This window comes from Halorubrum aethiopicum (assembly GCF_001542905.1).
GTDB classification, from domain to species: domain Archaea; phylum Halobacteriota; class Halobacteria; order Halobacteriales; family Haloferacaceae; genus Halorubrum; species Halorubrum aethiopicum.
This window is the reverse complement of record NZ_LOAJ01000001.1, coordinates 110688-165284: the sequence shown is the minus strand read 5'-3', so window position 1 is coordinate 165284 and position 54597 is coordinate 110688. Positions and strand designations below refer to the sequence as shown.

Genomic DNA, 54597 nt, shown 5'->3' with positions numbered 1-54597 from the left:
CGCCACGTCGACCGCCGCGACGTCCACGTCGGTTCCCCGTCGGTAGGCGGCGAACAGGGCCCTGAACTCGTCGGTCGTCGGAATCGTGGCGCGGATGGGAAGCATGTGGTGTGAGAGGTTGTGACGTGATAGCGGGGATCGTCTTCCGCTCCGGATACACGGCCGGACGCGAAAACGCTGGCGGCGGTGGCGGTGGTCGCGGCGGTCGTGGCGGTCACGGCTCCGGCCGCCGGTATCCCGTCAGAGCCGCTGGAGCTCGTAGGCGAACACCCAGATCCCCATCAACGCGCCGACCGGGACGACGACCTCGGCGACCTCCTCGGAGACCGGCAGTTCGGCGACGTCGACGAGGAGCCGCGTCGTCGTCGCGGCGAGCCGCGCGAACAGCTCGATCTCCTCTTGGATCGTGTTCGTCAGCACCGACCCGACGACGAGCGTCACCATCGCCGCGACCCCGTGGATCGTCCCCCGAACGTGTGGCATGTCCGAGGTATCACCGACGGGAAGTATAGGCGTTTCGTCGGGATCGGTGACCGGACGCGGTTCGCCGCGGACCGTCGATACGAGCCGTCGGATCCGCCCGCGCCGACCTCTACTCGAACTCGGCGATGAGTTCGGGGACGACGTCGAAGAGGTCGCCGACGATCCCGTAGTCGGCGATGTCGAAGATCGGCGCGTTCGGGTCGGTGTTGATCGCGACGATCGTGTCCGAGCCCTTCATGCCGGCGACGTGTTGGACGGCCCCGGAGATGCCGACCGCGATGTACACGTCGGGGGTGACGACCTTCCCGCTCTGGCCGACCTGCCGGTTCTTCGGGAGCCACCCGTTGTCGACGATCGGTCGCGAGGAGGAGAGGGTCGCGCCGAGCGCATCGGCGAGCTCCTCGACGAGCTCGAGGTTCTCCTCCTCGCCGATCCCGCGGCCGACGGAGACGAGCACGTCCGCGTCCGCGATGTCGACGTCCCCGCCGCCGACCTCCTCGAAGCCCTTGACGCGCGCGCCCGACTCGGGAGCCTCGACGTCGACCGATTCGACCTCGGCGTCGCCGACCCCCTCGGGGGGACGAACTCGCCGCCCCGGACCGTGAGACAGAAGCGGTCGCCCTCGACGGCGACGGTCGTCTCGACCTTCGAGCCGTACATCTCGCGGGTGACCGTCAGGCCGTCGTCGCCGCCGTATTCGAAGCCGAGCACGTCGGTGACGAGCGGGAGGTCCAGTCGCTCCGCGACCGCGGGCGCGTAGTCGAGGCCGTTGACGGAGTTGGGCGTGAGCACCGCGGTCGGGTCGATCTCCCCGACGAGCGTCTCGACGGCGGCCGCGTAGACGGTGTGGTCGAACTCCTCGCCGTTCTCGACGGCGTGGATCCGGTCGACGCCCGGCCGGTTCAGGTCGTCGGCGAACCGATCGACGTCGCCGGCGACGACCGCGACGTGGAGGTCGCCGCCGAGCGCGTCGGCGAGCTCCCGGCCGGCGGTGAGCAGTTCGAGCGAGACGTCGCGAAGCTCCCCGCGGCGGTGTTCGGAGACGACGAGCACGTCGCTCATTACGCGTCCACCCCCTTCTCCCGCAGGACCTCGGCAAGGCGACCCGCGGCCTCGCCGGCGTCGCCCTCGATGAGCTCCGCGTCCGAGTCGCTCTCGGGTTCGTACATCTCCGTCAGCGTCAGGGCGCTCTCGACGTCGGCGGGGGAGAGCCCGAGGTCGGCCAGATCCGTCGCGGCGATCTCCTTGCGCTGGGCCTGCCGGATCCCGCGGAGGCTGGCGTACCGCGGCTCGTTGAGCCCGGTCTGGACGGTCAACACGGCGGGGAGGTCGACCTCGGTCAGCTCCTCGATCCCGCCCTCCAGCTCCCGGTGGACGTTCGCGACGCCCGCGTCGGCGTCGAGTTCGAGGTCGTTGACGACCGCGGCGTGGTCGAAGCCGATGCGCTCCGCGAGCGCGACGCCGGTCGCGCCGAATGCGGTGTCGGCCGCCTGGACGCCGCTCAACACGAGATCCGGCTCCTCGTCGTCGACGACCGCCTCGAACACGTCGACCTTCGAGGAGACGTCGGCGAAGCTCCCCTCGAAGGCGTCGTCCCACACCCGGACGGCGCGGTCGGCACCCTTCGCGAGGGCCATCCGGATCGTCTCCTCGGCGCGCTCGGGGCCGATCGTGACGGCGACGACCTCGTCGGCGATCCCGGCCTCGGCGAGCTGGACGGCCGCCTCGACGGCGTAGTCGTCCCACTCGTTGAGGTCGTACTCGAGGTCCGACGCCGCGATGTCGGTCCCCTCGATCTCGAAGTCGTCGTCGGCCTCCCCGACCTCCTTCACGGTCACGAGGACTTTCATGAACGTTCCTCCGGCGGTCGTGGTGTAATGGTTTTCGGAACGCGTCCCGCCGCGACGCCGACGCTCGTCGGCGGAGGTCGGCGGTGGTTCGGGAAGCGGACGGAGACCGGCGGGGGTCCGTGAGCCGATCAGTCGTCCGCGCTCGCGGGGTCCCCGCCGCCTCCCGTCCCGTTCGGGAGCATCGGCGTCCCGTCGGCGCGGGGGCCGAGCCGCGGGCCGTGCGGGCCGTCGTCGGGGTCGATCCGCCGGCGCGTCCGGTAGTCCGTCGACCGCTCGACGGGGGTGCGACCGATCGCCGTGATCATCTCGACGTAGTCGTCGAACGAGCGGTACTCGCCGTACTCGCCGCCCGCGCGCTTCGTGATCTCCTCCGAGAGGATCGTCCCCATGAAGTCGTCCGCGCCGCAGTTGAGCAGTTTGAGCCCGTGGGCGTCGCCGGATTTTACCCACGACGCCTGGACGTGGTCGACGTTGTCTAAGAAGAGCCGGGCGACCGCGACGACCAGTTCGTCCTCGTCGCGGGAGGGGCCGGAGTCGACGACGCCCTGCCGGTACAGCGGGGTGTTCTGATGAATGAACGAGAGGGGCACGAACTCCGTGATCCCCCCGGTCCGGTCCTGGAGGTCGCGGATCACCTTCAGGTGTTCCGCGCGGTGTTCGACCGTCTCGACGTGGCCGTACATCATCGTCGAGGTGACGTCGAGGCCGGCCGCGGTCGCCCCCTCCATCGCGGCCACCCAGCCGTCGGTGCGGATCTTCCCCGGACAGATCACGTCGCGCACCTCGTCGACGAGTATCTCGGCGGCCGTGCCGGGCGCGGAGTCGAGCCCGGATGCGGCCAGCTCGCGGTAGACGGACTCGTAGCTCCAGTCGGTGCCGCGTCTCGCGTGGTACGCCTCCTCCGGGGTCATCGAGTGGAGGTGGACGCCGCCGACCGACATCGCGGCCATCTGCTCGAGGTAGGTTCCCGGGTCGGTCGCGTACGCCTTGGGCGGCCTGTAGTTCACCTCGCTCGCGGGGTCGTCGCGGGCGGCGAGGATCTCGTGGTGTTCGTCGTTCAGCGCGAACGCCGGGTGGAGCCCGGAGACGGAACACACCTCGTAGATCCCCATCGAGAGCGCGTCCTCGACGACCGCCCGCGACTCCGCCGGGGTCTTCGTGAACCCCGCGTGCTCGACGTCGCTCCCGGCCTCGAAGGCGTGTGCGGAGTCCTTGAAGTTACAGAACAGACAGCCCGTGTTACAGGCGGTGGTGACGTTGTTGTTGAGGTTGGCGACGAAGGTGACCTCGTCGCCGACCTCCTCGGCGCGGCGGCGGTCGGCCGCCTCCAGGACGGCCTCCTTGCGGACCGGGTCGATCCCGTCTCGGTCCGTGCCGGTCGCGAGCAGTTCCGTCGCGTCGTCGACGGAGAGCCGGATCCCGTCGCGGGCCTTCGCGAGGGCGTTCTCGAACGACTGGTCGGTCGCCGGATCGGCGAAGCCGAAGTCGTTCGGGTCCAGGTCGGGCTCCGTCGTCATCCCCCTACCGTCCCGGCCCCACGGATAAAAACGGGACGGTCACGGCACCAGGGGTCGGCGGAGCGGTCGCCGCCAGTCACGCTCTCGACCGCCGCAGCCCGCTCATCGAACCGGAACGCCGGTCCACCCCTCGCGACCCCGCCGGTCCGACTCCGCCTCGGCGCGTTCCCGAAGTCGCCGGATCCGGTCGGCGGTCGGCGGGTGCGTCGAGAGCCAGCGCTCGATCGGGTCGTCGGTGTCGCGGTGGGTCGACAGCGGCGCGAACGGCCAGGCGGGCTCCGTCGCGCGCTCGATCCGGCGGAGCGCGCGAGCGAGCGCGAGCGGGTCGCCGGTCACCGCCGCCGCCCGGTCGTCGGCCGCGAACTCCCGCCTTCGGGAGCGGGTGCGCGCGAGCAGCGTCGCGAGGACGAACCCGGCGACGAGTCCCCCGGCGAGGAGCCGATGGAGCCGCGCGAAGACCCCCGAGCGGTCGCCGGGTCGCCCGCGGATCCACGCCGACCCGCCCGCGAGCCCCGACAGCGCCAGCAGGGCGGGGAGCGACGCGAGCGTGACGAGGCCGACGGCGGTCCGCGCGAGGCCGTCGATCATCGCGGCCGCGAGCCCGTCCCGCGTCTCGAGGTGCGCGAGCTCGTGGGCGAGGATCCCCTCGAGCTCGGGCGGCGACAACAGCCGGAAGAGCGAGCGGTCGATCACGAGCGCGCCGCCGCCGGCCCCGCTGACCGCGAACGCGTTCGGGGCGCGGGCGTCCGCGACGTACAGCGTCGGCCGGTCGACGTCCATCCGGGAGACGAGCGCGTCGAGCCGGCGGTGGAGCTCCGGGGCGCGCGCCCGGGGGATCGGGTCGGCGTCGACGGCGTCGAGCAGCCGCGCCGTCCCGAACCGGTAGCTCAGGTACGCGGAGCCGAGCGCGGCGGCGGCGAGCAGGACGACCAGTTCGACGGTCCCCGGCCGGAGCGCCCAGAGCGCGCGGAGCGTTCGGAAGACGACGAGCGCCGCCGCGAGGTACCCCGCGAGGAGGAGGACGCCGACCGTCGCCGTCGCGAACCGGAAGGCGAGCCGGACCATGCGCTCGCTACGGGCCGCAGGGTCAAAACCCGTCGCGTCCCGACGGGAGAGGACGCGGTCCCCCGAGAGAGAAAGCGGGTTTAATCCCCTCGGGTGACAAGCGGATCGTCATGGACCCACGCGTACGCGAACACGCGGAGACGATCGCGAACCACTCGACCGGCATCGAGGCCGGCGACGACGTCGTCATCCAGCTGCCGGCCGAGGCGGAGGACCTCGCGGTCGCGCTCCACGAGGTCTGCGGGGACCGCGGGGCGAATCCGGTGTACCTCAACTACTCGAAGCGGGCGGACCGCGCGTTCAAACGCGCCGCCGACGGCTTCGAGGAGCCCGATCACCGGCGCGCGCTCTACGAGGAGACCGACGTGTTCGTGATCGCCCGCGGCGGGGCGAACGTCACGGAGGACGCCGACGTGGACCCCGAGACGAACGCCGCGTACAACCGCGCGCTGGAGGAGGTCAAGCGGACTCGCCTCTCGAAGACGTGGTGTCTCACGCAGTACCCGACGGCCGGACACGCCCAGCTCGCGGGGATGAGCACCGAGGCGTACGAGGACTTCGTGTGGGACGCGGTCTCGCTCGACTGGGAGGCCCAACGCGAGTTCCAGGCGGAGATGGCGGCGATCCTGACCGACGCCGACGAGGTCCGGATCCGCTCCGGCGAGGAGACCGACCTGACGCTCGACGTCTCCGGGAACTCCGCGCTCAACGACCACGGCGAGAAGAACCTCCCCGGCGGCGAGGTGTTCACGGCTCCCGTCCGCGACGGCGTCGACGGCGAGGTGTACTTCGACCTCCCGCTGTACCGGTACGGCCGCGAGATCGAGGGGGTCCGGCTGCGCTTCGAGGACGGCGAAGTCGTCTCGCACGCCGCCGAGCGCAACGAGGACCTACTCGCCGGGATCCTCGACACCGACGAGGGATCACGGCACCTCGGCGAGCTGGGGATCGGGATGAACCGCCAGATCGACCGGTTCACCTACAACATGCTGTTCGACGAGAAGATGGGCGACACCGTCCACATGGCGGTCGGCTCGGCGTACCCGGAGACCGTCGGTGAGGGGAACGAGGTAAACGAGTCGGCCGAACACGTCGACATGATCGTCGACATGAGCGAGGACTCCGTCATCGAGGTCGACGGCGAGGTCGTCCAGCGCGACGGCACGTTCGCCTTCGAGGACGACTTCTAACCCCGGTCGAGCCCTCGCGTTCCCGTCGACGGCGTTTCTCTGCGTTTCTGCCGGTGGTTTCTCTGCGTTTCCGTCGGTGACGTTATCCCCGGCGGTCGCGTACGGCCGCACATGCCCGAGGAAGTCCTCTTCGAGTCGGAGAGCCGTCGAAGCCGCGAGGAGATCGCCTCGTACCTTCGGACCGTCGCCGACTCGCTCGAGTCCGGCAACGCGATCACGCTGACGCACGGCGAGCAGTCGGTGACGATGGAGCCGCCGGCACGCCCCACTTTCGAGGTGAAAGCCGAGCGGGAGGGACCGGTCGACGGCCCCGGCGAGTTGAGCGTGGAGTTCGAACTCGAGTGGGACGAGGACGGCGGCGACCTCGAGATCGAGTAGCTCCCTCAGGGGACGTTCGTCGATATCTCGGCGAACGCGTCCTCCGCCGAGAGCCGGTCGAGCGTCTCGTCGACCTCCGCGCGGACCGCCTCCATCCGCTCGACGAGTTCGTCGTACTCCTCGGTGTTCGTCGCTCCGGAGGCCTCGAGCGCCGCCTTCTTCGAGGCGAGCGCGAAGAAGCGCTGGCTCCGCTCGTCGAAGGCGGCGCGCTCCAAGAGCACCTCGACGAGCGCGAGGAGGTCCTCGCGGGTGACGGGCTTGGTCTTGTAGTCGTCGAACGGCATGTCGACGATGTCGACGTCGGGCTCGACCGCGGTCAACATCGCCACCCGGGCGTCGTACCCCGCCCCCCGGATCTCGGAGAGCACCTCGTGGCCGGACAGGTCCGGCATCCGCCGGTCGAGGAGCACCACGTCGACCTCGTCGTCCATCTCCTCGAGCGCCTGCTCGCCGCTCGTGGCGATCCGAACGTCGTAGCGGCCGTCGAGGTAGACGCGGTACAGTTCGGCCAGGTCGGGCTCGTCGTCGACGGCGAGGACCGTCGGCGTCGCTCCGTCGGGAGGCGATCCGCTCGGGGACGATCCGTCAGGGGACGATCCGTCGGTCATGGTCGAACGGGCGCGTCGAGGCGCTCCGGCTCCGTGTCCGTCGACGCGGCGCGCTGGGGAACGGTTCGTCCACTCATGACCGACGGTACGGGCGGGAGCGGTATAAAACTCGGCGGCCGGGTCTCAACACGGATAATCGGAGTGCGCGCGGAAAACCCTCCCGACGCCGCCGTCGGTCCGCCGTGACCCAAAGGCACATTTACGCGCGTGCCGTACCGAGGCCAACGAATGTCCCATAGCCCCTCACTGCCGGACCGCCCCCGTCTCGAACTCGATCCGGAGATGAGCGAGGCGGAACGGCTCGAGGCGATCCGGCAACACTACCGGCGGATCGTCAACGTGAACGACGAACTCGAGGACCGCCTCGAGGACGCACAGGGACGCCGGGGCGACCTCAAGGCCGACGTCGACGAGCTGAAACGCGAGAACGAGGTGTTGAAGACGTCCTCCCTGTACATCGCCTCCGTCGAGGAGATCACGGAGGACGGCGTCGTCATCAAACAGCACGGCAACAACCAGGAGGTGCTGACGCAGGCGGCGACCCGGCTGGACGCCGACCTCCGTCCCGGCGACCGCGTCGCGATCAACGACTCCTTTGCGATCCAGCAGACCCTCGACGACGAGACCGACTCCCGCGCGCAGGCGATGGAGGTCACGGCGTCGCCCGACGTCGAGTACGCCGACATCGGCGGGATCGACGAGCAGATCCGTGAGGTGCGCGAGGCCGTCGAGGACCCCCTCGAGAACCCCGAGCAGTTCGAGACGGTCGGCGTCGAGCCGCCGAGCGGCGTGCTGCTTCACGGCCCGCCGGGGACCGGCAAGACGATGCTGGCGAAGGCGGTCGCCAACGAATCGGACGCGACGTTCATCAAGATGGCCGGCTCGGAACTGGTCCGTAAGTTCATCGGCGAGGGCTCCCGGCTCGTCCGCGACCTCTTCGAGCTGGCCGCCGAGCGCGAGCCCGCGGTGATCTTCATCGACGAGATCGACGCGGTCGCCTCGAAGCGGACGGACTCGAAGACCTCCGGCGACGCCGAGGTCCAGCGCACGATGATGCAGTTGCTCTCGGAGATGGACGGCTTCGACGAGCGCGGGGAGATCCGCATCATCGCCGCCACCAACCGCTTCGACATGCTCGACGAGGCGATCCTGCGTCCCGGCCGCTTCGACCGCCTCATCGAGGTGCCGGAGCCCGACGCCGAGGGTCGCGAGCGCATCCTCGAGATCCACTCCGAGGAGATGAACGTCGCCGACGACGTCGACGTGAGCGCGGTCGCGGCGGACCTGGAGGGGTACAGCGGCGCGGACATCGCCTCGCTCGCGACCGAGGCGGGGATGTTCGCGATCCGCGACGACCGCACCGAGGTGCTCCAGGAGGACTTCGAGCGGGCCCGGGAGAAGCTCCAGGACGTCGAGGGAACCGACGAGCAGGTCATCCACTACCAGTACTGAGCGTCGAGCGATCTCCGGGTGGGCCGTTTTCGAGGCACCAGCCGTTCGTTCGTGTGTAGTCGCTGTCGTCAGCGCGGGAAGCACCTCTAAAGCCCAGTCGCTCGGCTGTACGTTGCTGAAAACACGATCGGAGAGGACATCTCCAAAGCCCCAGTCGCGAGGGCCTCCGAAAGACGTTCCTGCTCGCTTCGCTGCGCGGGCTGCGACTTTCGTGGTCCCGCTCGCTCACGCTCGCGGGACTCGCGCGGCTCGCTGCGCTCCTCGCTCGTTCGCTTCGCTCACTCGCTCCGGTGCTTACGTCGCCGTGCTTCGCCCTCGCGACTGCCCCTTTGAGTCCCACCCGCCCCGCACAGCCCCGCACCTCACGCCTCCCCAGCCTCGCGGTTCGCGCTCTCCGAGCGCTCACCGCGTCCCTCGCGTTCTGCTCGCGCCCTCTCGGGCGCTCGCAGGCGCGCCACCGCACACGGTTCGTAACCCCTTAGCGCCCGCGTCGTCGATTTCGGTCCGATGAACACCATCCACGTCGCCGGCGGCGTCGGCGTCGCCGACACGGCGATGGCCTCCTATGACGCCGCGCTCGCGGACGCGAACCTCCACAACTACAACCTCGTCGCCGTCTCCTCCGTGATCCCCGCCGAGGCGACCGTGAAACGGGTGGCGGCGGCTCCGGATCTGGGCCCCCCGGGGAACGCCCTCACCGTCGTGGAGGCGCGCCGGACGGTCGGGCCGGGCGACGAGGTGGACTTCCGCGAGGGCGGACGCGCCGGCGCGGAGGACGCGGCCGACAAGCGCGCCCCCCGACGACGGCCGGACGTCGCCGCCGGCCTCGGCTGGGCGACCGGTCCGGGACCGGGGATCTTCTACGAGGTGACCGGCGAGGACCCCGAGGCGGTTCGCGACCGGATCCACGCCGGCCTGGACGACGGCATCGCGCTCCGCGACTGGACGTTCACCGACCGGGAGACCCACGTCGAGACCGCGCCGGCCGAGCCCGACCGATACACCACCGCGGTCGCCGTCGCGGCGTACGGCGAGTCGGAGCCGATCCTCTGAGCGGCCACGAGGCCCGGTCGGCGGCCGTCCCCGTCCCCGTCCCCTCCCCGGCCGGGGACGACGTCGTCGACGCCGACGCGCTCTCCGTGATCCGAGCGTGCCGTGACGGGGATCGGCTCGGCGAGCGCCGCTGCCGACGCCTTTTTGAGTCGGGTCCGCGTACACCGGGTGTCTTCGATGAACGGCAACAACCCGTACGCCGGACCGCCGGGCGTCACCGACGCGGGCGAGCCCGCGCCGGTCGACCTCTCCCCGGAACAGGAACGGCGACTCAGGCGGACGGTGGCCGGGATCGTCTCCCGCACCGAATCGTATCTCCCGGACGGCTACGCGGTCGGGTCGGAGCTCTCCGTCGGAAGCGACGGCCCCCAGGCGACCGTCGCCGTCAATCCCCCGGCCGGCCACCCCGTCACCGCCGGGTTCACGCCGGACCTCGACGAGCTCGAGGCCGGCATCGCCGACTCCGACGCCGACGAGGTCGCCCGCGGGCTGGCCGCCAGCGCCGCGATCCAGGTCATGGACGCCGTCGGCGACGTGACGCCGACCGCGAAGTGATCGCGAAGTGATCGCGAAGCGACCGCCCGGACGCCCTCAATGGGCAAAACAAGGACGACTGTAGCGGTTCGAGCGTCCGGCCGTCGGAACGCCGACGCCGCCCCGCGTGCGAACGGTATCCGGAGCGCGAGTGGTGTTAGAGAGCCCCGGATAGCGAGTAACCCGAACCCGACGATGACTGCCCCCGCCAGTTGGTTCACTCGACGCATGATCGAGCGCGTGAACCGTGAACGGAACAGGCTCACACCGGCACTCAGGGCGAGCCACCAGAGCACCGAACCGAGGAAGACACCGCCGACCAACACGGCGGCGTCGGAGTAGTCCCCTGACACGCCGACTTCCAGTCCCGTGAAGATGCCGACGAAGGCGATGATGGTCACCGGGTTAGTTATCGTCAGCAGGAACGTCGAACCGTAGTCCCTGCCGAGTCCCCGTACGTCCGAGGTGGACACTGCCGTCTCCGCCGGCTCGGCACGGAACGATCGTATACCGAGATACAACAGAAGGAGCCCGCCTCCGATCCGAATACCTGTTCGGTAGTCGAGCAGGAGCGACGACAGCGCCGTGATTCCGAACCCTGCCATCGATCCGTACACGGCGTCCGCAGACGCGGCTCCGAGTCCACTGGCGAAGCCCGAGAGTCGGCCCTTAGAAAGCGTTCGCTGGATGCACAGGACTCCGATCGGGCCGACGGGGGCCGCGATCGAGAATCCCAGAACGATGCCCCGAATCAGGATGCCGATTGTCGCTGTCGTTAATACGCATCACCTCGCAGATGCTCGGAGGTCGTTCTCGTGTAAATACGTTCCGGGAGCGTGTCATACGCTACACACTGTCACGTTGCTCCGTTCTGGTAGATAACATCCGTCGTATCTCTATCTGAACCTCTCTTCTCGCACTCGCGAGGGAACTGATCGGCTACAGGAGTCGCCTCCGCTCAGCGGCTTTCTCTCTGCTCGGCCTTGTTCAACTCGATCAGGAGCCGGAAGATCGCCTTCACGAGGTTCACGTCGACGTCGAACTGCTCGGCGTTCTCCCCGGCCCGCTCCATCACGCGGGCCTCCTGTGACTCGTCCGTCGTCGGGAGGTCCCGCTTCTCTTTCACCTGCGCGACCGTGTCGGCGACGTACGTCCGGCGGGCGATCAGTTCGACGATCTCGTGGTCGATGTCCTCGATCTCCCGGCGGAGTTCGTCGAGGCTCATCTCTTCGGGGTCGGATGTGTCAGTGCTCATGGTGAATCACCGGTGTACGCGCCGTCGTTTCGCGTCGTCGTCCGCCGCAGCGTACCTGGGCGATCGGCCCACAGGTCCGCGAGGGAAGCGAGGTCGGCGTCGGGGTCGGCCGCGTCCGCGACGGCGACGACGCTCGGCCCGGTTCCCGAGAGCGACACCCCCGACGCGCGGGGCATCGCCTCGACGGCGGGGTCCGTGTCGAAGCCGAGCGCGGCCGAGAAGGCGAGCCCGTTGACGGTCATCGCCTCCGCGTAGCGCCCCTCCTCGGCGAGGTCGGCGACGAGGTCGGCCATCGGCGCGACGGCTCCGCAGCGCTCGACGTCGGCGTCGGCGCTGTAGGCCCGCTCGGGGGGCGACCAGACGAGGGCGTCCCAGTCGACCGGGTCGCGGGCGCGGAGGCGGTCCTCGCCGTTGTCGGTGAGACAGACGCCGCCCAGCATCGAGGCGGTCGCGTCGTCGAACGCGCCGGTGACGGTGACGCCGGCCTCGCGGGCCGCGCGGACGCCCAGCCGACACGCCTCGAGTCGGGTGACCTCGACCGCGTCGTCGGCGTCGCCCACGGCCAGCCCGAGCGCGTCGCAGGTCGCGAGAACGGCCGCGTTGGCGGCCGCGCTGGAGCTCTTGAGCCCCGCCGCCAGCGGCACGTCGCTGTCGGTCCGGACGACGCCGCCCTCGCCGTCGCCCCACCGCTCCGTCGCGAGCGCGACGCAGTGCTCGATGAGCGCCGTGTCGCCGTCGGGGTCCTCCGCGATGGTCCCCTCGACGGCGTCGGATTCGGGCTCGAGTTCGACCGTCGCGCGCGTCTCGACGTCGAGCCCGAAGGCCGCACCCGTCCCCGTCGCCAGGGCGTTCAACACGGTCCCCGCGCCGAGCGCGGCCGCCCGTCCCTCCATACACGCACTCGCGACGAGGGTCCCCAAAGGGTTAGCGGTCGCGGCGAGGCTGTCGAGGGCGTCGACACGGCGCCGCGGCGACTCCTCCCCGGCCCCCGCGAGCGCGGTCCTTTTCACCTCGGCGGCCGGAGCGACCGACATGTCCGCATCCGCACCCGGCGACGTCCCGCCGACCTCGATCGGCGTCGACCTCCGCGAGGAGGGCGTCGTCGTCGAGTACCTCGACGGCCGAACCACGCTGTACCGCGGCGTTCCCGACTCCGTGGAGGGGACGGTCACCGCGGGACCGGGCAAGGAGACGCACGTGCTCGTCACCGACCCGACCGAGACGGAGGGGGTGATGACGTATGTGAACGACTACAACACCGGCGAGGAGATCCTTCGCGACTCGGGCGTCGGCCGCGTCGTGGTCGAGTCCGGCGAGACCGACGAGGTGTTCCCCGGCGTGATCGTCGGCCGCGACGGGCAGCGCAACCGGGTGACGGCCGACCCCGAGGTCGCGGGCGGCCGCGTGTTCGTCTTCGTCGAGGACGGCTGGACCGAGGAGAGCTACGAGATCGTTTCCGGCCCCGAGGAGGGGCTCGACGCCCACCGCTGACGATGAGCCTCGCGAAACCTTGGCGCGACCTCGACCGGTCGACCGTCGGGAGCGCCCCGAACCGGTACGGGCTCTACGAGCTCGGCGACGACGGAAAGGAGACGGTGGGGTTCGGAACGGGCGTCCTCCGCGACGAGCTGAAGGAGGCGCTCGCCTACGGCGACGCGACCCGCGTCCGGTGGGTGGTCGCCGACTCGGAGGCGCACGCCGAGCGGCTCCTCGCCGAGCACGTCGAGGAGTGAAGCGAGCGGCGAGGGCGGTCCGCCGCCGGGTCAGTCGCCCCCAACCGAGTCGTTCCCGCTCGGCGAGCCGGCGTAGATCATCGCCCGCTCCACGTCCGTCCGGACCGACTCGATCCGTTCGCCCACCTCCGCGACGGCGGCGAGGACCGGATACGTGACCGGGAGGTCCCGATAGAGGTACGTCCGTACGTCCGTGCCCGCATCGCCGACGTTGAACCGTCGCTCCCCACCGAGGGGCTCTCCCTGTCGGCGCGCCGCCACCTCGTCGCACTTCTCTGCGAGGACGTTCAGCCGCGCGCGGTACGCGTCGAGCGCGCCGAACCGCTCGGCGTCGAACTCCCGCCGCGAGAACCGCCCGACCTCCTCCGCGATCGGCGAGAGGTCCTCGAGCGCGCGAGAGACCGACGACGACTCGGATTCGACGATCTCGACGAGCTCCTCCCGCCGGTCTATCGCCTCCGTCGTCCCCGCCAGCAGCGACGACCGGGACCGCTCGCGGAGCGTCGGCTCGCGGGTGAGCGCGACCGCGAGCTCCGGGCCGAACTCCTCCGCGAGGCTGCGCTCGTAGGTGTCGTTGTACTCCTCCTCGTAGTGCGGGACCGACATCACCGTCTCCGCGTAGGCGTTCCGGACTGCGACGAGCCCGGGACCGGTGCTCCCCGTCGCGCCCCGGATCCGCGACGGAGCCGAGACCGCGGTCGACGCCGTCCCCGCTCCCGCGGCGGGCCCCGTTCCCGTCCTCGGCGTCGCCTCCGCGGGGATCCGCCGGACGCGCGACCGGAACACCTCGAAGGCCTCCCGTTCGTCGGCGGTTCGTCGACGCTCGACGCGGAGGGCGTCGAGGGCGCGCCGCGGGGCCGAGTCGACGCTACGTAGTCCCTCCTCGACGCCGGGGTCGGATCCGTTCGCGGGGTCGGTCGTCGCCATGTCTCTCGGAATACGTTGATCCGACATAACCGATTATATGTGCCGTACGTCGTCCGGTAGAGGGGCTCATATGACTATATATCGGCTCTCGTCGTCGGCTGCTGAGAAGCCATACGCCGATCCTCGTGGGTTCGGCGAACGAATCTATATAGCACTACTATCGATATATAGCACTATCGTCCACTACACCCCGTCGTATATTCCTCATAGCATGGTATTTACGTGGTCTTCGTCCACGATCCGGTGATGGCACCCAGCCAGAACCTGGACGCGGAGGGAATCACGCGGCGGCAATCGCTCGCGGCGCTCGCCGGCGCCGGCGCGCTCGGTCTCGCGGGCTGTACGCAGAGCACGGGCGGCGGCTCCGGCGACGACGATTCAGGCGACGGCTCCGGCGACGACTCGCTTTCCGGTTCGATCAACATCGCCGGCTCGAGCACCGTGTTCCCGCTGATGAGCGCGATCGCGGAGGACTTCGCGGAGGACTACCCGGACGTCTCCATCGACATCAGTTCCACCGGGTCGGGCGGCGGGTTCTCGAACTTCTTCTGTGTCGGCGAGACCGACTTCAACAACGCGAGCCGGCCGATCCAGCCGGCGGAGGAGGAACTGTGTGCGGACAACGGCGTCGAGTACGTCGAGCTGATCGCGGCGACGGACGCGCTCACGGTCGTCGTCAACCCCGAGGCCGACTGGATCGACTCGCTCACCGTCGAGGAGCTCGCGACGATCTGGGAGTCGGACGCGGTCGAGACCTGGGACGAGGTCCGCGACGAGTTCCCCAACGAGGAGATAGAGCGGTACGGCGCGGCCGACACCTCCGGCACCTACGACTACTTCATCGAGGCCGTCCTCGAGGAACGCGGCCACACCAGCGACTATCAGGCCACCGAGCAGGACAACACGATCGCACAGGGGGTCTCGGGCAGCGAGTACGCGATCGGCTACTTCGGCTTCGCGTACTACTTCCAGAACCCCGACCAGCTCAAGGCGCTCGGCATCGACTCCGGCGACGGCCCCGTCGAGCCGAGCCTCGAGACGGCCGCCAGCGGCGAATACACCCCGCTCTCCCGGCCGCTCTTCACCTACCCCTCGATCGAGTCGCTCGGCAACGAACACGTCGCGGAGTTCGCCCGCTACTTCGTGAGCCAGACGACGAACGAGGACCTCGTCGCCGGCGACGTGGGGTACGTCCCCGCGACCGAGGAGACCCAGGAGGAGCAGATGCAGAAGCTCGAGGACGCCATCGAGCAGGCACAGGAGTAACTCCCCGCGATGAACCGGTGTATTGATTTACGACAGCGTGCGATACCCGACCGGTTGTGACAGACAGTACCGATAGCCCCGATCTCCAGCGTCGGAGCGGGCTCAGACGACTGAAGGAGGGAACCTACGGCGGGCTCTTCGCCGCGTGCGCGGTGATCACCCTGCTCACGACGGTCGCGATCTTCGCGACCCTGCTGTCGGACGCAGTGGTGTTCTTCTCGGAGGTCCCGATCGCCGAGTTCCTGACCGGCACCAACTGGAGCCCGAACCCGGCCGGCGGCGGGCAGTCGTTCGGCATCGTCCCGCTCCTGATCGGGACGCTCGTCGTGACGGTCACGGCGGCGTTCATCGCGCTCCCGACCGGAACGCTGACGGCGATCTACCTCAGCGAGTACGCGACCCCGAACGCGCGCTCGATCCTGAAACCGCTCTTGGAGATCCTCGCCGGGATCCCGACGGTCGTGTACGGCTACTTCGCGTTAGTGTACGTCACTCCGGCGCTGAAGGCGACGCTGTTCCCGGAGATGAGCACCTTCAACGCGCTGTCGGCGTCGATCATGGTCGGCATCATGACGATCCCGATGGTGTCGTCGATCTCCGAGGACGCGATGAGCGCCGTGCCCGACGACCTCCGGCAGGCCGGGTACGGCCTCGGCGCGACGAAGTTCGAGGTCTCGACCGGGATCGTCGTCCCCGCGTCGATCTCCGGGATCGCCTCCTCGTACATCCTCGCCGTCTCCCGCGCCATCGGCGAGACGATGATCGTCGTCGTCGCGATGGGCGCGCAGGCGCGGATGCCGGCGATTCGGGAGGCGGCGTTCGGGATCCCGTTCATCAATCCCGCCGACGTCCTCCTGGACTCCGGGATGACGATCACCGTCGCGATGGTCCAGATCGCCGGCGGCGACCTCACGGGGGGAACGATACCGTACGACTCGATGTTCGCGCTCGGCCTCGCGCTGTTCGCCGTGACGCTCGTAATGAACGTGATTAGTGACATCATCGCGGAACGCTACCGGGAGGAGTACTGATGGCGACGGACACCCCGAACCCCACCGAGAACGCGAACGCGACCGAGTTCGACCGGGTCAGCCGGACGCGCGGGTTCCTCTTCGAGTACCTCTCTTTCGGCGCGAGCGTGTTCGGACTCGTCGCGCTCGGCGTCCTGCTCGTGTACGTCTCGGTCGACGCCTTCGACCTAGCGAACGCCAGCCCCGAGTGGCTGTTGACCTACTCCCTCACGCTCGTCGTTCCCTTCCTCGCGTTCTGTCTGTACAGCGCGAACGACCCCGCGGTCACGCGTCGCGCGCTCGGCGCGCTCGGCGGCGGGCTCGTCGCCGTCGCCGTGCTCTTCACCGCGATAGAGGCGGTCGTCGCGCCGATCCCGCGACTCAACTGGCAGCTCGCGTACCTCTTCGTCGTCGCCGCCCCCGTGACCGCGTACCTCGCGTACGTCGGCAGCCGCGGGCGCGTCGCGGCGGTCGGGTTCGGGCTGCTCGGCCGGCTCGTCGGCGGGGCCGCGATCGGCCTCGCGGTCGGCACCCTCTTCCTGGTGTTCGACGCGCTGGTGTGGTTCCTCGCGTACACCCTCGGCGTCCTGCCGGGCCTCGCGCTGTACGCCTACGGCCGATGGCGCTCCGACGACCGGGCGGCGACGGCCGCGATCCCGGTCGGGCTCGTCGGAGTCGTCGCCGCGACGTTCCTCCGCCGCGTGGTCACGGTGTACCCGTCGGACCTCGTCATCTACCTCTGGACGATCGCGATCCCGGTCGCGGCCGCCGGGGCGGTCCTCGTCGCCGACCGAAGCGGTCGAACCGTCGCGATCCTCGTCGCCGGCTTCCCGCTCGCCGTCGCCGCCGCCGGGGGGTTCCTGGCCGCCGGTGCCGGGCTGCCGGCCCCCACCGTCCTCCTCGTGCTCGCGCTGACCGGCGTGCCGACGGCGGTGTACGTCTCCCGCGTCGTCGAGGGCGGCGACGGGGTCGTCGGGCTCGGCCTCCCGCTTCTCCTCGCCGCCGGCGTGGTCGCCGGGGCGCTGATCGTCGAGGCGTGGGGGGTCCCGGCGCCGGACCCGTGGCTCGATCCGAACTACGTCACGGAGGCCCCCTCCCGGACGCCGGCGGAGGCCGGGCTCTACCCGGCCATCGTCGGCTCCGTCATCATCATCGCGCTCGTCGCGGTGCTGTCGTTCGTCCTCGGCGTCGGCACCTCCGTCTTCCTGGAGGAGTACATGCCGGAGACCGGGGTTCTCGGCTCGCTGACGCGGCTGTTACAGATCAACATCGCGAACCTGGCCGCCATCCCGTCGGTCGTCTACGGCCTCCTCGGGCTGGGACTGTTCGCGAACCTCCTCGGGTTCGGCTTCGGCACGGCGGTGACCGTCGCGTTGACGCTGTCGCTTCTCATCTTGCCGATCACGATCATCTCCGCCCAGGAGGCGATCCGGTCGGTTCCGGACGACCTCCGACGGGGGTCCGACGCCATGGGCGCGACGCGCTGGCAGACGACGAAGAACGTGGTCCTCCCGGAGGCGCTGCCGGGGATCTTCACCGGGACGATCCTCGCGCTCGGCCGCGCGATCGGCGAGACCGCGCCGCTCATCATGGTCGGCGCGGCGACGACCGTGTTCAGCGCGCCGAGCAGCCTCTTCAGTCGCTTCAGCGCCATGCCGATGCAGATCTACGCGTGGGCGAACTTCCCGCAGGCCGACTTCCGGTACGGCGTCGTCGCCGCCGGCGTTATCACGCTTCTCATCATCCTCGTCGGCATGAACGGGACGGCGATCCTGTTGCGGAACCGTGCGGAACGGGGGAACTAACATGAGTAACACATCATCCGACACGACGGGAGACGAATCGCTCATCACCACGGAGGTCGAGACCGGCTCGGCACGATCGAGGGCGGCGCGAACCGCGGTCGCGGCGCGTGACCTGAACGTCTACTACGGCGACGAACAGGCGATCGACGACGTGTCGATCGAGATCCCCGAAAAGCGGGTGACCGCGCTCATCGGGCCCTCCGGCTGCGGCAAGTCGACGTTCCTCCGGTGTATCAATCGGATGAACGACATGATCGACGTCTGCCGCGTCGAGGGCGACGTGGAGTTCGGCGGCAAGAACGTCTACGACGACGACGTCGACCCGGTCGCGCTGCGCCGCAAGATCGGGATGGTGTTCCAGAAGCCGAACCCCTTCCCCAAGTCGATCCGCGACAACGTCGCGTACGGCCTGAAGATCCAGGGGTACGAGGGCGACGTCGACGAGCGCGTCGAGGAGTCGCTGAAGGCCGCGGCGCTGTACGACGAGGTGAAAGACCAGCTCGACTCCTCCGGGCTCGATCTGTCGGGCGGGCAACAACAGCGGCTCTGTATCGCCCGCGCCATCGCGCCCGACCCCGAGGTCATCCTGATGGACGAGCCCACCTCGGCGCTCGACCCGGTCGCGGCCTCGAAGATCGAGGACCTGATCGACGGGCTCGCCGAGGAGTACACCGTCATCATCGTCACGCACAACATGCAGCAGGCGGCCCGCATCTCCGACCGGACCGCCGTGTTCCTCACCGGCGGCCGGCTCGTCGAGTACGACGACACGGCGAAGATCTTCGAGGACCCCGAAGAGCAGCGCGTCGAGGACTACATCACGGGGAAGTTCGGCTAGATGCCCCGAGAGAGCTACCAGAGGCGGCTCGAGGACCTCCGAACCGAGGTCGTCGGCATGGGCGATCTGGTCCTCGAGCGGTACGACGCCGCGCTCGAGGCGGCCGAGACCGGCGACGACGACCTCGCTCGGGAGGTCATCGAGGGCGACTACGAGGTCAACGAGCGCTACCTGGGGCTCGAAGAGGAGTGTACGGAGCTGCTCGCGCTCCAGCAGCCCGTCGCCGGCGACCTCCGGCTGGTGACGGCCTCGTTCAAGGTCATCACCGACCTCGAGCGCGTCGCCGACCTCGCGACCAACCTCGCGGGCTACGGCGGCGACGACGGCGGGCTCCACCCCGCCGTCGACTTCCGGGAGATCGGCGAGGAGGCGGGCGGGATGGTCGCCGACGCGGTGGCCGCGTACGAGGCCGGCGACCCCGACGCCTGCCGGGCGGTCGCGGCCCGCGACGACGACCTCGACGAGCGGTGTCGTCGCGCCAGCGAGGCGGTCGTCCGCGACCTGCTGGAGGCGGACCGCGCGCGGGTCGAGGCGGCCGGCGGAGACCGGGATGTCGAGGCGGACGCCGACGAGCTGGCCGCCGCGCTCGACGAGGTCTCGCGCGCGCTGCTCGCGGTCCGCGACCTCGAGCGCGTGGGCGATCACGCGGTCAACATCGCCGCCCGCGCGCTGTACATGATCGAGAACGACGACGAGCTGATCTACTAACTCCTACCGCGTCGCGGGCGAGCGACACGACCCGCCGTGACGTCCGCGGTAGTCGCGGTCGACGCTTCCCCTTCGTCCCGCCCGGTCACTCTCCGTCGCGAACGACCCGCGTCCCCGCGACGTGGTCGCCGATCCGCCGGTCGCCGTCCGTGAGGACGACCACGGCGAGCCCGACGAGGTAGAAGACCGCGCCGTCCACGACTCGAAGCAGGTTCCGGACGAGCGCGGCCCGGAGCCCGCACGGCGACCCGTCGCGTTCGCGGACGACGAGCCCGAGGAGACGCTTCCCGGGGGTTCGGCCGAACGCGCCCTCGAAGGCGACGTAGTGGCCGAGGTACGCGGCCGGGAGGAGCCACCCTCCCGCGGGGAGAGGGGATCCGGCGAGGAGGCGAAACGCGACCGAAGCGAGGCCGAAAAGCGTCGCGACGAGCAGCGCGTCGGCGACCAGCGCGCCCCCGCGACGGAGGAGCAGTCCCGCGTCCGCGTCCGGACCGAACCGGGGGCGTTCCATGTGGACCGTCCACTCGGTTGGGGGATAAAACGCCTCGGGAACGCCCCCGTCACGCGTCGTCCGGGGTCGCCGATCCCACCGTCAGCCGGCCCCTGGCGCGGCCGTCCCCCGTCGGTTCGATCGAGAACCCGAGGTCCGCGTAGAACTCCGTCAGATCCGCGTCGAACGTCGCGGTGACGGCGTCGACGCCGGACTCGGCCCGCGCGTCCCGCACCGCGCGCGCGACGAGCGCGGACCCGATCCCCCGGCCGCGGCGCTGGCGGCGCACCGCGACCGCGTCGACGTGGCGTCGTTCCGGCTCCGGCCGCGTCAACACCAGCGCCCCGACGACGGAGCCGGTCCGCTCGAAGCGCGCGACGAGGGCGTCGCCGGCGTCGATCCGGGCGTGGAGGGCGGCGGCGTCGGTCTCGAGCATCGCGGCGTCGAGCACGCGGAGGACGTCGAGCCGGTCGTCGGGCGTCGCCGACTCGATCGCGACCCCCGCGGGGAGCGGACCGGGATCGTCGACGTCCGTCACGCTCTCACTCGCCCGCGGCGGCGAGTCCGGTCGTCCCGCCTCGGATCAGCCGAAGCAGCCGCACCCGGTCGGCGTCGACGGGGCGGTCGCCGGGGACGGGCGAGCCCTCGACGAGGACGGACGCCTCCTGGGGGTGAAAGCCCGCGGCACGGATCAGGTCGGCGTAGGTCGCGTCGTCGTCGACGGCGTACGTCTCCGTGTCGCCGCCGACGACGTCGACGGTCACCTCCATGCGTCGATCCTCGCGTCCTGTGTCCCCGTCACCCGTCCAGCCGCTCGCGCAGCAGCCCGTTCACCTGGCCGGGGTCGGCGCTCCCGCCGGTCGCCTGCATCACCTGGCCGACGAGGAAGTTGATCGCCCCGTCGTCGCCGTCGTGGTAGTCGGCCACGGCGTCGGGGTTGTCGTCGATCGCGGCCTCGACCGCGGTCTCGACCTCGCCGGACTCGGCCTTGCCGAGCCCCTCGCGGTCGACGATCGCGTCGGGGTCGTCGCCCTCGTCGAGCATCTCGCGGAGGACGACCTCCTCGGCGTTCTTCACCGTCAGCTCCTCGGCGGCGACCAACTCGATCAGGCGCTTGAACTCGTCGAGCCGGTCGGTCACGTCGGTGATCTCGAGCTCGCGGTAGTTGAGCTCGCCGAGCAGGTTGTCGGCGACCCACGTCGCCGCGAGCTCGGGGTCGTACTCGCCGGCGACGTCCTCGAAGAAGTCCGCGACCTCCTTCGTCGAGGTGAGCTTCGAGGCGGCCTCGGCGTCGAGCCCGTACTCGTCGCGGAAGCGCTCGCGGCGGGCGTCGGGGAGCTCGGGGATCGGAATCGACTCCTTCCAGTCGGCCACCTCCAGGGCGGGGAGGTCCGCCTCCCGGAAGTAGCGGTAGTCCTTCTCCGCCTCCTTCGAGCGCATCGAGACGGTGACGCCGCGCGCCTCGTCCCAGTGGCGGGTCTCCTGTTCGATCTCGCGGCCGCGCCGGAGCACGTTTCGCTGGCGGGTGATCTCGTAGGCGAGCGCCTTCTCCGCGCCCTTGTGACTCGAGATGTTCTTCACCTCGGCGCGGTTGGCGTCGGCGAGGACCTCCTCGGGGACGGAGCCGTCCTCCCCCAGTTCGTCCGCGTCGACGAGCGAGACGTTGGCGTCGACGCGGAGGCTCCCGTCCCGCGTCGCGTCGAAGACGCCGAGGTACTCGAGCACCTCCTCGAGCTTCGCGAGGAACGCGCGCGTCTCCGCCGGCGACCGGAAGTCGGGCTCGGTGACGACCTCCATCAGCGGCGTGCCCGCGCGGTTGTAGTTCACGAGGGTGTGGGTCGCCGACTCGATCGAGCCGCCCGCGTGCTGGATGCTGCCCGGGTCCTCCTCGAGGTGCGCGCGGGTGATCCCGATGGTACGGCGCTCGCCGTCGACGGAGACCTCCAGTTCGCCGTCGGCGCAGATCGGCGCGTCGTACTGGGTGAGCTGGAAGTTCTTCGGCAGGTCGGGGTAGTAGTAGTTCTTCCGGTGGAACGTGGTCGTCTCGGGGATGTCGGCGTCGAGCGCCTTCCCGATCTTCACCGCGCTCTCGACGGCGGCCTCGTTGAGGACCGGCAGCGCGCCCGGCAGCCCGAGACAGGTCGGGCAGGTGCGCGTGTTCGGCTCCTCGTCGTCGGCCGGCTCCGTCGAACAGCCACAGAAGACCTTGGTGTCGGTCTCGAGCTGGACGTGGACCTCCAGCCCGATCACGACCGCCCGCTCCTCGCTCGCGGTCCGTGTGCTCATTAGCGGGTCGTTGCGGGCGGGCCACCTAAATCGTGTCGGCACGGGCGGACGCGAGGGTTCGGCGGGAGCGAGACGCCGGGGTCGGCCCCGGACGATCCCGGCGACCGTTCCGCAAACCCTTATGCTGGCGCGGGCGACTCCCGAGGTATGAGCGAGCTCCCGGACGACTTCGACTGTACCGTGACCAACTGGGAGTACATCTACGGGCTCTGTCGGAACGTCTCGAACGCGGTGAAACGCGCCGACTTCGAGCCGGACGTCGTCGTCGCGCTCGCCCGAGGGGGCTGGTTCGCCGGCCGCTGTACCTGCGACTTCCTCGGGCTCGACGACCTCACGAGCCTCAAGATGGAACACTACGTCGGCGCGGCCGACAAGTCGGACGAGCCGCAGATCCGCTACCCGATGCCGGAGGGCAGCGTCGAGGACAAGGACGTGTTGATCATCGACGACATCGCCGACACCGGCGGGTCGATCCGCCGCGCCGAGGAGTACGTCGAGGAGCGCGACGCCGCCACCGTCCGCACCGCGACGCTCCAGCTCCTCTCCACCTCCGAGTTCGAGCCCGACTTCGTCGGCGAGCGCCTCGAGACGTGGACCTGGGTCGTCTACCCGTGGAACTTCATCGAGGACATGATCGACATCATCGCGGGCGCGATGGCGCGCGCCGACGCGACGACGTTCGACCGCGAGGCGGTCCGTCACCACCTCGAGGCCGACCACGGGGTCGGCCGCATCGAGATGGAGGTCGCCCAGCCCGGCCGGCTCGACGAGGTGCTCGCGGAGATGGAGCGCCGCGGCGTGGTCGAGGCGGTCGGCGAGGGGACCTGGGCGCTCGCGGAGTGAGCGATGGACGCGGGCCACGTCGTCGACGCTCTCCTCGACGCGTACGCGCTCAAAGACGAGGGGCGGACCGGCTGGCAGCTCCGCGGCGTCGACGACCCCGAGTCGGTCGCCGCACACTCCTGGGGGGTCGCGTACCTCGTCTTGGCGCTCGGCGACCGCTTTCGCGACGACCTGCCCGGCGTCGATCTCGACCGCGCGCTCCGGCTCGCGGTCGTCCACGACGTCGCCGAGGCGGAGACGGGCGACGTGGCGACGCGGGCGGACTCGACGGCGGAACCGGTCGACCGCGACGAGAAGGAGGCGGCCGAGCGCGCCGCGATGGCCGACCTCGCCGGTCCGCTCCCCGACCGCGTCCGCGACGCGTGGGAGGCGTACGAGGCCCGCGAGACGCCGGAGGCGGTCCTCGTCAAGGAGTGTGACCTCCTCGACACCTGCCTCCAGGCGGTCGTCTACGAGCGGGACGACCGCTACGACCCCGCCGACGGGGAGCCGGAGGCGTTCGCGGAGTACGACGCGCTCGAGGAGTTCTTCGCGACGACGGAGTCGCGGCTCCGCACCGACGCTGGACGTGTGCTCTTCGATCAATTCCGGGAGCGATATCGGACGGTCCGGGCCTGACTCCGCGGGTCGGAGGGGACGACTTCGGGTCGACGCCCGGAGGAGCGAGCCCGACGGCGCGGAATAGGAAGTCAATTAACTCCCAAGACGGTACGCTCCGCGAGACGGAGCCTCACGCATGTCGGACCACACAGACCTCATCGTCATCGGCGGGGGAATAAGCGGGGCATCGCTTCTGTACACGGTCTCGAAGTTCACCGACGTCGACGACGTCACGCTCATCGAGAAGGAGCCAGAGATCGCGGCGGTGAACTCCCACCACACGAACAACTCCCAGACGCTTCACTTCGGCGACATCGAGACGAACTACACGCTCGAGAAGGCCGAGGAGGTCAAGGAGGGCGCGGAGCTGCTCGCCGGGTACCTCGAGAACGTCGACCCCGACCGCGAGATGCACAGCAAGCGCAGCAAGATGGTGCTCGCGGTCGGGAGCGAGGAGGTCGCGGAGCTGGAGGCCCGCTACCACGACGAGGGGTTCGGCGAGCTCTTCCCCAAACTCGAGCCGATCGGCCGCGAGGAGATCGCCGAGATCGAGCCGAAGGTCGTCGAGGGGCGCGACCCCGACACCGAGCTCATGGCGCTCCAGACCCCCGACGGCTACGTCCTCGATTACGGCATGATCGCGGAGTCGTTCGTCGAGGCGGCCCGCGCCGAGGAGGGCGTCTCGGTCCACCTCGGGACGACGGTGACGAACGTCGACGAGGGCGGCGACGGCTTCACCGTCGAGACCGACGACGGCGACTTCGCGGCCGACGCGGTCGCCGTCGCCGCCGGGTCACACAGCCTCCAGTTCGCCCAGGAGATGGGGTACGGCGAGGACATGTCGCTGCTTCCGGTCGCGGGGAGCTTCTTCCTCGCCGACGACCTGTTGAACGGGAAGGTGTACACCCTCCAGATGAAGAAGCTGCCCTTCGCGGCGGTCCACGGCGACGCCGACGTCCACGACGGGAGCGTCACGCGCTTCGGGCCGACCGCGAAGCTCGTTCCGGCGCTCGAGCGCGGCGAGCTCTCGACGGTGGGCGACTTCGCCGACGTCTTCGGGTTCACGCCGTCGTCGCTCCTGAGTTACGCGAACGTCCTCGCCGACAGGATCCTGTTCCCGTACGTGGTCCGGAACCTGGTGTACGACCTGCCGGTCGTGGGGAAACGGCAGTTCCTCCCGCACGTCCGGAAGGTCGTCCCGAGCGTCGACGTCGAGGACATCGACCGCGCGAAGGGGTACGGCGGAGTCCGTCCACAGATCGTCGACACGGAGTCGAGGGAGCTCGACATGGGCGAAGCGAAGATCCGCGGGGACGGGATCCTCTTCAACATCACGCCCTCGCCGGGCGCGTCGACGGCGCTGAAGAACGCGATGATCGACACGCGCACCGTCCTCGAGTTCCTCGATTCGGAGTACGAATTCGACGAGGCGGCGTTCCGCGCGGCGACGATCGACAACTTCCCGCGGACCGGCGAAGGGGGCGCCAGCGGCGACGCCACCGCTACCGATGCCGCCGATGCCGACGACGGCGAAGCGGCCGCTTCCGAGGAGCCGTCGGCCGCCGTCGAGGCGGGCGACTGACCGACCCGCCCGACGCGGGATCTCGGAGGAGGGTTCCGGAGATCCTCCCGCCGAGCGACACGCGTAAGACGCCGACGCGCGGATCCGGCTCCGTATGACCGGCGAGGAGGGTGACGGATCGAGCGACCTCGACGGACCGGGAGACGGGGACGGATCGGGCTCCGTCGACGGCACGCGTCTCGCCCGCCGCTGGCGCTCCCTCGACCGCGGCTGGCAGGCGCTGTGTCTGGGGCTCGCGATCGTCGCGGCCCACATCGCGCTCTACCCCGTCCCATGACGCTTCTCGACGACCTCCGGCCGTACGTCCCCGGACTGACCCTGCTCGGCGGCGGCGCGCTGTTCGCGACGCTGCTCGGCGGGGCGGTACCGGGACTCCAACCGCTGGTCGTCGCGGTCGCTTCGGGGGTCGTCGCCGCGAACACCGTCGGCACGCCCGCCGCCGCCGAACCGGGCGTCTCCCTCCACAAGCTCGCCTTGGAGACCGGGATCGTTCTGCTCGGCGCGGCGATCGCGATCGAGGAGCTGGCCGCGGCCGGGCCGACGGTCGTCGGGCTCGTGGTCGTCGCCGTCGCCGGCGGGCTCCTGCTCTCGGAGGCGGTGGCGCGCGGCCTCTTCCGGATCGGGGGAACGACGCCGTCGCTCCTGGCGGCCGGCGCGAGCGTCTGCGGCGTCTCCGCCGTCGTCGCCGTCGGCCGGGTGCTGGAGGCGCGCGGGGCGGCGCTCACCTTCGCGGCCGCGACGGTCCTCCTCTTCGACGCGGTCACGCTCGTGGCGTTCCCGCTGGCTGGCGAGTGGCTCGGCCTCACCGCCCGGCAGTTCGGCGTGTGGGCGGGCGTGAGCATGTTCTCGACCGGACCGGTCGCGGCCGCGGGGTTCGCGCACTCCGCCGAGGCGGGCCAGTGGGCGACGGTGACGAAGCTCGCGCGCAACTCGCTTCTGGGCGGCGTCGCCGTCGCCTACTCGGTCGCGTACGCGGCGCGGTCGGCGACGGACCCGGAGGCCCGCGAGCTGTGGGCGGAGTTCCCAAAGTTCCTGCTCGGTTTCCTGCTCGTCGCCGCGATCGCCAATAGCGGGGCGCTCTCGCCCGCCGCGATCGACTCGATCACCGCGGTGTCCGACGCCCTCTTTCTCGTCGCGTTCGTCGGCCTCGGGCTGTCGATCCGGGCCCGTGACCTTCGGGCGGTCGGCCTCGCGCCGGTCGGGGTCGTCCTCGTCCACCTGCTCGTCGTGAGCGGGCTGGCGCTCGTGGCGGTGCGGACGCTGCTCTGATCGGTCGCAGTCGCGCCCGCGGATGGAGGCCTGACCGTGAGCCGCGCCGTCGGTCCGTTTCAGGTCCTATAAGTGGCGAGCGGGCCGATCCGGGGTATGAGCACCATCGGCTTCATCGGCGGCAGCGGGATCTACGAGGCGCTCCCCCTGAACGACGTGCGCGAGGTCGAGTACGACACGCCGTACGGCGAGCCGAGCGACGCGGTCACGATCGGCGAGTTCGCCGACACGGGCCGGGAGGTCGCGTTCCTCCCGCGGCACGGATCGGACCACGGCGTCTCGCCCACGGACCTCCCGTACCGCGCCAACATGTACGCCCTGAAGGAGGCGGGCGTGACCCACGTCTTCGCATCGAACGCAGTCGGCAGCCTCAAGGAGGAACTCGAACCCGGCACGCTCGTCGTCCCCGACCAGATCTACGACCGGACCAAGCGACGCGACCTCTCCTTTTACGGCGACGGCGTCGTCGTCCACCAGCCGTTCGCGGACCCGTACAGCCCGGAACTCGTCGACCACCTGACCGCGGCCGCCGAGTCGGCGGTCGGCGGCGACGGCGACGACCCCACGCCCGTCGTGAAGGGCGGCACCTACGTCTGTATCGAGGGGCCGCAGTACTCCACGCGCGCGGAGTCGGAGTTCTACAAGAGCCAAGGCTGGGACCTCGTCGGCATGACCGCGATCCCCGAAGCGAAGCTTGCCCGCGAGGCCGAGATCGCGTACGCGACGATCGCGGGCGTCACCGACTACGACGTGTGGAAGGAGGACAGCGAGGTGACGCTCGAGGAGGTCTTAGAGAACGCCGAGCGGAACCAAGAGGCGATCAAGGCCGCCGTCGAGGAGGCGGTCCGGACGCTCCCGGAGGACCACACGTGCGAGGCGCACACCGCGCTCGAGGGCACGGTCAACACGCCGACGGAGGCGATCCCCGAGGAGACCAAAGAACGCGTCGAGCCGCTGCTCGGCGAGTACCTGTAGACCGTCCCACGCTCTCCGTTCTGCGGTCGGCGATGGGGCTTCGGAGCGCGCGTCGCCGGGTCGGACTCCTTCCCTCTCAGTCGTCGAACACGTCGAACGTGAACTCCTCGTCGGACTCGCGAGTCAGCCGCTCGGAACCGTCGTGGCTGCTCAACGCGCCCTCGTCCATCGTCTCGTGGACGGACTCGACCGTCTCGGGCGTCACCTTCTCCGTCACCTCGAAGGTCGTCACCGGGCTGACGACGCCCCACAGCGCCCCGACCGAGTGCGCGAGGAAGGCGATCGGCGTCAAGAGGAGGTACAGCGGCCACGTGAGCGGGTGTTTGTCGTACCCCGACGCGCCGACGAGCGTGTAGACGAACAGGACGCCGAACAGCGCGAGCGACGCGGTCCGATACCACTCCATCCCGGGTGCCGTGCCGGGGAAGACGGCGGCGGCGAACACGAGGAGCGGGACCAGCGGCGAGAACGCCCACGCGACGATGCGCGTGTAGTACAACGGCCGGTAGAGGGAGGGGAGGAGGTGCCCGTCCGCGCGGGTGCCGGAGATCCATCGGCGGCGCTGTTTCGCCATCGCCCGCAGGGACGGCGGTGCCTGGTTGCGGAACCGCACGTCGAGCACGGCGAAGGAGACGCCCTCCCGGTCCGCCGCCCGCCAGATGAAGTTCGTGTCCTCCGTGATCGTCGCGACGTCCCACGTGATCGCGTCCTCCAGCGAGCGCCGGATCGCGACCCCGCCGCCCCACGCGTACAGCGGGTAGTTCAACCGACGGAACGCGAACTGCTCGTACTGGTAACCCACCCGAAACACCTCGCTGAGGTACGCGATCCGCGACCCCGTGTACAGCGGCTTCTCCGTGAACTGGACCACGTCGGCGTCGGGCAGCCCCTCGAAGCCGGCCATGATCGTGTCCTCGTCGAGGTAGAGGACGTACTCGCGGTCGCAGGGCACCTCGCGGCGCGCCCACTCGACCGCCCGCCCCTTGTTCGTCGCCGCGCACTCGAACTCCTCGGGGACGACGTGGACCAACGCGCCGTCGACGTCGATCGGTGCCTCGGCGATCACCCGCACGTCGTCGAGCCCGTCCGGGACCGCGTTCACGGTCGCCTGGACCACCGCCTCCGCGTCGATCGTGAGTATCCGGACCTGGACGTCCTCGTAGCCCCACTCCACGTCCTCGGGGTCGACCCGGCCGCCCCGGGCGAGCACCGCCGACTCGAAGACCCACCAGACCGCCGACAGGCCGTACAACAGCAGGGCGATCCACAGCGCGGCGACCACGGCCGCGAGCGCGGGGTCGGTCGCGACGAACTCCCTCACGGGACGTACTGTCTCCGGGGGCTCAATGAACGTGTCGCCGGGGACTCGCGGTGATCCGGAGGGCGGGACGGGCGATCGGGGGCCGCCTCAGTCCGCGAGCGCCTCGCTCTCGCCCGTCGCCGCCGCAGGGTCGCCGATCCAGAGGTCGCCGAACAGGTCGTCCTGGCGGAGCCGGACGCTTCCCCGGTGGGCCATGAAAAGCAGCGCGAGGAACGTCATGAACGGGCGGCCGCCCGCCGACTCCACCTCGGCGAACAGCACCTCCGCGCGCCCGCCCTCGAAGTGCGGACGGAGGGCGGTCTCCACCTCCCCTATCACCTCCTCGATGTCCTCGTCGTGGGTGCGGTCGGTCGCCTCCCCGGCGGTCGGCTCGCCGTCGCGGCGGAACTCGTCGCCGGCGTGGTAATCCAGCGTCTGGGTCCCCCGGCCGTAGCCGGTCGGCGACTCCGAGGTGTCGTACTCGCGGGACTCCTTCCACCAGGAGTCGCGTTCCGCCTCGCGAAGCTCGCGGACCAGCTCGTCGAGCGTCTCCGGCGACCCGCGGGTGTTCTTGCGGTCGAGCCGCCGGTCCATCTCCGCCTCCAGCCGGTCGATCGGGTCGAACTCCGGGTCGGCGGGGTCGGCGGCACCGCCCTCCATCGCCGCCTCCCACGGCTCCCGCTCGGGCTCGTCGTCCTCGTCGTCCTCGGCGAGCATTCCGTCGCTTTTCATCCGGAGCAGGACGCTCGCGTAGAACAGCGCGCGACCCGTCGTCCGGAGGTCCGTCTCGTCGAGCCTCTCGAGGAAGGCGTCGGTCACCCGGACGATGTCGATGTCCCACGGCTCGATCTCGCCCTCCTCCGCGAGCTGGACGAGCAGCTCGACGGGCTCGACCTCGCCCTCGTCGGGGTCGGGACCGGTCGCCGGATCGGGTTCGGCGGCGGGATCGGAATCATCCGTCGCGGTCGCGGCGGAGTCGGAGGCGTCGCCGCCGAACGGTGGGGGATCTCCCGCCCCGTCGCGGTCGCTCGTCAGGTCCAGATCGGGCACGCCGCCGCCCGCTCCGGCGTCTGCCGAGCCGTCGTCAGTCATCCGCGCTCACCTCCGCCTCCTCGTCGCCGTCGCCGTCCCCGCCGAACCGCATCCCGGTCACGGCGGAGAGGTTGTCGCCCTGCATCGTGACGCCGATGGCGCGGTCCGAGCGCTCTAAAAGCGCCGAGCGGTGCCCGACCACGACGAACTGGGCGTCGGCGGCCAGCTCCTCTATCATCTCGCCGACCCGCTCGGCGTTGACCGCGTCGAGGAAGGCGTCGATCTCGTCGAGCGCGTAGAACGGAGCGGGGTTGTGTCGCTGGACCGCGAAGATGAAGGAGAGCGCGGTCAGCGACTTCTCCCCGCCGCTCATCGCCTCGAGCCGCTGGACCGGCTTGTCCGCCGGCTGTGCCTTCATCGTCAGTCCCTCCTCGAAGGGGTCCTCGGGGTTCTCCAGGAGGAGCTCGCCGCTGCCGGCCGACAGCCGTGAGAAGATGTCGCGGAAGTGGTCGTTTATCGACTCGAACGTCTCCATGAACGTCGCCTTCTTCTCCGCCTCGTACCCCTCGATCCGTTCGGTGATCGCGTCGCGCTCCTCGACGAGCACGTCGCGGCGCTCCTCGAGCGTCTCGAGCTCGGCCTCGACCTCGTCGTACTCGTCTATCGCGAGCATGTTGACCGGCTCCAGCGCCTCCATCTCGGCTTCCACCTCCTCGATCCGCGACTCGACCTCGTCGATGTCGGGGACCTCCTCGGGGTCGTACTCGCCGACCTGCGACTCCAGCTCGTCGATCTCCCACTCCAGGCGGTCCCGCCGGTCCGTGAGATCGGAGAGCTCGGACTCCGCGTCGGCGACGAGCGAACGCTGTTCGTCGCGCTTCCGTGTCGCCTCCCGGATCTCCTCGCGGAGCGCCTCGCGGTCCTCCTTCAGGTCCGCGATCTCCGCTTCCAGCTCCGCTATCGACTCGCGTTTGGCCTCCAGCGTCTCCTCCTTCTCGGCGATGGTCTCCTCGTGGTCGGCGATCGCCTCCTCGGCCTCGCTCTTTCTGTTCTGTGCCTCCTCGACCGTGTCGTGGAGGTCGTCGACGGCCTCCTCGGCGTACTCCTTTTCGAGCTCCAGCTCGTTCTGCCGGGCGTCGAGGTCGTCCATGCGATCTTCCAGCTCGGCGATCTCCTCGCGGATCCCGTCTGCCTCCTCGGAGAGCTCCGGAATCTTCGAGTCGGCGAGCTCGGCCTCGATCTCCTCGACGTCGCCCTCCAGCCGGTCGACGTCCGCGTCGAGCGCGTCGATCGTCTCGTCGATCCCGTTCATCTCCTCGTCGACCGACTCGCGCTCCGCGCGGAGCTCCTCGAGTTCCGCCTCCAGCTCCTCGATCCGGGCCTCGGTCTCCGCGAGTTCCTCCTCGGCGCGTTCGACGTCGCCCTCCAGCGATCGGACGCGGTCCGCGGCGTCCGCCTTCCGCTCGCGGGCGTCGTCGATGTCGGCGTCCAGGTCGTCGATCGCGGCCTCGAGTTCGCGCCGCTCGTCCTCCAACTCGCCGATCTCCTCGGCGAGCCGCTCGAGCTTGCCGCCGCCGGACTTCGTGAACGCGTACCGGGAGCCGCCGCCGGAGCCGCCGGTCATCGCGCCCGACTTCTCGACGAGGTCGCCCTCGAGGGTGACCATCCGGTAGTCGCCCATCAGATCGCGGGCGGTCGCCATGTCCTCGACGACGAGCGTCGAGCCGAGCACGTACGAGAAGACCGACTCGTACCGCGAGTCGTACTCGACGAGGTTCCGCGCGAAGTCGACGACGCCCGGCATCGAGGGTTTGCGGGGGAGACCGCGGTCGTCCATCTTCGTGATCGGCAGGAACGTCGCCCGCCCCGCGTTCCGTTGCTTCAGGTAGTCGATACACGTCGATCCGACGCCGTCGTCGTCGACGACGACGTTCGCGAGCCGCCCGCCGGCGGCGGTCTCACACGCCTCGGCGTACTCCGCCTCGACGGAGCCGAGCTCGCCGACCGCGCCGTGGACGCCGTCGATGCCGCCGTTCTTCACCTCGGTGACCGCCCGCGGCCAGGAGGTGTCGCCCCGCTCGCTCGCGGCCGCCTCCAGCTTCGCGTACTCGTTCTGCTTCTCGCGGAGGTCGTCCTCGACCGCCTCCAACTCCTCCTTCCGTTCGGCCTTCTCGGCGAAGAGGTCGGCGACGACGTCCTCGATCTTCGACTCGTTCTTCTCGGCTTTGTCGAGCTCGCCGCGGAGCTCGGAGATCCGGGCTTTCAGGTCGGGGACCTCCTCGCGGGCCGCATCGAGGTCCGCACGGGTCTCCTCGACCGCGTTCGAGCGCCGGCGGGCCTCGTCGAGCAGCCGGTCCTTCTCGCGCTGGTGGCGGTTCTTCTCCTCGCGGAGGGACTCGAGCCGCTCCTTCTTGTCGGCGAGCTCGTCCTTCAGCTCGTCGAACTCGGTGTCTGCTCCCTCGATCTCGGCTTCCACCTCCGCCAGCTCCGACCGCTTCGTCGCGAGCTCGGACTTGAGCGACGCCTTCTCGACTTTCGTCTCCCGGATCTCCGACTCGAGGTCGTCTATCGTCTCCTGTTTGCGGTCGATCTGGACGAACGCGTTCCGCCGTTCCGTCTCGGCGTCGTCGGCGCGTTCCTCGGCCGCCTCGATCTTCCCCTCCAGCCGGGAGATCTCGCCTTTGATCTCCTCGATCTCCGACCGGATGGCGATCTGTTCGTCCTCGCCTTTGGTCTCGATCTCGTGGTTGAGGTCGGCCAGGTCCTCCTCGAGGCGGGTGACCGTCCCCTGTCTGGTGTCGAGTTCGACGCGGAGCTCCTCGAGTTCCGCCTCCGCCTCCTCGATCTCCGCTTCGACGTCGGCGAACGAGTCGCGTTTGTCCTCCAGCTCCGAGGCCTGCCGATACCCGCGGTACTGCTCGAGCTCCTCGCGGAGCGACTGGTACTCGAGGGCGGTCTCGCGCTCCTCGGAGAGCTGATCGAGCCGCTCCCGTTTCTCGTCGATCCGGAGGTCGGCCTCTCCGATCCGGTCTTTCACCGTGTCGAGCTCCTCGAAGGCGGCCTCCTTCTTCTCGTCGAACTCCGCGACGCCCGCGATCTCGTCGATTATCCCCCGCCGCTGGTAGGGGGTCATGTTGATGATCTCGGTCACGTCGCCCTGCATGACGACGTTGTAGCCCTCCGGCGTGACGCCGGCGGCCGCGAGCAGGTCGCGAACGTCGGAGAGGTTCACGGAGCGCCCGTTGAGGTAGTAGTACGAGTAGTAGTTCTCCTCGGTCTCCTTCACCCGCCGTTTGATCGTGATCTCCGAGACGTCGCCGACGTTCTCGGAGCCGGCCGCCGAGACGACCTGGGAGCGGTCGAGCGTCCCGTCCTCGTTCGACAGGACGACGGTGACGGACGCCTCCTTCGGGCCGCCGGCCGCCTCGCCGTCCTCGTGGCCGGGGTTGTAGATGAGGTCGGTGAGCTTCTTGGCTCGGATCCCGCGGGTGCGCGCCAGCCCGAGCGCGAACAGGATCCCGTCGATGATGTTCGACTTCCCGGAGCCGTTCGGCCCCGTGACGACCGTGAAGTCCTCGTAGAAGGGGATCCTCGTGGTCCGCCCGAAGCTCTTGAAACCGTCCAGGACTACTTCAGTGATGTGCATGGCGGGATACGGACGCCGGCTTACGCGACGATGATGTCGCTGTCGTCGGACTCCCCGTCCTCGGCGTCGCCGCCGTCCGCGTCGGCGGCCTCGCCGTCTCCCGCCGTCTCGGGAGCGGGCTCCCCGTCCTCGGCGGCGGGCGACTCCGCGTCCGCGCGCTCGGGATCGCTGCCGGCCGCCTCCCCGGGGCTCGAGGGGCCGCCGGTCCGTTCGACGACCTCGACGTGGTCGTCGGAGTGCGTCCGGCGTTCGCTCTCCGTCGGCGCGTCGGACGCGTCGGACTCGTCCGACGGCGGCTCCTCGGGGACGGCCGCGGCGGCCTCCGCGTCGACCGCCACCTCCTGGGCGTCCTCCACCTGTCGGACGCGCTCTTTCATCTCCACGAGCTCCTCGGTGAGCCCGTTGACCGCCGCCTGCAGCTCCGCGACCTGCCGTTCGAGGTCCTCGACGCGGTTACTCATGTGCTCACGTATGCCCGCGCGAGGCGTATAAACCTGTGTCAGACACACGTGTGACCACGCCACACGGTCCGCCCGCGGCGGCGTCGAACGCCGGAGACCGATCCGGCCGCAGCGGACGTTTCGAGCCGCTGAAACGTGTCTGCCGCGGAGCGGACGAGGGGGAAAATACTTGTACTGGGGTTGCCATCGCACCGGTATGAGCAAGATCACCTTCCGAGCCGACGACGACCTCGTCGAGCGGCTGGAAGCGTGTGACGCCTCCAAAAGCGAGGTGATGCGCGAGGCGCTCCGCGCTCACCTCGACGACGCGGCCGACGGGACGGACGCGGACGCCCCCGAGGGAAGCGTGGACGACGCCCTCACGGAACGGATCGACGACCTGATCGCCGACCGGCTCGACGCGGCGTTGACGGAGCGACTCGGCGCTCCGGATCGCCGCGACCCCGAAAACGCGTATACGCCGTCTACGCCGGGTGAGATCAACGTAAACGTCACGCTCGACGCCCCTGGGGCCGACGACGGGGACACGCGTGTGACACGGAAGACGGAGCCCGAGCCAGAGCCGGAAACGCGTAAGACACGTGCGGACCGCGGGGTGCAAACGGGCGAAAACGTCTGCGGCGGATGCGGCGAAAACGTTCCGGAGGACCACGTATACTGCCCGAACTGCGGTGAGAAGCAGTCGCATCGAGCCTTCTGTGAGTGCGGTGACGAGGTCCGAACGGACTGGGCGTTCTGTCCCGGCTGCGGCCGGCGAACCCCAGCCGCGGACGTGTTGAAGGACCGATAAACGCTGAAAACACGCCTCTCGAGGCCGTATACGCCGATGTTCGTCTGTGTCTTACGACCGTCGTTAATTTTATAAGGGTAGCCTCGGTGACTACAATCGCGTAAGACGACCGTCTTACAGCCGGCGTCCGGCGAAGGGATGTCCCCGCCGTCGGGCGATCCGTGGCTGTAAGACGCACGGCGTGTGTCGTGGGCGTCGTCTTACCGGGGGAATACAACAATGGAGCGTGTGACACTACGGATCCCGAAACAGCAGATAGACGAGGTCGAACAGATGGTCGAGACGGGGGAGTTCCCGAACCGGAGCGAGGCGATCCGGTCGGCCGTCCGCGACATGTTGAGCGAACAGGACGGCGAGCGCGAGGAGCGCGGCCGCAACCGCAGCTGGGCCAAGGTGTAGATCGATGCAGGATCTCGTTCAGGACGCCCTCGACAACGCGGAAGCGGAGAAGCGCGAGATGGACGCCAGCATGGACGACGACGAGTTCGGGGACCCCCGTATCGTCATCGTCGGTGCCGGCGGCGCGGGAAACAACACCGTCAACCGCCTGTACAACATCGGCGTCGACGGTGCCGACACCGTCGCGATCAACACGGACAAACAGCACCTCAAGATGATCGAGGCCGACACCAAGATCCTCGTGGGCAAGTCGCTCACGCAGGGGCTGGGTGCCGGCGGCGACCCCAAGATGGGCGAGCGCGCGACGGAGATGGCCCAGGGGACGATAAAGGAGGTGCTCGGTGACGCCGACCTCGTCTTCGTCACGGCCGGGATGGGCGGCGGCACCGGAACCGGTGCCGCCCCCGTCGTCTCGAAGATCGCCAAAGAGCAGGGCGCTATCGTCGTCGGGATGGTCTCGACGCCGTTCAACGTCGAGCGCGCCCGCACGGTGAAAGCCGAGGAGGGGTTAGAGAGCCTCCGCAACGAGGCCGACTCGATCATCGTCCTCGACAACAACCGCCTGCTCGATTACGTCCCGAACCTGCCGATCGGGAAGGCGTTCTCCGTGATGGACCAGATCATCGCGGAGACGGTGAAGGGGATCTCCGAGACGATCACCCAGCCGAGCCTCATCAACCTGGACTACGCCGACATGTCCACCATCATGAACCAGGGCGGCGTGGCCGTCATGCTCGTCGGCGAGACCCAGGACAAGAACAAGACCCAGGAGGTGGTCAACGACGCGATGAACCACCCCCTCCTCGACGTCGACTACCGCGGTGCCTCCGGCGGGCTCGTCCACATCACGGGCGGCCCCGACCTCACGCTGAAGGAGGCCGAGGGGATCGCGAACAACATCACCGAGCGACTGGAGGCGAGCGCCAACGTCATCTGGGGCGCTCGCATCCAGGACGAGTACAAGGGGAAGGTCCGCGTCATGGCGATCATGACGGGCGTCCAGAGCGCGCAGGTGCTCGGCCCGTCGACCCAGAAGCAGGCGGACAAGTCCCGCGCCGCGGTCGACGCCGACGACCTCGGCGACTCCCGCTCGCGGGCGACCGAGGCGACGAACGGAGCTCAGGGATCCGGCGGCTCCGAGCGCGCCGCCTGGGAGTCCGACGGCGGCACCGAGCCCGTCGAGACGAACAACGGGCTCGACGTCATCCGCTGAAGGCGGCGCTCCCGGAGTCGTTTTACACCGCGTTTTTCGCTCGCCCGACCCCGCGAGCTACGACGCCGCCTCGATCGAATCGAGCAGCCGACACTTCCGACACACCTCGCGGCTGGTCGTCGAGCCGCAGCGGGTACACTCGCGAAGCGACCGGTCGTCGCTGCCGCCGCGGTCGGTCGCGTCGCCTCCGCGATCGGTCGCGTCGCCGCCCTCCCGATACCGCTCCGCGGTGAGCGCCGACAGCTCCTCGTAGCCGGCCATGATCGAGTGGCGCGTGCCGGGGTGGTTCTCCTCGAGGTCGTGGATCAGCGACTGGATCTCGCCGCGGTACGCCTCGGCGGCGTGGGGACACTCGGCCATGTGGACCGGGAGGTCGCGGACGTGACAGTAGAGCGCGACCTCCTTTTCCGGCACGTCCCGAAGCGGCTTGGCGCGGGGGACGAACGCGTCGGTCTCGCCGCGCTCGTCGAAGGGGCCGAGCGAGGCGTCGAAGTGTTTCGCGACCTGCCGGACGTCGCCCTCGAGGAAGTTCATCAGCGCGGTCTGGGCCTCGTCGTCGAGGTTGTGGCCGGTCAGCAGCTTGTCGGCGTCGAACTCCTCGGCGTATCGTTCGAGGACGTCCCGGCGGAACACGCCACAGTACGCACACGGGGCCATGTCCTCCGGGTCCGTCTCGACCACGTCGTCCATGCGGACGCCGAACTCGTCGTCGTAGGAGACGACCTCGTGGCGGATCGAGCGGTCCTCGGCGAGTTCGACGCAGGCGTCGAGGCTCTCGTCGCGGTAGCCCTCGATCCCCTCGTGGATCGTGAGCGCGAGCATCTCGACGCGGGGATCCCTTCCGAACACGTCGTCGAGGACGTGGGTGAGGACCACGCTGTCCTTCCCGCCCGAGAGCCCGATCACCCAGCGGTCCGGATCGTCGGGGGTCGCGTCGGGGTCGAGCAGCCCGTCCTCGCGGACCCGGCGTTTCACGCGCTTCTCGACCGAGCGACAGAGGTGCTCGCCACAGAGGTGCGCCCCCGAGTAGGCGGCGTGGTGGATCGCGTCGGCCCCGCACTTGTCACACTCCATCGGTGTCCGGTTGCGGACGCGCGGGGATACGGGTTTCGGGGCTCGGCGGCTCCGCCGCTCGAACCGTCCCCGCGGACCGTGACGCCTCGCGGCAACCGCCCGCGCGTTGTCTCGCGTTCCGACACGCGTTTGCCCCCGGAGACGACTCGAGTGGACGTGACTGACTCCCCGACCGGGATCGACCGCGACCCGGAGCCGCGGCCGATCGATCCGAACCCGCCGGCCGAGAGCCTCCGCACCCGTCTGTGGCGGCACGCGTTCAACCTGCTTCCCGCCTACCGCGGGACCGGCGCGCGGGTCGACCACATCGGCGCGGCGTGGCGGTACGTCCGCGTGCGGGTCCCGTTCAACTGGCGGACGCGGAACGGGCTCGGCGTGACCTTCGGCGGGAGCCTCTACGGCGCGCTCGATCCGGTGTACATGACCATGCTCCGGCGCGTCCTCGGCGACGGGTTCACGGTCTGGGACAAGTCCGCCGCGATCGAGTTCATCGAACCCGGCCGCGGGACGCTGTACGCGGAGTTCGAACTCGCGGTCGACGAGACCGAGGCGCTCCGCGGGACGCTCGCGCCGGGGGAGTCGACCGACCGCGAGTACGCGGTCTCGCTCGTCGACGAGGCGGGGACCGTCCACGCGACCTGTCGGAAGACGCTGTACGTGCGCCGCGACGAGTGAGCCGAGACGCCCCCGATCCCGACTCAGTCGTCGGCGCGAGCGCCCGACCCGCCGCGTTCCGACACCGAGATGAGGAGGCGGCCGTCGCTCGTCGTGCTCACCATCTTCGACTCCGGGAACGTGCTCCCGTCGGCCCGGAGACCGGTGCTCCGCCCGGTCCACCGGTCGCCCTCCATGACGGCCGGGAGCACGTCGGTCCGGATGTGTTCGACCGCCTCGTCGGGATGGAGCCGCTGCCAGCGCTCGCCGACGAGGTCCTCGGGGTCGTAGCCGTACAGTTCGCCGTACTCCTCGCAGACGTACTCGAAGGTCCCGTCGGGCGCGACCGTACAGACCCCGTCGAGGGAGACTCCCCCCGCGTCGAACCCGTCGCTCCTCTCCTCGTCGCCGTCCATCGCGTGTCCGACCCGGCGGATGAGCGTCGTGTACGCCTCGCTACCGCCGTTCTTGCTCACGTAGTCGGTGACGCCGACGCGGACCATCTCGGCCGCGATCTCGTCGGGCTCCGTCGCCGAGAACAGCAGGAACGGAAGCTCCGGATGCGTCTCCCGTGCGGACGCGAGGAGCTCGACGCCGGTTCGGGCGGGCATGTCGTAGTCGGTGACGACGCAGTCGAACGCCTCCGCACGGATCCGCTCGAGCGCCGCGTTCGGGTCGGTCTCGACGGTCGTCTCGCAGTCGAACCCGTCGTCGCGCTCGAGGTACGCCGCGACGAGGTCCGCGAGTCCGGGTTCGTCGTCGACACAGAGCACGCGTAGCGGGTCGTCGGTCATGTGCCCGCCTCCGCCCAGGCGACCTAAATCGTTTCCCTCCCGCTATTCAGTTCTGATATCGGCGTGGTCGCGACGGGACGAAAGAGGCGGCCTCGGCTAGGCCGTCGCGCCGGCGACGAGGCTCTCGCGGACGGTCTCGAGGAAGCGGTTCGGGTGCTCGACGTGGGGCAACAGCGCGGCGCGATCGAAGACGACGAGCCGCGCGCCCGACGCGTCCGCGAGCTCGCGGCCGTCCGAGAGCGGGCTCACGTCGGCCTCGCGGCCCCACACGATCGTGGGGGGTACCTCGAGATCGGCGAGTGCGGCCGCCAGGTCGACGTCGCTGTTGAGGTACCCCGACACGAACGACGCCGGCGCGAACCGCGCGTTCTCGACGTGGCTGGTCCGCCACTCGTAGTCGACCCACTCCTCGGTGGGGGCGTCGGGGTCGTAGTAGCCGTGGTCGGCGTTGAAGTACCGGATCGAGGGCTTCGAGGCGATCAGGTTGAAGACCGCCGAGCCGACGAGCGGCGACCGGATCAGCTCCCGGAGCCAGGGCTTCGGCGGGCTCGGTCCGGCGACGGCCGTGGGACAGACGCCGACGAACCCGCTCACCTCGAGGTCCTCCCTCGCGGAGTCGCCCGCGAGCGCCCCGGCCGCGTACGCCGCCGACAGCGACGAGGCGACCACGGCGGGCTCGTCGAACTCGGCGAGGAAGTCGCCGACGAAGTCCTCGTACAGCGCCGCGGAGTACCGGAGCGGCGGCCGGTCCGACCGCCCGTATCCGGGAAGGTCGGGCGCGACGACGTGGTGGTCGGCGGTGAGGTCGCCGAAGACCTCGCGCCACTCCCCGGCGGAGCCGGCGGCGTTGATCCCGTGGAGGAGCACGAGGTCGGGGTCCTCGGGGTCGCCGCCCTCGGTGTAGGCGACGTCCATGCCGCGCCAGCGGAAGGTGCCGTCCTCGCCGACGAGCGGCGATTCCAGTTCGTCTTCGTAGCGGAGCCCGACGTTCGCCGCCGCCAGCGCGCCGACGCCGAGGAGGGCCGTCCCGGCGAGGTTCCTGAGTCTCATGGAAAACTGTTGGTTCGCGGGCGACTTAAAGTCGTGGGAGTCGTCGGCTACTCCCCGTCCGGATCGTCGGCCTCGAGACACGCCGCGATCGGGTCGACGATCTCGGCCGCGACGCCGTACGGGTCCGTCTCCCCCGTTCGGACGCGGTCCGCGAGCGTCTCGATCCCTCCGCGGCGCTCGATCGCCTCGGCCGCGAGCGCGCCGACGTCCGCGCGCACCAGCGTCCGGATCTCCTCGGCGTACCGCCGCCGCCGGGTCCGAGCCAGTTCGCCGGACTCGCGGAGGTGGGCCGCGTGCGCGTCGAACGCGGCGATCAGCTCCTCGACGCCCTCGCCCGTCTCCGCGACGGTTCCCAACACCTCGGGCGTCCACTCGTCGTCGGCGGCGTCGAGGTCGTCGGTGGCGTCGGGGTCGTCGGAGTCGTCGGGGTCGTCGGAGTCGTCGGGGTCGTCGGCATCGTCGAGGTCGTCGGCATCGACGGCGTCCGGCACCCCGCCGCCGTGCGGGCCGTGATGGCCCGCGCCGGCTTCCGGGGTCGCGGTCGACCCCTCCCGTCTGTGGACCATCTCCTCTAACTCCGCGAGGGCGCGTTCCGCGCCGTCGACGTCGGCCTTGTTGACGACGAAGACGTCGCCGATCTCCAAGATTCCCGCCTTCAGCGTCTGGACGTCGTCGCCGGAGCCGGGCTGGACCAGCACCGCGACGGTGTCCGCGGTGCGGACCACGTCCACCTCGTTCTGTCCGGCTCCCACGGTCTCTATCAGGATCACGTCCTTCCCGAAGGCGTCGAGCGCCTTCACCGCGTCCGCGGTCGCCATCGAGAGCCCGCCCAGTTGGCCGCGCGCGCTCATCGACCGGAAGAACACGTCCATGTCGCCGACGTTCGAGGCCATCCGGATCCGGTCGCCGAGCACCGCGCCGCCGGAGTACGGCGAGGAGGGATCGACGGCGACGACCCCGACGGTGTCGCCCCGCTCGCGATAGGCCGCCGCGAGCTTGTCGACGAGCGTGGACTTGCCCGCGCCGGGCGCGCCCGTCACGCCGATCACGTCCGCCCCGCCGGTGTGGCCGTACAGCGCCGAGACGAGCCCGCGGTACCCCGGATCGCGCTCCTCGATCCGGGTGATGACGCGGGCGAGCGCGCGGTGGTCCCCGGCGAGGAGGCTCTCGAGGAGTTCGGCGTCCCGGTCGCGGAGCTCCACCCCTCCCTCGGCGGACCCGGACCGCTCGCGGGCCGAGCCCGTCTCGCCGTTCGCGTCCGGTCCGGACATCTACTCGCGCTCCGGGGCGTTGTTCCGGACGAACTCGATCGTCTCCGACATCGGCGTCCCCGGGCCGAACACCTCCGCGACGCCGAGGTCCTTCAGCTCAGCCACGTCGTCCTCGGGGATTATCCCGCCGACGAGGATCAGGGTGTCCTCGAACGCGCCGTACTCTTTGAGCCCGTCGATCACCTTCGGCACGAGGGTGTTGTGCGCCCCCGAGAGGATCGAGATGCCGAGGACGTCGACGTCCTCCTGGACCGCCGCCTGGACGATCTCCTCGGGCGCGCGGTGGAGCCCCGAGTAGACCACCTCGAAGCCCGCGTCGCGGAACGCCCGCGCGATCACGTGTGCGCCACGGTCGTGGCCGTCGAGCCCGACCTTCGCGACCAGACAGCGGATGGTCCGTTCCGCCCCTTCGACGCTCATACCGGAACCTGGCACGCGTGACCGTTTGACTCTAACGGCCGTTCGAACGCCTCGAAGCCGACCGGGACCGGCGGCGACGTGACCGAATCCTCCGGGACGCGGGCGAGCGCCCCGCCTGACGCCCCGCGCGATCCGCCGATTCTATGGTCCCGTCACTTCGGGCTTGAGGACGCGCCACGCGATCCGCGGGCGGAGCAGCGACGTCGGCGGCCGCTCCATCGTGACCACCCGCGTGTACGCGTCCGCCACCCGTCCGTCACGGTGGGCCTTTCGAGTCATCCGGGAGAGATACCGGTTCAGGAGGTCGGTGCCGACGGGTTTGGGGCCCGTCGTCTCGTCGAACCGAAAGTCGGTCCCGACCGCGACGTTCCACGCGTTCTCGACGACGTCCTCCGCACGGTCGAAGAACCGCGGCGCGAGGTCGTCGGGTTCGCCCTCGGCGAGCGCGTGGTGTAGGCAGAGCGCCTCCAGCGTCGCGACCGACATCCCCTGTCCGTAGATGGGATTGAAGCTCGCGATCGCGTCCCCGAGGACCACGAGACCCTTCGGGAACCGGTCCAGTTCCCAGTACCGCCGGCGCACGCTCGCCGGGAACGGGTACCGCTGGACGCCGTCCGACGTGACCTCCCGGTCGGCGACGAGTCGGGCGACCTCCTCGATCGGGAGGCTCTCGGCGAACTCGTGTAGCCCCGCGAGGTCGTCGGGCGGATGGTCGCCGTGAACCCCCGACAGCGTCACGATCCACCGCTCGCCCTCGACCGGGACGACCACCGTGCTTCTGGTCCTCGGCGGACAGGGCATCACGTGGAACGCCCGTCGGTCGTCGGGGGTCGATCGATGGCTATCGTGCTGTACACGAGGTCGATCCGGACCTCGTCTCTCGGCGGCCGCCGGTACCCGTGTCTCGCCAGCCACTCCGGCGTCGACGACGTCCGCCCGGTACAGTCGACGACGAGGTCGGCGTCGATCGGCTCGATCTCGTTCTCCTCGTCTCGAATCCGCACGCCCTCCACGGTCGACTCCCGGTCGTCGGTGCGGTACTCTGTCACGTGACACTCGTCTCGAAGCGTGACGGAGTCGAGCGCGTCGAGTTCACGTCGCGTCACGTGTTCGATCAGCGGGCGGCTCGCGCAGTACATCGGCAGGTGGTGGCGTCCCTCCGAGACGAAGTCCCCCTCGTCGTAGAAGTTGAAGTCGGTGGACAGATCGATCTCCGTCGCACCCGCCGCGACGAGTTCGTCGCCGTACCCCGCGAAGAGGTCCTCGAGGGTCGATCGCCCCGCCTCGAGAAGCGCGTGGACGTGGTTCCCCTGTGGAACGCCCCGGCGGGGGGTCGGCGTCGAGGGGAACGCGTCGCGGTCGAGGACGGTCACCCGATCGAAGGCGTCCGCGAGCACGCGGGCCGCGACCAGCCCGCCCATGCTCCCCCGACGACGACGGCGTGATCGCCGACGGGCGCGATGCGATCGGCGTCGTACCGTGGGATCGTGTTGACTGTCATTGGCGTCCGTTCGTTTGGTTCACGAGAGGTGATCGATGACGAGGTCGGTCACGCGCTCGGGCCGTTCGTGGTGGACCCAGTGGGTCGCGTCCGGGATCCGTTCGAGCCGGCCGTTCTCGCAGTACTCGACGCTGCGGTCGGCCATCTCGGCGAGGAGGTACCCGTCGCGCTCGCCCCAGATGACGGCGGTGGGAACCGTCACCTGCTCGCGCGGCGGGTCCTCGGTGTGCCGGAACAGCGCGCGATACCAGTTGATCATCCCGGTCAACCCCCGCTCGCGGCTCCACGCGGCACGGTACCTGTCGAGGTCCTCCTCGGTGAACGGGTCGCCCGCCGCTCCCCGGAGGCTGTTCACCAGCGGCCGATACCCGCCGCGTCGCTGGAACCACTCCGGCAGCCGGGGGAGCTGGAAGAAGAACATGTACCAACTCCGCAGCGTCTGTCGCGGGTTCGACGTCAGCGTCTCCTCGAACACCGTCGGGTGGGGAATGTTGACGGCGACGAGCCGGTCGACGGCGTCGGGATGGCGAAGGGCGACGTTCCACGCGACCGCCCCGCCCCAGTCGTGACCGACGAGATGGGCGGACTCGCTCCCGGTCGATCGGACGAGGTCGACGACGTCCTTCGACAGTTCGCCGACCCGATAGGGACGCGTTCCCTCCGGCTTCTCCGACCGGTTGTACCCCCGCTGGTCGGGGACGAGAACGCGGTAGCCGGCGTCGACGAGCGGCTCGATCGATCGGTGCCAGCCGTACCAGAACTCGGGGAACCCGTGAAGCAGGACGACCGGCGGGTCGCCCTCGTCGCCGGCCGTGACGACGTGTAGTCGAACGCCGTTCACGGTTCGCCGTTCGGACGTCACCCCAGGACGATCCAGAAGCGACGCGTCGGTCGGCGTCGGATCCGGCATCGTTCACGACACCTCCACTCCCGTGTCGGCGACCGATGACCGTTCGGGACCGGTGCGCGTTCTCGCGTCGGCGTGGTTCGTGTAGTTCATACGTCCACCCGGAGCCCCCAAGATCGATCGAGCGGGATCGATCCACTTAGGTATTGTTTCCCAAACGACACGCCAGGTCGCGGAACCGGTCGAGACGCGCCGGTCGCGAGGCCATCCGACGTACCTTTCCGCTCCGACCACGTCACACCGGGCATGAGCGCCGATCCGCCGGCATCGACGTCCGAGACCGCAGCCGCCGTTCGGGGGGAGTAGCCATGGCCGGAAAGGACGACTACTACAACTACTCGGCCCGATCTGTTGTGACTACTAATTTCTAACAGCAGCAGTGTCGGTGACCACTATTGAGGGGGTAGGGTTGATTGACCAGATGCAACTATCGGTTTTCCGGAGCCCCGGACAGTATTTTATGCTCGCTGAGCGAAGAGTTAGCATATGTCTTCAAATGAGCAACTCCTCCGAGTCCTCCTCATCATCGTCGCTGTCGTTCTCATCGTGCCGTTCCTCTTGATGGCAGTTATGATGCCCGCTATGGGGATGTGGGGATGGGGCCACATGGGTGACGTGGGAATGTGGGGCGGGGCCGGATGGATGTGGCTCCTGATGTGGTTGGTCGTCCTGATCGTCGCTCTCGGGCTCGGATACCTCCTGTACCGAGGGATCCGCCGAACTGACGGTCGAAGTGAGGATGCTGCGCTTGAAGAACTGCGGGTCGCCTACGCCCGAGGCGAGCTATCTGACGAGGAGTTCGAAACACGACGTGAGCGACTACGACGGGAGGACTAACCGATATGTCCGACCGTCACGACCACCACGACGAACACGCGCCCCATCAGAAGCCGACCGACCGCGAGTGTCCGTGCTGTCGCGTCTGCGAGTGTTATCGAGATGAATCCGACGAGGAGGCGTCGTCTCACGAAGGCCACCACGGGGGCGGTGGACACGACCACGGCGGAATGGTCGACCACTCCGGCCACGAGCAGATGTTCAAGCGCCGATTCGTCGTCTGCTTCCTGCTCGCATTGCCCGTCCTCTACTACAGTTCGATGCTGCAGGGCTGGCTCGGGTACACCGCCATCCAGTTTGCCGGCAGCGCGTTCGTCGGCCCTGTCCTCGGAGTAGTTATCTTCGCGTACGGTGGCATTCCCTTCCTCCGGATGGGCGCGGTCGAAGCCAGAAACCGCGAGCCCGGAATGATGCTGCTCATCTCGCTGGCGATCACCGTCGCCTTCGTCTACAGTCTCGCCGCAGTCGCCTTCGAGATCGGCGAACCGTTCTTCTGGGAACTGGTCACGCTGGTCGTCATCTTCCTGCTGGGCCACTGGATCGAAATGCGGAGTGTTCGCCGGGCCTCGGGGGCGCTCGACGAACTCGCCGACCTGATGCCCGCCACCGCGGAGCGGATCGACGAATCCGGAGATACCGAGGAGGTCTCCGTCGACGATCTCTCCGAGGGCGATCTGGTACTCGTCCGCCCCGGGGCAAACGTCCCGGCCGACGGCGTCGTCGAGGAGGGCGAATCGAACGTCAACGAGGCGATGGTCACCGGCGAATCGAAACCGGTCGAGAAGACGCCCGGCGACGAGGTGATCGGTGGCACGACCAATCAGAGCGGCAGCCTCCGCGTGCGCGTCACCGCGACCGGCGAGGAGACGACACTGTCGGGGATTATGCGGTTGGTCGACGAAGCCCAACAGAGCAAGTCGCGAACGCAGGTACTCGCTGACCGTGCCGCGGGCTGGCTCTTCTACGCGGCGCTCGGCGTCGCGGCGGTGACCGCGATCGCGTGGGGCCTCGCCGAGGGGTTCGGCCTGTCTGTGGTCGAACGGGTCGTCACCGTGCTGGTGATCGCGTGCCCGCACGCGCTCGGACTCGCAGTCCCGCTGGTCGTCGCGATCAACACCTCGCTGGCCGCCCGCAACGGGATGCTCGTCCGCGATCGGATCGCGATGGAGGAGGCCCGCAACCTCGACACCATAGTCTTCGACAAAACGGGAACCCTCACAAAAGGTGAACAGGGCATCGTCGACATCGCGACGACGGACGGCTGGAACGAGGACGACGTGCTCACGCTCATGGCCGCCGCGGAGGGCGATTCAGAACACATGATCGCCACGGCGATTCGAGAGGAGGCACACGATCGTGGCTTGTCCGTCCCATCCACGCGAGAGTTCGAGGCCCTCGAGGGACGGGGTGTCCGTGCCACTGTCGAAACCGACATCTCAGTGGGTACTGGCGAGTCCAGCGCCGTCCAGCAGGGAACGACGGTCTACGTCGGCGGGCCGAATCTCTTGCGACATCTCGACATCGATCCCGGCGACAGTCTGACCGCCTTCGCAGACGAGGCCGGTTCCCGGGGGCAGGGAGTCGTCTACCTGCTACGTGACGACGAGGCTGTCGGTGCAGTCGCACTCGCGGACGTGATCCGCGACGAAAGCCGCGAGGCAATCGACTCCCTCCACGCGATGGGGATCGAAGTGGCGATGTTGACCGGCGACTCCGAAGATGTCGCTCGTGCCGTGTCCGAGGAACTCGGCATCGACACCTACTTCGCCGAAGTTCTCCCGGAGGACAAAGACAAGAAAATCGTCGAGCTACAGGAGCAGGATCAACTGGTTGCGATGGTCGGTGACGGCGTGAACGACGCCCCCGCGCTGACGCGTGCGGATGTCGGCATCGCAATCGGGTCGGGTACCGACGTGGCTGTCGAGTCAGCGGACGTCGTCCTCGTCGAGAACGACCCCCGGGACGTCGTGAGTCTCGTCCGCCTCAGCCGGAAGAGCTACCGGAAGATGCAGGAGAATCTCGTGTGGGCCGCCGGCTACAACGTCTTTGCCCTCCCGCTCGCTGCTGGTATCCTCGCCCCGATCGGCATCTTGCTCTCGCCCGCAGTGGGGGCCGTCCTTATGTCGGCGAGTACGGTCATCGTCGCGGTCAACGCGCAACTCCTGCGTCGGGCCGATATCACGGCGTAGGTCGTGTTGCCCCTTCGAGAGCCAACATCGGTGGGAATGGACGGCTAGTCGCTGTTATGCTCGCCAAGCCGATCACGAACCGCCGATTCGAGATCACGCTCAGCTTCGATTGCCGCGAGGAGTGCCCGGAGGAGCCGATTGTACGCAGCCGGCCGTTCGATCATCGCGACGTGACCGGTGCGCTCCATCCGGCAGAACACGCTCTCGGGGAGCCGACGCGCAGTCCCGCGTGCCGCATCGACCGGGACGATCCCATCGGCAGGGCCGTGGATGACGAGCGCGGGCACGTCGACCCGCTCGGTATCGGAGCGTCCATCGTAGCCCCAGAACGCCTCGGTCACAGTCGTCCACGCCGAGCGGCGGCGCGGCAAGGGATTTGATTGCAGGAAATCCTCGACGACGGCCTCGGCTGTCTCCTCATGAAAGCCGACGCTGTAGGCCAGTTGACGGATGAGCGCGTCGTTCGCAGGCAGGTGATACAGTCGAAGCGCGAGGAACAGCCGTAACAGCGGTTTCTCCCACGCCGGTGTGAGGTCGTGATCACCCCCTGCGTGGAGCACGAGGCCAGCCGTCGGATGGCGTTTGGCGTATTCGAGCGCGATGGCGGTGCCGTAACTGTGGCCGTGGACGATTGGTCGGTCGACGTCAAGCGCATCGAGCAGATCTCGGAGGTCGGTGACGTGCCCGGTGAGCGACTGCTCGGGACGCGTCGTGGAGTTGCCGTTTCCGGCCAGCGAATACGTCACCAGCTCCTGCTCGCCCTCGAATGCGTTCAGTTGCGGATAGGGGTTCCACAGCGAGCCGAGACCGCCGTGAACGAACACGACTGCTGGATCCGACCCATCCACGTGTATCGTCTCTAATGCGACCGATTCGGAAACCTGCACCCGGCGTGGTTCCGGCATCGAGGTTCGGACGTCATCGAACCGGACGTACCCGGGAGGAAACGGTGACGTGGACATGGTCGATCAGAAGGGGAACTTGTCACGCGCCGATTGGAGGGCAAGCCGAGAGAGCAGGCGGGCGGGCCCACGCTTGGGGAGGTCTCGGATCGTCTCGACCGACCCCGGCGGTTCACCGCCTCCAATGTCCAGTTCCCACCCCGTCTCGTCGGCAAAGCGTTCGACTGCCTCCTCCACGCGCTGCTGTACCGCATCGGCATCCATCGTCTTCGGTGCCCCTCCCTGCATCACGACTTCTCCGTCGACGATAACCGTCTCCACGTCCGCCGGCGCGGCGTTGTTCACGACGTGGGCAGGTATGTTGGTCAACGGGGTGAACTTCGGCTTGTCCACGTCGAGGAGGATGATGTCCGCCCGCTTACCCGGTTCGATGCTCCCGATCTCGTCGCCGATACCCAGCGCCCGAGCACCGTCGATCGTCAGCATCCGCACCAGCTCCATCGAGGAGAACTGGCCGGTCGTCCGCTTGACGTTGGCCGCGAGGCGAGCCTGCCGGGCCTCACCGAACATACTGTAGGAGTCGTGCCAATAGTGGTCGTCGATTCCCAGCCCGACGTCGACACCCGCCTTTCGCAGTTCCGGGACGGGCGTCCACTGCATCTCGGCGTCCGGGTTCCAGTAGCAGAACACCGACGGGCAGTGTGCCACGGACGCGTCCGCCTCGGCAGTCCGCTTGATGTCCGCCTCGTCGGCGACGCGGAAGTGCGCCGCAACCAGCCGGTCGTCGAGCAATCCGACGTCATCGAGCAGATCGAGCGAGTCCTCGCCGCCATTCGCCCGCGCCATCGTGTTGCTCTCCTCGAGTTCCAGTAAGTGGGTGTGGACGAGCAGGTCGGGATACTCGGCCGCGAGATCGGCCGTGCGCTCCCAGAGGTCGCGCGTACACGACCAGTCATCGTGCGGGCAGATCGTCGCCCGGATCCGGCCGTCGTAGGTATCGTGGTACTCGTCGATGAACGTTCGAGCGCGGTCGAACTGCTCGTCGACGGGGACGTCCCAGAACAGATCCGTGATTGTCGGGCCGAAGAAGCCGCGGAGGCCCGCTTCGCCGAACGTCTCCGCGCCCGCACTCGGCCGGACATCCATCGAGTTGATCGTCGTGACGCCCCCGAGGAGGAAATTCAGAGCGGCAAGTTCGTACCCCGCCTCGACCAGATAGTCGAAGTCGCCCTCGCCAAGACGGCCGTAGATGGCCGTCATACTGCCCATCATCTCCAGCAGGTCGAGATCGCTGAACGCACCGATTAGCGGCGTCAGTTCGAGGTGGGTGTGGGCGTTGACTAGCCCCGGCATCACCAGTTTTCCGTCGCCGTCGATCGTGTGCGTGGCTTCGATCTCCCCATCGCCGTCCTCGGACTTGCGCACCTCCGTGATGCGACCGTCGTCGACGAGCACCGTCCCACGTTCGTACAGACGGTTACGCTCGTCGACGGTGAGAACAAGCGCATCAGAGATAGCGATGTCAACAGCCATATGTCCTCCCTGAAGCGCAGCCGCGTCAAAGTTGTCGGTAGTACTCGGGAGAGACTGTATTAGAGCGAGGGGACGAAGTGAAAATCGAGTGTCGTTCGGCAACGAATTCGGTATTAGAAGCCCCAGCGGAGGCCGGACATCGTGGCGACGATGGCGATCATCAGGACGAGTTCGACTAGACTCAGCATCCCGTACTTCTTGTTCAGGGAGGCGAGGCGATCGTGGTCAGTATTGTCGGCGGCAATCTCGTCGAACATACCTGCCGTGAATTTGTGGAGTGGGCCGAACCCGAGAATGAGCAGTGCAATCGCGAGGACGAGTGCTGCCCACAGCGATGGGGTCGGAGATGCCCACAGCCCCATCATACTGGCGAGGCCAATCCCCGAGCCGACCACACCAACCGAGACCGGTTCCATCAGCAGGTTCATCTTCGGGACGAAGCCCTCGGCAAACTCGACGTTGGCTTCCTCGGAGAGATTCCCCATCACGGGCCCGAGCACGACCGCGCCGAGTACCGCAGTTCCGAACCAGAAGGCACCGAGGAAGAGGTGGACAGTGAACATAATTCGGACATCACCCGAGAGGTAGCCCAACACGGGAAGTACCAAGGGAACGGCGACGGCGCCGACCGCAAACGGTCGGGAGGCCGCGTCAGTCATCAAGCGGTACCGCTCGCGCGTGTTCGTCGGTCTGTGCGCATCAGCTAGTGACATGCAATATTGCTCTTACTGGCGAGTAAACAGAGGTAGCACACAAAAAAGTGGGTAATCGGCACACAGAGGAATGACTAACTGCACGGGCACCTGCGAGCTACTCGACCGATGGGATGTTCGATGGTTCAGCCGACAACTGGTCGCGGTCGTGAGGTGTATCGAAGTCTATATCCGGGCCGATGGGCGTGATTTCGCCCTGATAGTAGCCCTGATCCTTGATGTGCTCCATTCGCACCGTCTCTGCGACACCCGGCGTCTGGTAGAGGTCGCGCAGGTATGGCCAGAGGTGCTCGTACTGGTGGAGGTACTGCCGATCACAGTTGAAGGCCGTATGGTAGCAGTGGTCGAAGCGGACGAGCGTCGGGAACATCCGCACGTCTGCGAGGGTCAGCCGGTCGCCGGCGAGGTATCGCTGGTCGGCCAGCACCTCGTCCCAGTGGTCAAGGGCATCAAACACGTCGGTGACGGCTTCGTCGTAGGCTTCCTGTGACTCCGCGAAGCCGGCGCGGTAGACACCGTTGTTGATGGAGTCGTAGATAGCGTCGATGATGCGGTCGATCTCCTCGCGGTAGCCCTCGGGGTACAGGTTCATCCCATCATCACCCACACCGTCGAACGCGGTGGCGAACATCCGCATGATCTCGATGGACTCGTTGTTGACAATGGTGTCCTCCTGCGTGTCCCACAGCACGGGGACGGTCACGCGGCCCGTGTACTCGGGGTCGGCCGCGACGTACACCTCGCGGAGATAGTCGGCGCCGTTGACGGTGTCGGACGTGCAGCCGTCCTTCTCGGACGTGAACTCCCAGCCCTCGTCCTCGCGGACGGGGTCGACGATGTCCATCGAGACGGCGTCGGTGAGTCCGGCCAACCGGCGCGTGAGCGCAGCCCCGTGTGCCCACGGACAGTTCCGCGCAATGTAGAGGTGGTAGCGACCGCCCTCGGGTTCCGGCCCGTCCGCCACGACATCGTCTGCGCTTCGATGCGTGCCGCGAATCCAGTCGCGGAACGAGGTTTCGACCCGGTCGAACGCGCCATCCTCGTCGGTGTACGGTTCGAGGTCTGTCTTCCACTCGCCGTCGACGAGCATATTCCGGCCCATACAGTCCGATTCGTGCTCAAGACCTACAATTGTGCGGACGTGATGAGTTCCGCCACGCGACGCGAGATTCCTCAAATCCGTAAGCACATATTGGTAGACTACACCCCTAAACAGAGTTGATTACTACGTCAGCCCGATAAAATCGATTCAGACAGACGCATCAAGTCCCTATTCCTCGTAGCCACCCGTCCAGCGACCGTTTCCATCTCGGATACGCCGAGATCGCTGATGAAGCCATCCAGTTCATCGACAGCCAACACTCCCTCGTCGACAAACCATGCAATATTTTCTGCCGAACCGATCTGCAGCCACCGCTGCACAGTATCCGTGTCCACCTCACCATGTAGGCCGTACTCGTCAATCAACGACTCTGTCGCGGTGTCCACAGCATCGAACAAGGCATCCACGTTCTTCTCGGAAATTCCGTAGTCAACTGTCAACGCCTCCCGTGCCTCATCCTGTGAAGTGAATGTCGTTTGCATCTCAAGCTCAGAGGGCCCGTCCTGACTGATAAATGCCGGCTTGCAGCATATCCGAATTATCGAAGGGGATTACTCCGCTCCCCCAAGCCCACGTACTCGGTTAGGTCGGGGCGGATCGCCCAACTAGCGTGACAGAGTCCAAGTATGAAAATGCTGCTCCGTGCCGGCATTAACCGTCCAGAATCCAGCCAATCAGGTATGGGTGATGCTCTCGAAACAACCATTGAGATACTGCTACGGGACTCGATATTCGGTACACGCGTCCTACAACTACTACCCGTCCCGGTCTGCGGTTATTAACTAACTCAGAACACTGATTCTCGCTCGGTAGATATCTACGGATCAGGTAAATTTCCTCGAGGCATCTTGTCGGTCGCCTCGAGGGTACCTTGTTTCTTTTCTTCAGCCAGCCTAGTAAAGATCAACCATTGGTAGAGGCGTTGTGATCGCGTTCTGATAGTCCCCTCACTCCAGCCGAGGCTGTATTCCTCAGAAACCTGTTCTATCACTGCCTTGTTCTTAAATTCGCCACTTGGAACGCGATTACAGTATGCTTGCACGAGGGGTATTTCAAGCAAATTATCTCGCAGTAACTCCCGCTGCTTACCTTGACTAGTCGTCGTCAGCGTGCGGCCAGTTTTCGTCGTGGTGAAGCCGCCCCCACGCTCAGTTTGCGCGACCTTGAGTGCGTACGCCGTGGTGAGTATTTTCTGCGTATATCGTTCTGAGTGATCGAGTCGGTCGGCTAACTCCGCCCTAGTCTCGACCTCGTCCATAACACGCAGCGCCTCGATAACCTTCTGTGGAGGCACACGGGGATTGTTTGCACCCCGATCATTCTCCAACGGATGCTGAGACTGGGAGTTGTTTTCCTCAACCTCGCCTAGGTCAAGACGGTGAATCCACTGAGCATACACTCGCCCATATTTCTCGAAAGTTTCCGTGTCTGCGGCTCCTGATTCCGTTTCAAAACTGATGATGCGTCCGATTTCTTCGGCTGTGGCTCCTCCATTCTCAAGCTTTTCTAATACTCCCTCCACGCCGGGGAGGTCTACGAACCGGTCTTCAAGTACGTCGTCGTCTTGGAGCTGGACAAGTCGTCGTGCCTCGTCAGTGGCTTTGTACTTCTCACCGTCACTCTCGATGAGACCGAGGTGTAGCGGGTCGTGTACTTTGTTTTTGGCCGTGTTGGGGCTGATTCCAAGTTCGTCGGCGATTTGTTCTCTCGTATGGCTCCCACTGATGACCGCTTTAAGTGTGTCAAGCGTGTGGCTAGGCGGGTAGTACAGTCGGGGCTTCGATGTAGTCGTCATTCGCTATCACTGGTCGAGTCGACCGCCTCCTCCAGTCGGTCGAGTGCGTCGGGGAGGTTTTCGACGATTAGTCGATGATCGCTTCTGCCCTTTTTGGTGGCAAGTCCTACCTCCCGGAGATTTTGCAAGTAATCTCGAATAGTCCGTTCCTTGCGGTCAATCCGCTTGTAGAAGTACTCCGAGTCGATGGTGTCTTCGTCAGCAATGCTGCCCTCCTTTGCGAACCGCTGGGCAATGAGGTAGATCAACATCCTGTTCTCCGGGCCGACATCGCGGTACTTCTCGCTGATGTCGATAGTACCGTCGCTATGGAGCTGGAACAGCTCCTCGACCCGATCAAGGTTGTTCTGGAGGATGGACTCGCTGTCGGCCACGAGGCGGTCTTGAATCTCGTCTTCGAGACTCATGCCTCGCTCACCTCCTCGACATACTGCTCACCCTCGCGGGTCAGCATCCACAGCTGGTAGTGTTCATCCTTGCCGTCCCTCATCAGCCAGCCACGCTTCTCTGCGTTTGCGAGCGCGTCACTCGGATTCGCTGGCTTTTGGATTTTACAGGTACGATAGCCCTCCTCAATATCCTCGACAGTGAAGTTCTCGCGGCCCTGTTGTATCTCAAAGTAGTACCCAATCGTCACCACGCGCTCGACGTGCGTCGATGGATCGACCTGCTCGACGAATGTTCGGAGGTCTGCAGGTTCGTCAGGCACCTCCCCGGACTCGAATTGCTCCTCGATTGTAGCCACACGGTCTTCGAGCTGCTCCACCCTTTCTTGGAGCGCCTCTACGTCGTCGTTCATTACGCATCACCCCGGATGAGCTGTTTGGCTTTTGTAAAGTTGTACGGCGGGATGTGGTAGCTTCCGTCGTTACCCACGGCGACGTCTTCCTCCTCTAATTCCCGAATGGTCGGGTAGATGGTACCCGTCTTGATCCCGCTTTCCTCGCTGATCTCCGATGGAGTGAGCTGTTCCGACTCCACCATATCGAGTTCGTGCCGTGCTCTCTGCGCCAGCAACACCACGGTTATCTGCTGTTTCGCGGTCAGTTCTTCGAACGCAGGTGTGGGCACGAGACTCCCGGAGTTGCTCCCGATACCAACGTAGTCGGCCAGCAGGTTGGTCAGCAACTCTTCGTTCATCTGTTCCTCGTCGACGAGGAGGTCTTGGAGCGTTGACTGTGACGGTTCGTCGTCTTCCATGCCTTGCCGTCACATACATACTAAACCACAATAAATTCTTTGCCACTTGTGATAGGATACCCCTTAAAACATCTCTATACAGTACAAGATGGTAGAA

The 54597-nt window shown here is 68.1% G+C and carries 58 protein-coding genes and 2 pseudogenes (1 of these 60 cut by a window edge); 24 read left to right on the top strand and 36 right to left on the bottom strand.

Going from position 1 to position 54597, the window contains the following annotated elements; translation table 11 throughout:
* The 6 genes and pseudogenes from AXA68_RS00820 to AXA68_RS00795 form a co-directional block, all read right to left on the bottom strand.
* On the bottom strand, window positions 1-105 hold the beginning of the coding sequence (locus AXA68_RS00820) for a DUF5995 family protein (protein ID WP_066411507.1). It extends 837 nt beyond the left edge of the window; the window shows 105 of its 942 coding nt (coding positions 1-105); its start codon is at window positions 103-105; the stop codon falls past the left edge of the window.
* Between the two features lie 135 nt (window positions 106-240).
* A complete protein-coding gene (locus tag AXA68_RS00815) occupies window positions 241-483 on the bottom strand; it encodes a hypothetical protein (RefSeq protein WP_198530002.1) in 243 nt (80 codons plus the stop codon).
* A 109-nt stretch (window positions 484-592) separates the two neighbouring features.
* Window positions 593-1545, bottom strand: a pseudogene (locus AXA68_RS00810) (electron transfer flavoprotein subunit alpha/FixB family protein).
* On the bottom strand, window positions 1545-2333 hold the full coding sequence (locus AXA68_RS00805; protein ID WP_066411504.1) for an electron transfer flavoprotein subunit beta/FixA family protein: 789 nt from the start codon (window positions 2331-2333) through the stop codon (window positions 1545-1547). Before AXA68_RS00805 ends, AXA68_RS00810 begins: the two are co-directional and overlap by 1 nt.
* Window positions 2334-2461: 128 nt before the next feature.
* Window positions 2462-3850 carry a 7,8-didemethyl-8-hydroxy-5-deazariboflavin synthase subunit CofH gene (gene cofH, locus AXA68_RS00800; RefSeq protein WP_066411501.1) on the bottom strand — a complete coding sequence of 463 codons (1389 nt, stop codon included), beginning with the start codon at window positions 3848-3850 and terminating at the stop codon, window positions 2462-2464.
* Window positions 3851-3952: 102 nt separating this feature from the next.
* A complete protein-coding gene (locus AXA68_RS00795; protein ID WP_066411500.1) occupies window positions 3953-4915 on the bottom strand; it encodes a M48 family metallopeptidase in 963 nt (320 codons plus the stop codon).
* Between the two features lie 110 nt (window positions 4916-5025).
* On the opposite strand from AXA68_RS00795, the gene AXA68_RS00790 reads away from it, so the two are divergent.
* Window positions 5026-6105 (top strand): aminopeptidase, encoded by a 1080-nt coding sequence (locus AXA68_RS00790; protein WP_066411498.1) that lies wholly within the window; start codon window positions 5026-5028, stop codon window positions 6103-6105.
* Window positions 6106-6216: 111 nt separating this feature from the next.
* Window positions 6217-6483, top strand: coding sequence for an amphi-Trp domain-containing protein (locus tag AXA68_RS00785; RefSeq protein ID WP_066411496.1), 267 nt, complete (start codon window positions 6217-6219; stop codon window positions 6481-6483).
* 5 nt (window positions 6484-6488) lie between these two features.
* On the opposite strand, the gene AXA68_RS00780 is transcribed toward AXA68_RS00785, so the two are convergent.
* Complete coding sequence (locus AXA68_RS00780; RefSeq protein ID WP_066411492.1) at window positions 6489-7091, bottom strand: response regulator; 603 nt, start codon at window positions 7089-7091, stop codon at window positions 6489-6491.
* A gap of 228 nt (window positions 7092-7319) precedes the next feature.
* Here AXA68_RS00780 and pan2 point away from each other — a divergent pair, with 228 nt between their 5' ends.
* The 3 genes from pan2 to AXA68_RS00765 all read left to right on the top strand — a co-directional run bounded on the left by pan2 (window position 7320) and on the right by AXA68_RS00765 (window position 10151).
* Complete coding sequence (gene pan2, locus AXA68_RS00775) at window positions 7320-8543, top strand: proteasome-activating nucleotidase Pan2 (protein WP_066411489.1); 1224 nt, start codon at window positions 7320-7322, stop codon at window positions 8541-8543.
* Window positions 8544-9050: 507 nt separating this feature from the next.
* A complete protein-coding gene (locus tag AXA68_RS00770; protein WP_066411486.1) occupies window positions 9051-9596 on the top strand; it encodes a pyruvoyl-dependent arginine decarboxylase in 546 nt (181 codons plus the stop codon).
* Between the two features lie 177 nt (window positions 9597-9773).
* On the top strand, window positions 9774-10151 hold the full coding sequence (locus AXA68_RS00765) for a DUF5811 family protein (protein WP_066411483.1): 378 nt from the start codon (window positions 9774-9776) through the stop codon (window positions 10149-10151).
* Window positions 10152-10309: 158 nt separating this feature from the next.
* On the opposite strand, the pseudogene AXA68_RS15810 reads toward AXA68_RS00765, so the two are convergent.
* The 3 genes and pseudogenes from AXA68_RS15810 to AXA68_RS00755 all read right to left on the bottom strand — a co-directional run.
* Window positions 10310-10855, bottom strand: a pseudogene (locus AXA68_RS15810) (LysE family translocator); the annotation flags it as partial.
* Window positions 10856-11088: 233 nt separating this feature from the next.
* A complete protein-coding gene (locus AXA68_RS00760) occupies window positions 11089-11385 on the bottom strand; it encodes a chorismate mutase (RefSeq protein WP_066411480.1) in 297 nt (98 codons plus the stop codon).
* Window positions 11382-12278, bottom strand: coding sequence for a shikimate kinase (locus AXA68_RS00755; RefSeq protein ID WP_066411477.1), 897 nt, complete (start codon window positions 12276-12278; stop codon window positions 11382-11384). Before AXA68_RS00755 ends, AXA68_RS00760 begins: the two co-directional genes overlap by 4 nt.
* 139 nt (window positions 12279-12417) lie before the next feature.
* On the opposite strand from AXA68_RS00755, the gene AXA68_RS00750 reads away from it, so the two are divergent.
* Complete coding sequence (locus tag AXA68_RS00750) at window positions 12418-12876, top strand: DUF5796 family protein (RefSeq protein ID WP_066411475.1); 459 nt, start codon at window positions 12418-12420, stop codon at window positions 12874-12876.
* A 2-nt stretch (window positions 12877-12878) separates the two neighbouring features.
* Window positions 12879-13118 (top strand): DUF7508 domain-containing protein, encoded by a 240-nt coding sequence (locus AXA68_RS00745; protein ID WP_066411472.1) that lies wholly within the window; start codon window positions 12879-12881, stop codon window positions 13116-13118.
* A gap of 30 nt (window positions 13119-13148) precedes the next feature.
* Here AXA68_RS00745 and AXA68_RS00740 read toward each other — a convergent pair whose 3' ends face one another.
* Window positions 13149-14045: a DUF7260 family protein gene (locus AXA68_RS00740; protein ID WP_080505124.1), complete on the bottom strand. Its 897-nt coding sequence runs from the start codon at window positions 14043-14045 to the stop codon at window positions 13149-13151.
* A 246-nt stretch (window positions 14046-14291) separates the two neighbouring features.
* Here AXA68_RS00740 and AXA68_RS00735 point away from each other — a divergent pair, with 246 nt between their 5' ends.
* Genes AXA68_RS00735 through AXA68_RS00715 form a run of 5 tightly spaced genes read left to right on the top strand, consistent with a single transcriptional unit; the run spans window position 14292 to window position 19672 of the window.
* On the top strand, window positions 14292-15311 hold the full coding sequence (locus tag AXA68_RS00735) for a PstS family phosphate ABC transporter substrate-binding protein (protein WP_066418280.1): 1020 nt from the start codon (window positions 14292-14294) through the stop codon (window positions 15309-15311).
* Between the two features lie 56 nt (window positions 15312-15367).
* Complete coding sequence (gene pstC / locus AXA68_RS00730) at window positions 15368-16342, top strand: phosphate ABC transporter permease subunit PstC (RefSeq protein WP_066411469.1); 975 nt, start codon at window positions 15368-15370, stop codon at window positions 16340-16342.
* On the top strand, window positions 16342-18126 hold the full coding sequence (pstA, locus tag AXA68_RS00725; RefSeq protein WP_066411468.1) for a phosphate ABC transporter permease PstA: 1785 nt from the start codon (window positions 16342-16344) through the stop codon (window positions 18124-18126). Before pstC ends, pstA begins: the two co-directional genes overlap by 1 nt.
* 1 nt (window position 18127) lies before the next feature.
* Entirely contained in the window at window positions 18128-18964 is an 837-nt protein-coding gene (gene pstB, locus AXA68_RS00720; protein ID WP_066411465.1) for a phosphate ABC transporter ATP-binding protein PstB, read from the top strand.
* Window positions 18965-19672: a phosphate signaling complex PhoU family protein gene (locus AXA68_RS00715; protein ID WP_066411462.1), complete on the top strand. Its 708-nt coding sequence runs from the start codon at window positions 18965-18967 to the stop codon at window positions 19670-19672.
* 85 nt (window positions 19673-19757) lie between these two features.
* Here the strand turns inward: AXA68_RS00715 and AXA68_RS00710 are convergent, their stop codons facing one another.
* Genes AXA68_RS00710 through gatB form a run of 4 tightly spaced genes read right to left on the bottom strand, consistent with a single transcriptional unit; the run spans window position 19758 to window position 22448 of the window.
* Window positions 19758-20183: an RDD family protein gene (locus AXA68_RS00710; RefSeq protein ID WP_066411459.1), complete on the bottom strand. Its 426-nt coding sequence runs from the start codon at window positions 20181-20183 to the stop codon at window positions 19758-19760.
* 49 nt (window positions 20184-20232) lie between these two features.
* Window positions 20233-20700 carry a GNAT family N-acetyltransferase gene (locus tag AXA68_RS00705; RefSeq protein ID WP_066411458.1) on the bottom strand — a complete coding sequence of 156 codons (468 nt, stop codon included), beginning with the start codon at window positions 20698-20700 and terminating at the stop codon, window positions 20233-20235.
* A 4-nt stretch (window positions 20701-20704) separates the two neighbouring features.
* Window positions 20705-20932 (bottom strand): ubiquitin-like small modifier protein SAMP2, encoded by a 228-nt coding sequence (samp2, locus tag AXA68_RS00700; RefSeq protein ID WP_066411456.1) that lies wholly within the window; start codon window positions 20930-20932, stop codon window positions 20705-20707.
* Window positions 20933-20960: 28 nt separating this feature from the next.
* Window positions 20961-22448: an Asp-tRNA(Asn)/Glu-tRNA(Gln) amidotransferase subunit GatB gene (gene gatB / locus AXA68_RS00695; RefSeq protein ID WP_066411455.1), complete on the bottom strand. Its 1488-nt coding sequence runs from the start codon at window positions 22446-22448 to the stop codon at window positions 20961-20963.
* A gap of 147 nt (window positions 22449-22595) precedes the next feature.
* Between gatB and AXA68_RS00690 the strand changes: the two genes are divergently transcribed.
* The 6 genes from AXA68_RS00690 to mtnP all read left to right on the top strand — a co-directional run bounded on the left by AXA68_RS00690 (window position 22596) and on the right by mtnP (window position 27717).
* Complete coding sequence (locus AXA68_RS00690; RefSeq protein ID WP_066411452.1) at window positions 22596-23291, top strand: phosphoribosyltransferase; 696 nt, start codon at window positions 22596-22598, stop codon at window positions 23289-23291.
* 3 nt (window positions 23292-23294) lie between these two features.
* Window positions 23295-23909 carry an HD domain-containing protein gene (locus tag AXA68_RS00685; RefSeq protein WP_066411449.1) on the top strand — a complete coding sequence of 205 codons (615 nt, stop codon included), beginning with the start codon at window positions 23295-23297 and terminating at the stop codon, window positions 23907-23909.
* A gap of 118 nt (window positions 23910-24027) precedes the next feature.
* Window positions 24028-25473: an FAD-dependent oxidoreductase gene (locus AXA68_RS00680; protein ID WP_066411448.1), complete on the top strand. Its 1446-nt coding sequence runs from the start codon at window positions 24028-24030 to the stop codon at window positions 25471-25473.
* Between the two features lie 94 nt (window positions 25474-25567).
* Window positions 25568-25750: a hypothetical protein gene (locus AXA68_RS00675; protein ID WP_066411446.1), complete on the top strand. Its 183-nt coding sequence runs from the start codon at window positions 25568-25570 to the stop codon at window positions 25748-25750.
* Window positions 25747-26742, top strand: coding sequence for a YeiH family protein (locus AXA68_RS00670; protein ID WP_066411444.1), 996 nt, complete (start codon window positions 25747-25749; stop codon window positions 26740-26742). Before AXA68_RS00675 ends, AXA68_RS00670 begins: the two co-directional genes overlap by 4 nt.
* Before the next feature lie 96 nt (window positions 26743-26838).
* Window positions 26839-27717: an S-methyl-5'-thioadenosine phosphorylase gene (gene mtnP / locus AXA68_RS00665; protein WP_066411442.1), complete on the top strand. Its 879-nt coding sequence runs from the start codon at window positions 26839-26841 to the stop codon at window positions 27715-27717.
* A gap of 76 nt (window positions 27718-27793) precedes the next feature.
* Here mtnP and AXA68_RS00660 read toward each other — a convergent pair whose 3' ends face one another.
* The 4 genes from AXA68_RS00660 to AXA68_RS00645 all read right to left on the bottom strand — a co-directional run bounded on the left by AXA68_RS00660 (window position 27794) and on the right by AXA68_RS00645 (window position 34156).
* Window positions 27794-29038, bottom strand: coding sequence for a glycosyltransferase (locus tag AXA68_RS00660; RefSeq protein WP_066411438.1), 1245 nt, complete (start codon window positions 29036-29038; stop codon window positions 27794-27796).
* Window positions 29039-29125: 87 nt separating this feature from the next.
* Window positions 29126-30109, bottom strand: coding sequence for a segregation and condensation protein A (locus tag AXA68_RS00655; RefSeq protein WP_066411436.1), 984 nt, complete (start codon window positions 30107-30109; stop codon window positions 29126-29128).
* Complete coding sequence (gene smc, locus AXA68_RS00650; protein ID WP_066411434.1) at window positions 30102-33695, bottom strand: chromosome segregation protein SMC; 3594 nt, start codon at window positions 33693-33695, stop codon at window positions 30102-30104. Before smc ends, AXA68_RS00655 begins: the two co-directional genes overlap by 8 nt.
* 20 nt (window positions 33696-33715) lie before the next feature.
* Window positions 33716-34156: a DUF7518 family protein gene (locus AXA68_RS00645; protein WP_066411431.1), complete on the bottom strand. Its 441-nt coding sequence runs from the start codon at window positions 34154-34156 to the stop codon at window positions 33716-33718.
* A 196-nt stretch (window positions 34157-34352) separates the two neighbouring features.
* On the opposite strand from AXA68_RS00645, the gene AXA68_RS00640 reads away from it, so the two are divergent.
* The 3 genes from AXA68_RS00640 (at window position 34353) to ftsZ (ending at window position 36558) form a co-directional block, all read left to right on the top strand.
* Complete coding sequence (locus tag AXA68_RS00640) at window positions 34353-34946, top strand: double zinc ribbon domain-containing protein (protein ID WP_066411428.1); 594 nt, start codon at window positions 34353-34355, stop codon at window positions 34944-34946.
* Window positions 34947-35165: 219 nt separating this feature from the next.
* A complete protein-coding gene (locus tag AXA68_RS00635; RefSeq protein WP_066411425.1) occupies window positions 35166-35345 on the top strand; it encodes a ribbon-helix-helix domain-containing protein in 180 nt (59 codons plus the stop codon).
* A gap of 4 nt (window positions 35346-35349) precedes the next feature.
* A complete protein-coding gene (ftsZ, locus tag AXA68_RS00630; protein WP_066411422.1) occupies window positions 35350-36558 on the top strand; it encodes a cell division protein FtsZ in 1209 nt (402 codons plus the stop codon).
* Window positions 36559-36615: 57 nt separating this feature from the next.
* Here ftsZ and ncsA read toward each other — a convergent pair whose 3' ends face one another.
* On the bottom strand, window positions 36616-37632 hold the full coding sequence (ncsA, locus tag AXA68_RS00625) for a tRNA 2-thiolation protein NcsA (protein WP_066411421.1): 1017 nt from the start codon (window positions 37630-37632) through the stop codon (window positions 36616-36618).
* Window positions 37633-37788: 156 nt separating this feature from the next.
* On the opposite strand from ncsA, the gene AXA68_RS00620 reads away from it, so the two are divergent.
* On the top strand, window positions 37789-38307 hold the full coding sequence (locus AXA68_RS00620; RefSeq protein ID WP_066411420.1) for a DUF4442 domain-containing protein: 519 nt from the start codon (window positions 37789-37791) through the stop codon (window positions 38305-38307).
* 23 nt (window positions 38308-38330) lie between these two features.
* On the opposite strand, the gene AXA68_RS00615 is transcribed toward AXA68_RS00620, so the two are convergent.
* The 7 genes from AXA68_RS00615 to AXA68_RS00590 form a co-directional block, all read right to left on the bottom strand.
* Window positions 38331-39080 (bottom strand): response regulator, encoded by a 750-nt coding sequence (locus tag AXA68_RS00615; protein WP_066411412.1) that lies wholly within the window; start codon window positions 39078-39080, stop codon window positions 38331-38333.
* Window positions 39081-39176: 96 nt separating this feature from the next.
* Window positions 39177-40130: an alpha/beta fold hydrolase gene (locus AXA68_RS00610; RefSeq protein WP_066411409.1), complete on the bottom strand. Its 954-nt coding sequence runs from the start codon at window positions 40128-40130 to the stop codon at window positions 39177-39179.
* A gap of 47 nt (window positions 40131-40177) precedes the next feature.
* Window positions 40178-41401 carry a methylmalonyl Co-A mutase-associated GTPase MeaB gene (gene meaB, locus AXA68_RS00605; RefSeq protein WP_080505123.1) on the bottom strand — a complete coding sequence of 408 codons (1224 nt, stop codon included), beginning with the start codon at window positions 41399-41401 and terminating at the stop codon, window positions 40178-40180.
* Entirely contained in the window at window positions 41402-41821 is a 420-nt protein-coding gene (locus tag AXA68_RS00600; protein WP_066411408.1) for a cobalamin B12-binding domain-containing protein, read from the bottom strand. It abuts the gene before it with no gap.
* 141 nt (window positions 41822-41962) lie between these two features.
* Complete coding sequence (locus AXA68_RS16965) at window positions 41963-42592, bottom strand: hypothetical protein (protein ID WP_198530001.1); 630 nt, start codon at window positions 42590-42592, stop codon at window positions 41963-41965.
* Window positions 42593-42621: 29 nt separating this feature from the next.
* On the bottom strand, window positions 42622-43242 hold the full coding sequence (locus AXA68_RS16960; protein WP_198530000.1) for an FAD-dependent oxidoreductase: 621 nt from the start codon (window positions 43240-43242) through the stop codon (window positions 42622-42624).
* Window positions 43243-43341: 99 nt separating this feature from the next.
* A complete protein-coding gene (locus AXA68_RS00590; RefSeq protein WP_066411405.1) occupies window positions 43342-44232 on the bottom strand; it encodes an alpha/beta fold hydrolase in 891 nt (296 codons plus the stop codon).
* 483 nt (window positions 44233-44715) lie between these two features.
* Here AXA68_RS00590 and AXA68_RS00585 point away from each other — a divergent pair, with 483 nt between their 5' ends.
* Complete coding sequence (locus AXA68_RS00585) at window positions 44716-45066, top strand: SHOCT domain-containing protein (protein ID WP_066411403.1); 351 nt, start codon at window positions 44716-44718, stop codon at window positions 45064-45066.
* Between the two features lie 5 nt (window positions 45067-45071).
* Window positions 45072-47255 (top strand): heavy metal translocating P-type ATPase, encoded by a 2184-nt coding sequence (locus AXA68_RS00580; protein WP_066411401.1) that lies wholly within the window; start codon window positions 45072-45074, stop codon window positions 47253-47255.
* Window positions 47256-47299: 44 nt separating this feature from the next.
* Here the strand turns inward: AXA68_RS00580 and AXA68_RS00575 are convergent, their stop codons facing one another.
* From AXA68_RS00575 to AXA68_RS00540, 9 genes are all read right to left on the bottom strand, one after another.
* Window positions 47300-48079, bottom strand: a complete 780-nt coding sequence (locus AXA68_RS00575; RefSeq protein ID WP_066411399.1) for an alpha/beta fold hydrolase — start codon at window positions 48077-48079, stop codon at window positions 47300-47302.
* Between the two features lie 144 nt (window positions 48080-48223).
* Window positions 48224-49690, bottom strand: coding sequence for an amidohydrolase family protein (locus AXA68_RS00570; protein ID WP_066411398.1), 1467 nt, complete (start codon window positions 49688-49690; stop codon window positions 48224-48226).
* 113 nt (window positions 49691-49803) lie between these two features.
* Window positions 49804-50349, bottom strand: a complete 546-nt coding sequence (locus tag AXA68_RS00565) for a hypothetical protein (RefSeq protein ID WP_157884765.1) — start codon at window positions 50347-50349, stop codon at window positions 49804-49806.
* Between the two features lie 151 nt (window positions 50350-50500).
* On the bottom strand, window positions 50501-51493 hold the full coding sequence (locus AXA68_RS00560; RefSeq protein ID WP_198529999.1) for a glutathione S-transferase family protein: 993 nt from the start codon (window positions 51491-51493) through the stop codon (window positions 50501-50503).
* A gap of 140 nt (window positions 51494-51633) precedes the next feature.
* Complete coding sequence (locus tag AXA68_RS00555; protein ID WP_066411385.1) at window positions 51634-51987, bottom strand: hypothetical protein; 354 nt, start codon at window positions 51985-51987, stop codon at window positions 51634-51636.
* A 335-nt stretch (window positions 51988-52322) separates the two neighbouring features.
* Window positions 52323-53300, bottom strand: coding sequence for a hypothetical protein (locus tag AXA68_RS15805; RefSeq protein WP_080505121.1), 978 nt, complete (start codon window positions 53298-53300; stop codon window positions 52323-52325).
* Window positions 53297-53707: a hypothetical protein gene (locus tag AXA68_RS00550; RefSeq protein ID WP_066411382.1), complete on the bottom strand. Its 411-nt coding sequence runs from the start codon at window positions 53705-53707 to the stop codon at window positions 53297-53299. Before AXA68_RS00550 ends, AXA68_RS15805 begins: the two co-directional genes overlap by 4 nt.
* Window positions 53704-54099, bottom strand: coding sequence for a hypothetical protein (locus tag AXA68_RS00545; RefSeq protein WP_066411380.1), 396 nt, complete (start codon window positions 54097-54099; stop codon window positions 53704-53706). Before AXA68_RS00545 ends, AXA68_RS00550 begins: the two co-directional genes overlap by 4 nt.
* Window positions 54099-54500: a hypothetical protein gene (locus tag AXA68_RS00540; RefSeq protein ID WP_066411378.1), complete on the bottom strand. Its 402-nt coding sequence runs from the start codon at window positions 54498-54500 to the stop codon at window positions 54099-54101. The genes AXA68_RS00545 and AXA68_RS00540 overlap by 1 nt, the downstream gene beginning before the upstream one ends.
* Window positions 54501-54597: the final 97 nt, after the last annotated feature.

Bases quoted from the DNA above. Each gene is read 5' to 3' on its own strand.
- AXA68_RS00815 (WP_198530002.1), bottom strand. From the start codon at position 483: ATGCCACACGTTCGGGGGACGATCCACGGGGTCGCGGCGATGGTGACG.
- AXA68_RS00805 (WP_066411504.1), bottom strand. From the start codon at position 2,333: ATGAAAGTCCTCGTGACCGTGAAGGAGGTCGGGGAGGCCGACGACGAC.
- cofH (WP_066411501.1), bottom strand. From the start codon at position 3,850: ATGACGACGGAGCCCGACCTGGACCCGAACGACTTCGGCTTCGCCGAT.
- AXA68_RS00795 (WP_066411500.1), bottom strand. From the start codon at position 4,915: ATGGTCCGGCTCGCCTTCCGGTTCGCGACGGCGACGGTCGGCGTCCTC.
- AXA68_RS00790 (WP_066411498.1), top strand. From the start codon at position 5,026: ATGGACCCACGCGTACGCGAACACGCGGAGACGATCGCGAACCACTCG.
- AXA68_RS00785 (WP_066411496.1), top strand. From the start codon at position 6,217: ATGCCCGAGGAAGTCCTCTTCGAGTCGGAGAGCCGTCGAAGCCGCGAG.
- AXA68_RS00780 (WP_066411492.1), bottom strand. From the start codon at position 7,091: ATGACCGACGGATCGTCCCCTGACGGATCGTCCCCGAGCGGATCGCCT.
- pan2 (WP_066411489.1), top strand. From the start codon at position 7,320: ATGTCCCATAGCCCCTCACTGCCGGACCGCCCCCGTCTCGAACTCGAT.
- AXA68_RS00770 (WP_066411486.1), top strand. From the start codon at position 9,051: ATGAACACCATCCACGTCGCCGGCGGCGTCGGCGTCGCCGACACGGCG.
- AXA68_RS00765 (WP_066411483.1), top strand. From the start codon at position 9,774: ATGAACGGCAACAACCCGTACGCCGGACCGCCGGGCGTCACCGACGCG.
- AXA68_RS00760 (WP_066411480.1), bottom strand. From the start codon at position 11,385: ATGAGCACTGACACATCCGACCCCGAAGAGATGAGCCTCGACGAACTC.
- AXA68_RS00755 (WP_066411477.1), bottom strand. From the start codon at position 12,278: ATGGAGGGACGGGCGGCCGCGCTCGGCGCGGGGACCGTGTTGAACGCC.
- AXA68_RS00750 (WP_066411475.1), top strand. From the start codon at position 12,418: ATGTCCGCATCCGCACCCGGCGACGTCCCGCCGACCTCGATCGGCGTC.
- AXA68_RS00745 (WP_066411472.1), top strand. From the start codon at position 12,879: ATGAGCCTCGCGAAACCTTGGCGCGACCTCGACCGGTCGACCGTCGGG.
- AXA68_RS00740 (WP_080505124.1), bottom strand. From the start codon at position 14,045: ATGGCGACGACCGACCCCGCGAACGGATCCGACCCCGGCGTCGAGGAG.
- AXA68_RS00735 (WP_066418280.1), top strand. From the start codon at position 14,292: ATGGCACCCAGCCAGAACCTGGACGCGGAGGGAATCACGCGGCGGCAA.
- pstA (WP_066411468.1), top strand. From the start codon at position 16,342: ATGGCGACGGACACCCCGAACCCCACCGAGAACGCGAACGCGACCGAG.
- pstB (WP_066411465.1), top strand. From the start codon at position 18,128: ATGAGTAACACATCATCCGACACGACGGGAGACGAATCGCTCATCACC.
- AXA68_RS00715 (WP_066411462.1), top strand. From the start codon at position 18,965: ATGCCCCGAGAGAGCTACCAGAGGCGGCTCGAGGACCTCCGAACCGAG.
- AXA68_RS00710 (WP_066411459.1), bottom strand. From the start codon at position 20,183: ATGGAACGCCCCCGGTTCGGTCCGGACGCGGACGCGGGACTGCTCCTC.
- samp2 (WP_066411456.1), bottom strand. From the start codon at position 20,932: ATGGAGGTGACCGTCGACGTCGTCGGCGGCGACACGGAGACGTACGCC.
- gatB (WP_066411455.1), bottom strand. From the start codon at position 22,448: ATGAGCACACGGACCGCGAGCGAGGAGCGGGCGGTCGTGATCGGGCTG.
- AXA68_RS00690 (WP_066411452.1), top strand. From the start codon at position 22,596: ATGAGCGAGCTCCCGGACGACTTCGACTGTACCGTGACCAACTGGGAG.
- AXA68_RS00685 (WP_066411449.1), top strand. From the start codon at position 23,295: ATGGACGCGGGCCACGTCGTCGACGCTCTCCTCGACGCGTACGCGCTC.
- AXA68_RS00680 (WP_066411448.1), top strand. From the start codon at position 24,028: ATGTCGGACCACACAGACCTCATCGTCATCGGCGGGGGAATAAGCGGG.
- AXA68_RS00675 (WP_066411446.1), top strand. From the start codon at position 25,568: ATGACCGGCGAGGAGGGTGACGGATCGAGCGACCTCGACGGACCGGGA.
- AXA68_RS00670 (WP_066411444.1), top strand. From the start codon at position 25,747: ATGACGCTTCTCGACGACCTCCGGCCGTACGTCCCCGGACTGACCCTG.
- mtnP (WP_066411442.1), top strand. From the start codon at position 26,839: ATGAGCACCATCGGCTTCATCGGCGGCAGCGGGATCTACGAGGCGCTC.
- AXA68_RS00655 (WP_066411436.1), bottom strand. From the start codon at position 30,109: ATGACTGACGACGGCTCGGCAGACGCCGGAGCGGGCGGCGGCGTGCCC.
- smc (WP_066411434.1), bottom strand. From the start codon at position 33,695: ATGCACATCACTGAAGTAGTCCTGGACGGTTTCAAGAGCTTCGGGCGG.
- AXA68_RS00645 (WP_066411431.1), bottom strand. From the start codon at position 34,156: ATGAGTAACCGCGTCGAGGACCTCGAACGGCAGGTCGCGGAGCTGCAG.
- AXA68_RS00640 (WP_066411428.1), top strand. From the start codon at position 34,353: ATGAGCAAGATCACCTTCCGAGCCGACGACGACCTCGTCGAGCGGCTG.
- AXA68_RS00635 (WP_066411425.1), top strand. From the start codon at position 35,166: ATGGAGCGTGTGACACTACGGATCCCGAAACAGCAGATAGACGAGGTC.
- ftsZ (WP_066411422.1), top strand. From the start codon at position 35,350: ATGCAGGATCTCGTTCAGGACGCCCTCGACAACGCGGAAGCGGAGAAG.
- ncsA (WP_066411421.1), bottom strand. From the start codon at position 37,632: ATGGAGTGTGACAAGTGCGGGGCCGACGCGATCCACCACGCCGCCTAC.
- AXA68_RS00615 (WP_066411412.1), bottom strand. From the start codon at position 39,080: ATGACCGACGACCCGCTACGCGTGCTCTGTGTCGACGACGAACCCGGA.
- AXA68_RS00610 (WP_066411409.1), bottom strand. From the start codon at position 40,130: ATGAGACTCAGGAACCTCGCCGGGACGGCCCTCCTCGGCGTCGGCGCG.
- meaB (WP_080505123.1), bottom strand. From the start codon at position 41,401: ATGTCCGGACCGGACGCGAACGGCGAGACGGGCTCGGCCCGCGAGCGG.
- AXA68_RS00600 (WP_066411408.1), bottom strand. From the start codon at position 41,821: ATGAGCGTCGAAGGGGCGGAACGGACCATCCGCTGTCTGGTCGCGAAG.
- AXA68_RS16960 (WP_198530000.1), bottom strand. From the start codon at position 43,242: ATGGGCGGGCTGGTCGCGGCCCGCGTGCTCGCGGACGCCTTCGATCGG.
- AXA68_RS00590 (WP_066411405.1), bottom strand. From the start codon at position 44,232: ATGCCGGATCCGACGCCGACCGACGCGTCGCTTCTGGATCGTCCTGGG.
- AXA68_RS00585 (WP_066411403.1), top strand. From the start codon at position 44,716: ATGTCTTCAAATGAGCAACTCCTCCGAGTCCTCCTCATCATCGTCGCT.
- AXA68_RS00580 (WP_066411401.1), top strand. From the start codon at position 45,072: ATGTCCGACCGTCACGACCACCACGACGAACACGCGCCCCATCAGAAG.
- AXA68_RS00570 (WP_066411398.1), bottom strand. From the start codon at position 49,690: ATGGCTGTTGACATCGCTATCTCTGATGCGCTTGTTCTCACCGTCGAC.
- AXA68_RS00565 (WP_157884765.1), bottom strand. From the start codon at position 50,349: ATGACTGACGCGGCCTCCCGACCGTTTGCGGTCGGCGCCGTCGCCGTT.
- AXA68_RS00560 (WP_198529999.1), bottom strand. From the start codon at position 51,493: ATGCTCGTCGACGGCGAGTGGAAGACAGACCTCGAACCGTACACCGAC.
- AXA68_RS00555 (WP_066411385.1), bottom strand. From the start codon at position 51,987: ATGCAAACGACATTCACTTCACAGGATGAGGCACGGGAGGCGTTGACA.
- AXA68_RS15805 (WP_080505121.1), bottom strand. From the start codon at position 53,300: ATGACGACTACATCGAAGCCCCGACTGTACTACCCGCCTAGCCACACG.
- AXA68_RS00550 (WP_066411382.1), bottom strand. From the start codon at position 53,707: ATGAGTCTCGAAGACGAGATTCAAGACCGCCTCGTGGCCGACAGCGAG.
- AXA68_RS00545 (WP_066411380.1), bottom strand. From the start codon at position 54,099: ATGAACGACGACGTAGAGGCGCTCCAAGAAAGGGTGGAGCAGCTCGAA.
- AXA68_RS00540 (WP_066411378.1), bottom strand. From the start codon at position 54,500: ATGGAAGACGACGAACCGTCACAGTCAACGCTCCAAGACCTCCTCGTC.